The organism is Romboutsia sp. LXY-2, assembly GCF_056171995.1.
In genome coordinates this window covers 1-57,671 of sequence record NZ_JBKFGI010000014.1, presented here as the reverse complement: position 1 = coordinate 57,671, position 57,671 = coordinate 1, and the positions used below count along the sequence as shown (strand labels likewise).

At 29.3% G+C, this 57,671-nt stretch carries 53 protein-coding genes (1 of these 53 running past the window's edge); 40 read left to right on the top strand and 13 right to left on the bottom strand.

Annotated elements, in window-relative coordinates:
• Positions 1-1,078, bottom strand: partial view of an MATE family efflux transporter gene (locus ACI48P_RS18405; RefSeq protein WP_475218444.1) — the 5' portion only. 311 nt of this gene lie to the left of the window's left edge; only the first 1,078 of its 1,389 coding nucleotides appear in the window; its start codon is at positions 1,076-1,078; the stop codon falls past the left edge of the window.
• 372 nt (positions 1,079-1,450) lie between these two features.
• On the opposite strand from ACI48P_RS18405, the gene ACI48P_RS18400 reads away from it, so the two are divergent.
• Complete coding sequence (locus tag ACI48P_RS18400; protein ID WP_475218442.1) at positions 1,451-3,946, top strand: heavy metal translocating P-type ATPase; 2,496 nt, start codon at positions 1,451-1,453, stop codon at positions 3,944-3,946.
• Between the two features lie 179 nt (positions 3,947-4,125).
• Here ACI48P_RS18400 and ACI48P_RS18395 read toward each other — a convergent pair whose 3' ends face one another.
• Positions 4,126-4,812, bottom strand: coding sequence for an MBL fold metallo-hydrolase (locus tag ACI48P_RS18395; RefSeq protein ID WP_475218440.1), 687 nt, complete (start codon positions 4,810-4,812; stop codon positions 4,126-4,128).
• A 119-nt stretch (positions 4,813-4,931) separates the two neighbouring features.
• Positions 4,932-5,279, bottom strand: coding sequence for a winged helix-turn-helix transcriptional regulator (locus ACI48P_RS18390; protein ID WP_475218438.1), 348 nt, complete (start codon positions 5,277-5,279; stop codon positions 4,932-4,934).
• Between the two features lie 157 nt (positions 5,280-5,436).
• Between ACI48P_RS18390 and ACI48P_RS18385 the strand changes: the two genes are divergently transcribed.
• From ACI48P_RS18385 to ACI48P_RS18375, 3 genes are all read left to right on the top strand, one after another.
• On the top strand, positions 5,437-6,156 hold the full coding sequence (locus ACI48P_RS18385; protein WP_475218436.1) for an SDR family oxidoreductase: 720 nt from the start codon (positions 5,437-5,439) through the stop codon (positions 6,154-6,156).
• A gap of 24 nt (positions 6,157-6,180) precedes the next feature.
• Positions 6,181-7,893: an ABC transporter ATP-binding protein gene (locus ACI48P_RS18380; protein ID WP_475218434.1), complete on the top strand. Its 1,713-nt coding sequence runs from the start codon at positions 6,181-6,183 to the stop codon at positions 7,891-7,893.
• 108 nt (positions 7,894-8,001) lie between these two features.
• Positions 8,002-9,129 (top strand): ROK family transcriptional regulator, encoded by a 1,128-nt coding sequence (locus ACI48P_RS18375; protein WP_475218432.1) that lies wholly within the window; start codon positions 8,002-8,004, stop codon positions 9,127-9,129.
• A 69-nt stretch (positions 9,130-9,198) separates the two neighbouring features.
• On the opposite strand, the gene ACI48P_RS18370 is transcribed toward ACI48P_RS18375, so the two are convergent.
• From ACI48P_RS18370 to ACI48P_RS18350, 5 genes are all read right to left on the bottom strand, one after another.
• Positions 9,199-9,801, bottom strand: coding sequence for a hypothetical protein (locus tag ACI48P_RS18370; RefSeq protein ID WP_475218430.1), 603 nt, complete (start codon positions 9,799-9,801; stop codon positions 9,199-9,201).
• A gap of 19 nt (positions 9,802-9,820) precedes the next feature.
• Positions 9,821-10,489, bottom strand: a complete 669-nt coding sequence (locus ACI48P_RS18365) for a hypothetical protein (RefSeq protein WP_475218428.1) — start codon at positions 10,487-10,489, stop codon at positions 9,821-9,823.
• Positions 10,490-10,504: 15 nt separating this feature from the next.
• Positions 10,505-11,311, bottom strand: a complete 807-nt coding sequence (locus ACI48P_RS18360; protein ID WP_475218426.1) for a hypothetical protein — start codon at positions 11,309-11,311, stop codon at positions 10,505-10,507.
• A gap of 12 nt (positions 11,312-11,323) precedes the next feature.
• Positions 11,324-12,031 (bottom strand): hypothetical protein, encoded by a 708-nt coding sequence (locus ACI48P_RS18355; protein ID WP_475218425.1) that lies wholly within the window; start codon positions 12,029-12,031, stop codon positions 11,324-11,326.
• A gap of 75 nt (positions 12,032-12,106) precedes the next feature.
• Positions 12,107-12,889: a hypothetical protein gene (locus ACI48P_RS18350; protein ID WP_475218424.1), complete on the bottom strand. Its 783-nt coding sequence runs from the start codon at positions 12,887-12,889 to the stop codon at positions 12,107-12,109.
• A gap of 162 nt (positions 12,890-13,051) precedes the next feature.
• Here ACI48P_RS18350 and ACI48P_RS18345 point away from each other — a divergent pair, with 162 nt between their 5' ends.
• The 11 genes from ACI48P_RS18345 (at position 13,052) to ACI48P_RS18295 (ending at position 25,799) form a co-directional block, all read left to right on the top strand.
• Positions 13,052-13,735, top strand: a complete 684-nt coding sequence (locus ACI48P_RS18345) for a hypothetical protein (RefSeq protein ID WP_475218423.1) — start codon at positions 13,052-13,054, stop codon at positions 13,733-13,735.
• A 264-nt stretch (positions 13,736-13,999) separates the two neighbouring features.
• Positions 14,000-14,821, top strand: coding sequence for an SDR family oxidoreductase (locus ACI48P_RS18340; RefSeq protein ID WP_475218421.1), 822 nt, complete (start codon positions 14,000-14,002; stop codon positions 14,819-14,821).
• Positions 14,822-14,851: 30 nt separating this feature from the next.
• On the top strand, positions 14,852-16,780 hold the full coding sequence (locus ACI48P_RS18335) for a BglG family transcription antiterminator (protein WP_475218419.1): 1,929 nt from the start codon (positions 14,852-14,854) through the stop codon (positions 16,778-16,780).
• A gap of 14 nt (positions 16,781-16,794) precedes the next feature.
• The gene (locus tag ACI48P_RS18330; protein WP_475218417.1) at positions 16,795-17,241 is read left to right on the top strand and encodes a transcriptional regulator GutM; all 447 of its coding nucleotides are present in this window, start codon (positions 16,795-16,797) and stop codon (positions 17,239-17,241) included.
• 24 nt (positions 17,242-17,265) lie between these two features.
• Positions 17,266-17,814, top strand: a complete 549-nt coding sequence (gene srlA / locus ACI48P_RS18325) for a PTS glucitol/sorbitol transporter subunit IIC (RefSeq protein WP_475218415.1) — start codon at positions 17,266-17,268, stop codon at positions 17,812-17,814.
• Positions 17,815-17,830: 16 nt separating this feature from the next.
• The gene (srlE, locus tag ACI48P_RS18320; RefSeq protein ID WP_475218413.1) at positions 17,831-18,868 is read left to right on the top strand and encodes a PTS glucitol/sorbitol transporter subunit IIB; all 1,038 of its coding nucleotides are present in this window, start codon (positions 17,831-17,833) and stop codon (positions 18,866-18,868) included.
• A 47-nt stretch (positions 18,869-18,915) separates the two neighbouring features.
• On the top strand, positions 18,916-19,278 hold the full coding sequence (locus ACI48P_RS18315) for a PTS glucitol/sorbitol transporter subunit IIA (RefSeq protein ID WP_475218411.1): 363 nt from the start codon (positions 18,916-18,918) through the stop codon (positions 19,276-19,278).
• A gap of 154 nt (positions 19,279-19,432) precedes the next feature.
• On the top strand, positions 19,433-20,596 hold the full coding sequence (locus ACI48P_RS18310) for a class I SAM-dependent methyltransferase (protein ID WP_475218409.1): 1,164 nt from the start codon (positions 19,433-19,435) through the stop codon (positions 20,594-20,596).
• A gap of 22 nt (positions 20,597-20,618) precedes the next feature.
• The gene (locus ACI48P_RS18305; RefSeq protein WP_475218407.1) at positions 20,619-21,287 is read left to right on the top strand and encodes a metal-dependent hydrolase; all 669 of its coding nucleotides are present in this window, start codon (positions 20,619-20,621) and stop codon (positions 21,285-21,287) included.
• A 248-nt stretch (positions 21,288-21,535) separates the two neighbouring features.
• Complete coding sequence (locus ACI48P_RS18300; RefSeq protein WP_475218405.1) at positions 21,536-25,183, top strand: efflux RND transporter permease subunit; 3,648 nt, start codon at positions 21,536-21,538, stop codon at positions 25,181-25,183.
• Between the two features lie 4 nt (positions 25,184-25,187).
• Entirely contained in the window at positions 25,188-25,799 is a 612-nt protein-coding gene (locus ACI48P_RS18295) for a TetR/AcrR family transcriptional regulator (protein ID WP_475218403.1), read from the top strand.
• 87 nt (positions 25,800-25,886) lie between these two features.
• Here the strand turns inward: ACI48P_RS18295 and ACI48P_RS18290 are convergent, their stop codons facing one another.
• Together ACI48P_RS18290 and ACI48P_RS18285 are read right to left on the bottom strand one after the other, a co-directional pair.
• Positions 25,887-26,594: a TVP38/TMEM64 family protein gene (locus tag ACI48P_RS18290; protein ID WP_475218401.1), complete on the bottom strand. Its 708-nt coding sequence runs from the start codon at positions 26,592-26,594 to the stop codon at positions 25,887-25,889.
• Positions 26,581-27,549 carry a sulfurtransferase gene (locus ACI48P_RS18285; protein WP_475218399.1) on the bottom strand — a complete coding sequence of 323 codons (969 nt, stop codon included), beginning with the start codon at positions 27,547-27,549 and terminating at the stop codon, positions 26,581-26,583. The genes ACI48P_RS18290 and ACI48P_RS18285 overlap by 14 nt, the downstream gene beginning before the upstream one ends.
• A 525-nt stretch (positions 27,550-28,074) precedes the next feature.
• On the opposite strand from ACI48P_RS18285, the gene ACI48P_RS18280 reads away from it, so the two are divergent.
• Positions 28,075-30,000 (top strand): peptidase U32 family protein, encoded by a 1,926-nt coding sequence (locus ACI48P_RS18280; RefSeq protein WP_475218397.1) that lies wholly within the window; start codon positions 28,075-28,077, stop codon positions 29,998-30,000.
• Between the two features lie 13 nt (positions 30,001-30,013).
• The gene (locus tag ACI48P_RS18275; protein WP_475218395.1) at positions 30,014-31,288 is read left to right on the top strand and encodes an aspartate aminotransferase family protein; all 1,275 of its coding nucleotides are present in this window, start codon (positions 30,014-30,016) and stop codon (positions 31,286-31,288) included.
• A gap of 47 nt (positions 31,289-31,335) precedes the next feature.
• Here ACI48P_RS18275 and ACI48P_RS18270 read toward each other — a convergent pair whose 3' ends face one another.
• A complete protein-coding gene (locus ACI48P_RS18270; RefSeq protein WP_475218394.1) occupies positions 31,336-31,713 on the bottom strand; it encodes a proteasome assembly chaperone 4 family protein in 378 nt (125 codons plus the stop codon).
• A gap of 189 nt (positions 31,714-31,902) precedes the next feature.
• Here ACI48P_RS18270 and ACI48P_RS18265 point away from each other — a divergent pair, with 189 nt between their 5' ends.
• From ACI48P_RS18265 to ACI48P_RS18235, 7 genes are all read left to right on the top strand, one after another.
• Complete coding sequence (locus tag ACI48P_RS18265; RefSeq protein ID WP_475218393.1) at positions 31,903-33,351, top strand: menaquinone biosynthesis decarboxylase; 1,449 nt, start codon at positions 31,903-31,905, stop codon at positions 33,349-33,351.
• Positions 33,338-34,207, top strand: coding sequence for a UbiA-like polyprenyltransferase (locus ACI48P_RS18260; RefSeq protein ID WP_475218391.1), 870 nt, complete (start codon positions 33,338-33,340; stop codon positions 34,205-34,207). Before ACI48P_RS18265 ends, ACI48P_RS18260 begins: the two co-directional genes overlap by 14 nt.
• A 13-nt stretch (positions 34,208-34,220) precedes the next feature.
• Positions 34,221-34,811, top strand: a complete 591-nt coding sequence (locus ACI48P_RS18255) for a UbiX family flavin prenyltransferase (protein ID WP_475218389.1) — start codon at positions 34,221-34,223, stop codon at positions 34,809-34,811.
• Positions 34,801-35,757, top strand: a complete 957-nt coding sequence (locus tag ACI48P_RS18250; protein ID WP_475218387.1) for an ABC transporter substrate-binding protein — start codon at positions 34,801-34,803, stop codon at positions 35,755-35,757. Before ACI48P_RS18255 ends, ACI48P_RS18250 begins: the two co-directional genes overlap by 11 nt.
• 17 nt (positions 35,758-35,774) lie before the next feature.
• On the top strand, positions 35,775-36,530 hold the full coding sequence (locus tag ACI48P_RS18245; RefSeq protein WP_475218385.1) for an ATP-binding cassette domain-containing protein: 756 nt from the start codon (positions 35,775-35,777) through the stop codon (positions 36,528-36,530).
• Positions 36,527-37,276, top strand: coding sequence for an ABC transporter permease (locus ACI48P_RS18240; RefSeq protein ID WP_475218383.1), 750 nt, complete (start codon positions 36,527-36,529; stop codon positions 37,274-37,276). The genes ACI48P_RS18245 and ACI48P_RS18240 overlap by 4 nt, the downstream gene beginning before the upstream one ends.
• Positions 37,277-37,345: 69 nt before the next feature.
• Positions 37,346-39,289, top strand: a complete 1,944-nt coding sequence (locus ACI48P_RS18235) for a peptidase U32 family protein (protein ID WP_475218382.1) — start codon at positions 37,346-37,348, stop codon at positions 39,287-39,289.
• 48 nt (positions 39,290-39,337) lie between these two features.
• Here the strand turns inward: ACI48P_RS18235 and ACI48P_RS18230 are convergent, their stop codons facing one another.
• Both ACI48P_RS18230 and ACI48P_RS18225 read right to left on the bottom strand, forming a co-directional pair.
• Entirely contained in the window at positions 39,338-39,850 is a 513-nt protein-coding gene (locus ACI48P_RS18230) for a Gx transporter family protein (RefSeq protein ID WP_475218381.1), read from the bottom strand.
• Between the two features lie 38 nt (positions 39,851-39,888).
• Complete coding sequence (locus tag ACI48P_RS18225; RefSeq protein WP_475218379.1) at positions 39,889-40,281, bottom strand: NusG domain II-containing protein; 393 nt, start codon at positions 40,279-40,281, stop codon at positions 39,889-39,891.
• 219 nt (positions 40,282-40,500) lie between these two features.
• On the opposite strand from ACI48P_RS18225, the gene ACI48P_RS18220 reads away from it, so the two are divergent.
• The 16 genes from ACI48P_RS18220 to ACI48P_RS18145 all read left to right on the top strand — a co-directional run bounded on the left by ACI48P_RS18220 (position 40,501) and on the right by ACI48P_RS18145 (position 57,244).
• Entirely contained in the window at positions 40,501-40,989 is a 489-nt protein-coding gene (locus tag ACI48P_RS18220) for a hypothetical protein (protein ID WP_475218377.1), read from the top strand.
• A gap of 265 nt (positions 40,990-41,254) precedes the next feature.
• Positions 41,255-41,800 (top strand): hypothetical protein, encoded by a 546-nt coding sequence (locus tag ACI48P_RS18215; RefSeq protein WP_475218375.1) that lies wholly within the window; start codon positions 41,255-41,257, stop codon positions 41,798-41,800.
• 106 nt (positions 41,801-41,906) lie between these two features.
• Positions 41,907-42,560 carry an RNA polymerase subunit sigma gene (locus tag ACI48P_RS18210; protein ID WP_475218373.1) on the top strand — a complete coding sequence of 218 codons (654 nt, stop codon included), beginning with the start codon at positions 41,907-41,909 and terminating at the stop codon, positions 42,558-42,560.
• Positions 42,561-42,564: 4 nt separating this feature from the next.
• Positions 42,565-43,542, top strand: coding sequence for an anti-sigma factor domain-containing protein (locus tag ACI48P_RS18205; RefSeq protein WP_475218371.1), 978 nt, complete (start codon positions 42,565-42,567; stop codon positions 43,540-43,542).
• A gap of 225 nt (positions 43,543-43,767) precedes the next feature.
• Positions 43,768-43,950 carry a hypothetical protein gene (locus ACI48P_RS18200; protein WP_475218370.1) on the top strand — a complete coding sequence of 61 codons (183 nt, stop codon included), beginning with the start codon at positions 43,768-43,770 and terminating at the stop codon, positions 43,948-43,950.
• A gap of 168 nt (positions 43,951-44,118) precedes the next feature.
• Positions 44,119-45,048, top strand: a complete 930-nt coding sequence (locus tag ACI48P_RS18195) for a hypothetical protein (protein WP_475218369.1) — start codon at positions 44,119-44,121, stop codon at positions 45,046-45,048.
• Positions 45,049-45,433: 385 nt separating this feature from the next.
• Positions 45,434-46,483: an FAD:protein FMN transferase gene (locus ACI48P_RS18190; protein WP_475218368.1), complete on the top strand. Its 1,050-nt coding sequence runs from the start codon at positions 45,434-45,436 to the stop codon at positions 46,481-46,483.
• A 31-nt stretch (positions 46,484-46,514) separates the two neighbouring features.
• Positions 46,515-47,390: a LysR family transcriptional regulator gene (locus ACI48P_RS18185; RefSeq protein ID WP_475218366.1), complete on the top strand. Its 876-nt coding sequence runs from the start codon at positions 46,515-46,517 to the stop codon at positions 47,388-47,390.
• A gap of 23 nt (positions 47,391-47,413) precedes the next feature.
• Positions 47,414-48,355, top strand: a complete 942-nt coding sequence (locus ACI48P_RS18180; RefSeq protein ID WP_475218364.1) for a 1,4-dihydroxy-2-naphthoate polyprenyltransferase — start codon at positions 47,414-47,416, stop codon at positions 48,353-48,355.
• A gap of 264 nt (positions 48,356-48,619) precedes the next feature.
• Positions 48,620-50,548 carry an FAD-dependent oxidoreductase gene (locus tag ACI48P_RS18175; RefSeq protein WP_475218362.1) on the top strand — a complete coding sequence of 643 codons (1,929 nt, stop codon included), beginning with the start codon at positions 48,620-48,622 and terminating at the stop codon, positions 50,546-50,548.
• Between the two features lie 115 nt (positions 50,549-50,663).
• Positions 50,664-51,632, top strand: coding sequence for a polyprenyl synthetase family protein (locus ACI48P_RS18170; protein WP_475218360.1), 969 nt, complete (start codon positions 50,664-50,666; stop codon positions 51,630-51,632).
• A gap of 78 nt (positions 51,633-51,710) precedes the next feature.
• Positions 51,711-52,394, top strand: coding sequence for an HAD family hydrolase (locus tag ACI48P_RS18165; protein WP_475218358.1), 684 nt, complete (start codon positions 51,711-51,713; stop codon positions 52,392-52,394).
• Positions 52,395-52,618: 224 nt separating this feature from the next.
• The gene (gene hcp / locus ACI48P_RS18160; RefSeq protein WP_475218356.1) at positions 52,619-54,256 is read left to right on the top strand and encodes a hydroxylamine reductase; all 1,638 of its coding nucleotides are present in this window, start codon (positions 52,619-52,621) and stop codon (positions 54,254-54,256) included.
• A gap of 82 nt (positions 54,257-54,338) precedes the next feature.
• A complete protein-coding gene (locus tag ACI48P_RS18155) occupies positions 54,339-54,983 on the top strand; it encodes a hypothetical protein (protein WP_475218355.1) in 645 nt (214 codons plus the stop codon).
• 56 nt (positions 54,984-55,039) lie between these two features.
• On the top strand, positions 55,040-55,222 hold the full coding sequence (locus tag ACI48P_RS18150; RefSeq protein ID WP_475218354.1) for a DUF1858 domain-containing protein: 183 nt from the start codon (positions 55,040-55,042) through the stop codon (positions 55,220-55,222).
• A gap of 162 nt (positions 55,223-55,384) precedes the next feature.
• Positions 55,385-57,244 carry a sigma 54-interacting transcriptional regulator gene (locus tag ACI48P_RS18145; RefSeq protein ID WP_475218352.1) on the top strand — a complete coding sequence of 620 codons (1,860 nt, stop codon included), beginning with the start codon at positions 55,385-55,387 and terminating at the stop codon, positions 57,242-57,244.
• The last annotated feature ends 427 nt before the right edge of the window (positions 57,245-57,671 follow it).

Here is a 57,671-nt window from a genome sequence, read left to right as displayed (position 1 = left end):
GTCCAGTAATCATTAAATAAGATGATCCAATCTCAATAACATCAGGATCAGAATTAAACAAAGATATTAAATTACCTCTAAATAATATAAATAAACCACATACAAATATGGAGATGGCTAAAGCCATTTTTAAAGAAGCTTTAACTCCTCTATTAACCCTATCAACTTTACCAGCACCCATATTTTGCGCAACAAATGTAGATGTTGCTGCACCTAAATTCATAATAGGTAATGATATAAAGGTTTCAATTTTAGAACTAGCTCCAAAAGCAGCCATTACTGATGTACCATATCCATTTACAAGAGACTGAAGTGTAATACTTCCAACAGAGAATAGCATTTGCTGTATTCCAGTAGGTATACCTAATTTTAAGCCGACCTTAAATATATTATGATCATAGCAAATACCTTTAAATTTGATTTTAAATACATCGTGTTTTTTATTTAGATAGATAATACTAGTAATAAATGAAACACCTTGAGCTATAACAGTTGCTAATGCTGCACCCTCAACGCCCATTTTAAATATAATTATAAATAGTGCATCTAAAATGATGTTTAGTATTGTAGCGATTATAAGAAAGTATAGTGATGTTTTAGAATCGCCAAGACCTCTAAGAATAGCACTTACAGAGTTATACCCTGAAGAAAAGAATGTACCAGAGAAAATAACAACTAAATATAACTTGGATTGTTCTAAAATTGATTCAGGTGTATTTATTAATCTTAATATAGTTTCGCTAAAAATTATACCAATTATAGTTATTACAGCTGAAGATATAAACACAAATATATAAGTGGTATCTATAGAAGCCTTTACTTTTTTCATATCCTTTGAACCATAGTATTGAGATACTAATATAGAAAAACCAAGTGTAATTCCCATAAGTAGAGAAGTAAGTAAAAACATTATTGGATTAGCTCCAGATACAGCTGCCATTGCATCTTTTCCTATAAATTGGCCAACAATAATACTGTCAGCTGTATTGTAAAGTTGTTGAAATAGACTTCCTATTAGCATAGGCAAAGAAAATAAAAAAATGGACTTTGCCTCATTTCCTACAGTTAAATCATTCATATAAAAATCCCCCGTCAATAACAGATTAAGTAAAAATCCCCCTATATAAAAGTATAATTCAATTTACTGAAAATTAACACAATACTTATAAGTTTATTTGCTAATAAATAAGTAATAAAATAATAAACTACTAAAATTTATTTTAAATACAATAAAATAATCTATTTAGGAATAATAATAATGGGAATAAATTAAAAATAGCCATATTTTAGGATTATGGGAAAATTTTATTGACAAAAATAATCTGTGAGATATAATTTAAGTATAGATACTACCCCTGGGGGGTATGCATAACGAAAGATTAAAAGCATTATAATGAGAACTTATAATATACGAATTAATCATATACAAAAAGAAAGGAGAAATAATATAATGGCAGAAAATATAGTAAAGAAGAGCTATAAAGTCACAGGCATGACTTGTGCAGCCTGTGGTAAAGCAGCAGAAAGAGCTGTAAGAAAAATTGACGGAGTAGCTAGTCAAAGTGTAAATATGGCTACAGAAAAAATAGAAATAGAGTACGACTTAGAAAAAGTAAAATTTGAAGATTTGAAATCAGCAATAGATAAAGCTGGGTACAATCTTTTAGAAGATACAAGTTATAAAAATATTGATTTGAAAATAGGAGGTATGACTTGTGCAGCTTGTGCTAAAGCAGTAGAAAGAGTGGTTAAAAAATTAGACGGTGTAGAGAATATAAGCGTAAATATGGCTACAGAAAAAGCTACAATTAACTATGACTCATCTAAATTAAGATTATCTCAAATAAAATCATCAATCGAGAAAGCTGGATATAAAGTATTAGAAAAGAAAAGCAATCAAGAAGATAGCGTAGATGAAGATAAACTAAGAAAAGAAAAAGAAATGAAAACTTTATTTACAAAATTTATAGTGGCGATAAGTTTTTCAATACCATTATTTTATATAGCTATGGGACCTATGATATCAAAGCCTTTTGGACCTTGGCCAGTGCCAATGATAATAGACCCTATGCATAATCCATTAAATTATGCATTAATACAATTAGCATTAGTAATACCAGTAATGCTAGCAGGATATAAATTCTATACAAATGGGTTTAAATCATTATTTGCTAAAAGCCCTAATATGGATTCATTAGTAGCAATAGGTACATTAGCAGCATTTTTATATAGTGTATATACAACATATAAGCTAGCTAATGCTGAGACTATAATAGGTCATGGCCATCATCAGTTATATTATGAAAGTGCAGGAATAATAATAGCCTTAATATTACTTGGGAAGTATTTAGAATCAAGATCTAAGGGAAAAACTAGTGAAGCTATAAAAAAACTTATGGGACTTCAGCCTAAGACTGCAATAATAGTTAGAGGAAATGAAGAAATAGAAATACCAATAGAAGACGTTGAAGTTGGTGATGTAATAATAGTTAAGCCCGGAAGTAAGATACCAGTAGATGGTATAGTAATAGAAGGTCATACTTCTGTAGACGAATCAATGCTTACAGGAGAAAGTATGCCAGTTGAAAAAAATATTGGAGATAAAATAACTGGAGCAAGTATAAATAAAAATGGAAGTATTAAGTTTAAGGCAGAGAAGGTTGGTAGCGATACAGCTTTAGCTCAAATAATCAAGCTTGTAGAAGATGCTCAAGGTAAAAAAGCACCAATAGCTAAACTTGCAGATACAGTATCTGGATACTTTGTACCGGTAGTAATATCAATAGCAATAGTTTCAGCTTTATTATGGTACTTTGTAGGTAATAAAGATTTAGAGTTTGTATTAACAATATTTATATCAGTTTTAGTTATTGCCTGTCCTTGTGCACTAGGTCTTGCAACTCCAACAGCAATAATGGTTGGAACTGGAAAAGGTGCAGAAAATGGGATATTAATAAAAGGTGGAGAAGCACTAGAACTAGCACATAAAGTAGATACAATAATCTTTGATAAAACAGGTACAATAACAGAAGGAAAACCTACTGTAACAGATATAATAACTAATGGAGTATCAAAAGATTATTTACTTCAATTAGCATCAAGTGCAGAAAAAGGTTCTGAGCACCCATTAGGTGAAGCAATAGTAAAATACGCACAAGACAAAAATATAGAGTTTAGGAAAGTAGACGCTTTTAAAGCTATACCAGGTCATGGTATAGAAGTTAATATAGATAATAAAAACATATTACTAGGTAACAAGAAGCTTATGAATGATAGAAATATAAGTTTAGAAAACTTCCAAAATAAAAGTGATGAACTTGCAACTCAAGGTAAAACACCAATGTATATAAGTATAGACAATAAACTAGGTGGAATAATAGCAGTTGCTGACGTAGTAAAAGAAAGTAGTAAAGCAGCAATAGAAAAACTTCATAGCATGGGAATAAAAGTTGCTATGGTTACAGGTGATAATAAAAAGACTGCAGAAGCTATAGCTAAGGAAGTAGGAATAGATATAGTTTTAGCAGAAGTTTTACCACAAGATAAGTCAAATGAAGTTAAAAAGCTTCAAGAACAAGGTAGCTTTGTTGCTATGGTAGGAGATGGAATAAATGATGCACCAGCATTAGCACAAGCTAATATAGGTATAGCAATAGGAAGTGGAACAGATGTAGCTATGGAATCAGCTGACATCGTGTTAATGAAGAGTGATTTAATGGATGTTCCAACAGCTATAAAATTGAGTAAAGAAACTATTAAAAATATAAAACAAAACTTATTCTGGGCATTTGGTTATAATACTATAGGTATTCCAATAGCTGCGGGACTTCTATATATGTTTGGAGGACCACTATTAAATCCAATGTTTGCAGCAGCAGCTATGAGTTTAAGTTCAGTATCAGTAGTAACTAATGCTTTAAGATTAAAAAAATTTAAAGGATATTAAGAATACGCCGCTTCGGGGGATATAATAGTTTGCTTACATGCAGGCCAAAAGCGGGCCTGCAAATGTAATGTGAACTGTTATATCCCTCTTTGCGGGTGTATCACATGAATATGGTGGTGTGGTAGCAAGAAAAATATATATTATTAAAAATAACAAATTATTTAAGTCGTAAATACAATCTATTCAATTATGAACTCTTCATTTTCATTAGAGATTTTTATTACTCTATCTCTATATTCAACTGCATATTCAGAGTTTTTTAACATGTCTATTACTCTGTATGTTTTCCAAAAATGCATTGGAAAAGCAGCTTTGGTATTGGTGTTTTTCATGAATGTATCAAATCCAAGATAATATTGTAACCCTTGTCTTGAATCAAGTGGTATAAATGCTAAATCAAAAGTCATTCCTTTTATTTTATTAATTTCATTTTTATATTTAATAGCCATGACTTCATTTTCTTCATCGCTTAACTCGCCTTCCCAGTGCCACCAGTTTAGATCTCCGGCGTGGTATATTCTTTTACCTTCAACGGTCACAATAAATGCAACTCCTAAGTCAGTAGATTCTAAAGTTTGTATATCTAAATCATCTACTTTTACTCTAGTATTTGGTTTTACAAATACTGTATTATTAGATTCATTTTTAGTTATATCATCAGATAATATATAAGTAATATTTTTAGAGTCTTTTTCTAAGCTAAATATAATAGGGTCAAAATGATCATAATGTTGATGACTTGAAAATATATATAGTTTTTTATTTTTATCAAGGCTAGGTAAATCACCTTTAAAATAGTCAAATAAAATGATGCAGTTATCTAATTCAACTGAGAAACTGCTATGATGTATGTATGTTATTTTCAAATTAAATCCTCCTTAGTACTTATTGTATATAAATATAATATCACAGTAAAAATTTTATAATGTAGTTAATAATATATTTTTAGATAAAAAAGCCACCATTATTCTTAATTAATGGTGGTTTAATCACATTGAGGATTTATAAGCTCATATTTATCGTCCATATTATTAGCACCCCAATCGCACATTGCCGATAGTATAGGGTATAAACTCATACCTTTTTCAGTAATTGTATACTCTGTTTTAGGTGGAACGGTAGGATATACAACTCTAGATATTAGTTTATCTTCTTCTAATTCTCTTAGTTGGTTAGTAAGAGTTTTATGTGATGTGTGGTTAATAAAAGTTTTTATTTCTCCGAATCTTTTAGTTCCTTCTTCTATTAAGAAATAAACTATCAATGGTTTCCATTTTCCACCAATAACATTTAAAGTAATTTCCATTTCGCAAGTTAAACGGACTTTATTCATAAATTCCCTCCGTAAATTTAAGTTACAATCTGTTGAAATAACACAAAGGTTACCTTAGTTTCCCTATGTAACTATTATGTGCGTACTTAAATCAAATAATTAATTTATATATAATTATAATATAAAAAATATATAATGTATACAAACGGAGGTACACATGAAAAAATTAGTAGTTGTAACAGGCGCAAGTTCAGGAATAGGAAAAGAAATAGCAAAGAAGATGTCAAACAATGGTCATCCTGTACTATTATTATCAAGAAGGCTAGATAAAATGGAAGAGTTAGAGCTACCAAATGCATTATGTAAGTCAGTAGACGTTACAGATATAGAAGCTATGGAAGTTGCAATAAAAGAAGCTGAAGGCAAATTTGGTAAAGTTGATTGTTTAGTAAATTGTGCTGGTATAATGTTGTTAGGCCATCCGGAAACTCAAGACTTTAAAGAGTGGAACGATATGATAGATGTTAACATAAAAGGAATATTAACAGGAACTAATATAGTATTAAAAGACATGGTAGAAAGAAATGAAGGAACAATAATAAATATAAGTTCTATAGCAGGTAGAAAGACCTTTGGAAACCACTCAGTATACTGTGGGACAAAGTTTGCAGTTCATGCTATAACAGAAAATATGAGAGAAGAGGTTGCATCAAGCAACGTAAGAGTAATAACAATAGCACCAGGAGTTGTAGAAACACCTTTATTATCACATACAAGTGATGAAGAAATAAAAGACAACTATAATGAATGGAAAAAGACTATAGAAGCTGGGCTAGAACCAGAAAAGATAGCAAGTTGTGTTGAATTTGTATATAATCAACCACAAGATGTATGTATAAGAGAAATAGTAATAGCTAAAACAAAGCAAGTAGACTAAGTAGATATAATGGAGGAACAAATAATGAAAATGTTGTGGAGGTATGCATTAAAATATAAGCTTCAATTTATTGGAAGGGTAATAACAATTTCGCTAGTAGCACTAGCAAGTATAGCTTTTGACTTTATGATGGGGTTTATAGTTGATATATTTGCAGGAGGGCAAGTTGAAAAATTTATTCCAATTACAATAATAAGTATATCTTTAATAGCAATTATGTTCCTTACAGAATATATTGATGGTCTAGTTATGTCATCATACATTAAAAATACAATAAACTATTTAAGGACTGATATTTTTTCAAAGATAATAGATAAAGATATTAAAGATTTTTCATTAGATAATAGTGGTAAGTATATTTCTATATTATATAATGATATAAAATTAATAGAAGATAGCTTCTTAAATAATATTTTCCAAGTTATAGCATCATTATTATCTTTTGTTATATCCTTAGTAGTATTATTTTCTATTAGTCCTATTATAGTAATTTTTATATGTATATTTGGAGTATTAGGTTTTGTAGTTCCTAATGCTCTTTCTAAAAAGTTAGTTGTAGAAAAAAATAATTACTCTGAAAATCTTGAAGAAATAACTTCAGTTACTAAGGATTTATTTACAGGTTTTGAGGTAATAAAAGGATTTAATATTAGTAATAAAATAAATAAGGTATTTAAAAATGCATCAAACAATGTGGAAACTTCTAAAAGAAAATGTTCTATACTTGAGTCTATAGTTAAAGGATTTTCCTTATCTTTTAGTGTAACTATTTACCTAGGGGTACTACTTGTAGGTGGATATCTAATGTATAAAGAAAATATATCTGTAGGTACAGCTATAATAATAATTCAGTTAAGTACACATATAGTTGGTCCAGTAAAGACAAGTATATCTTTATTTAACCAAATAAAGTCAGTATCTTTAATAGCAAATAAAATAGAAAATATATTAGAAACTTCAGTTAATGATGTGGAAGAAGTAAACCTTAACAATTTTACAAAAGCTATAGAAGTAAAAGATTTAAGTTTTTCATATAATGAAGAGCGTAAAGCCTTAGACAATATTAATCTTACTTTTGATAAAAATAAAAAGTATGCTATCGTTGGAGAAAGTGGTTGTGGTAAAAGTACATTAATAAAATTATTGATGAGATACTATAATGACTATGAAGGTGATATTAATATTGATAGTAAAGATATAAAATCTATTTATAGTTCAGATTTATATAAAAATATATCTATGATACAACAAAATGTATTTATGTTTGATGATTCTATAAAAGAAAATATTAAACTGTTCTCAAATTATAGTGATGAAAAAGTTTTAAGAACTTGCGAAAGAGCAGGTATAATAAATCTTATTAATAGATTACCAGAAGGTATAAATTCATTAGTAGGTGAGAATGGAAATAAGCTATCTGGTGGAGAAAAGCAAAGAATAGCAATAGCAAGAGCTTTAATAAATGATACTCAAATATTAATACTAGATGAGTCAACTTCGGCATTAGATAATGAAACCGCATATAATCTTGAAAGTTCTTTGCTTAGCTTAGAAGATCTAACATTAATAGTAGTTACTCATAAGCTTATCAAAAATATATTAATTAATTATGATGAAATAATAGTCATGAAGGATGGAAAAGTTATAGAAAAAGGAACTTTTGATTATTTAATAAGTCAAAAAGGATACTTCTATAGTTTATATTATATCCAAAGTGATGATACTAACATTATATAAATATAAAACTAACCACTAGTTAAATATACTAGTGGTTTTATTATATAATAACAAACAATATGTTATAATATGGGTATTAATACAAAGACAAAATAGAGGAATAAATAAATGAACTTGAAAAGTAAAAATACTATGGAAATTAAAAAAATAAATAGAAATATAATATATAAATTAATATATAAGAGTGATGGTCTTTCTAAGCAGGATATTGTAAACAAATTAGGATTAAGCTTACCTACAGTTACTCAAAATCTAAAATACCTTAAGGAACAAAATCTAATAACAGAAAATGGTGAATTTGAGTCAAGTGGAGGAAGAAAAGCTAAAATAATTACTTGTGTAAAAGATTCGAAGCTTTCTTTAGGTATAGATATTACAAAAAATCATATTAGTATGGTAGTACTTGATTTAATGGGAAGTATAATAAATAGTATTAGAATTAGTAAAAAATTTGTAAATAAAGAAGAGTATTTTATAGAATTAAATTCAATATTAGAAAATTTTATAGAAGAAAGTAATGTAGATAGAGAAAAAATACTTGGAGTAGGAATATCTGTGCCAGGTATATTATCGGATAATAAAAAAAGTATTGTATATTCCCATGCACTAGAGTTAAGAAATTTAAATTGTGCAAATTTTTATAATAATATACACTATCCATGTGTTATGAGTAATGATGCTAGTGCAGCAGGTATTGCAGAGATTTGGCATTGCGACAGTACTGAAAATGTATTATATTTGTCTCTTAGTAATACTGTAGGAGGTGCTATAATACTTAACAACAAATTATATGAAGGTGAAAATCAAAAAAGTGGAGAAATTGGTCATATGACTCTTATGCCAGATGGCAAGGAGTGTTATTGTGGTAAAAAGGGATGCGTGGATCCATATATTTCTGCACTTAGATTATCAGAGAAATGTAGTGGGAATTTAGGCGAATTTTTTGATTTAGTTAATCAAGGTGATGAGAAATTAGCTAAAAATTTGGATAGTTATTTAAAATATTTATCCATGACAGTAAATAATCTTAGAATGATATTTGATTGTAATGTTATCTTAGGAGGATATGTAGGGGCACATATGGAAAACTATGTGCAAGATTTAGAAAGTAAAGTCAAAGAACGTAATACTTTTGAGAAGGATACTGACTTTATTAAAGTATGCAAATATAAAAGAGAAGCCAGTGCTGTTGGAGCCGCTTTAATTTACTTAGATGGTTTTATAAATAGTATATAAATATAGTGGTACAATAATTTTAAACAATAAAAAATGACTAAGAGGATTTTCCCTTAGTCATTTTATTTTTTAGCTAATAATAGCATATATCTTACATAAAGGAACTAGATATATTTTTGAATCTCCTGGTGTCGGGTCAAGTAACCAAACAACATCATAATCACAATGAATAACATTTAGTTTATTTATAGATAAAGAATCAGTTGGTGATACTCCGGAAATACCTAACTTAAAAGATCGATTTGCTGGATCTATTTGAGTATAAGTATCTTTGAAGTAACTTATAAAACTATATTTACAACAACAGTTTTCATTACATGGTACATTTAATGTCATTATAGAACAATAATCTTTATTAAGCTCATTTATTACTAACTGATAATTATTAGATGCTGGTTTTATACAAATAGCATTTAGATATTCTAAACATAAGTCTAATGTAATATCAGTAGCTTGATTATTTATATTAGTTTTACCTATTACCTTAATAAGATTAGGATATTTACTATCTTGTAATGTTGCTTTAGTTACAGTTAGGTTTGAATCATAATACACTGTAAGTTTATCAGTAGGATCTATTAAGTCACAAAGTCTTGCTATTATACATATAGCTTTTTTAAGACCACAAGTACAACAACAGTTATTATTTATATTATCATTATTCTTATACAAAGATATCTACCCCCTAAGGTTATGAAGTTATTAATGGAGATTTGTCAAAGGTGATACCTATTAGCTCACATAATGATATTACGTAATAGGTTGTAGTAGGAGTGGCATCTGGTACTACATTTTTACCCCATACAGTATCTTTATTAATAGCTAATATTTGTGTAAACGTAAATGTATTATTAGGTGTTGAAATATATACAGCATTACCATTAGCAGGAGGAAGTAAAAAATCTTTTGCTTTTAGTAAATATTCAATCAATCCATTTTTACAACAACATGACTTAGGAGAAGTATATCTTATTTTTGAGAAAGTATAAGTTATTTTATTATCCATATCTGTGCAAGGACTCGTACTAGTATCAACTTGAAACTCAAAAGCATTAATCTTACAGGTATTTAAATAGCTTATATCATCCTGATTTGATGGATAAGGAAAAACAGGTACAATATCTGGTGCAATATAAGGAATTCCGTATATAGTATTTGGTATTATTATTTGTGGAATATCTACTTTTACTGGTGGTAGTTGCTGATAATACTTTAGACTTCCACTTGTTATGCAATTGCTACCAGCTGAAGCTACTAAAAAATCTTGATAGAAAAAATCAAGAGCACATAATATACCGTCTTTACAGCAACAGTCATCTCTCTTTGGAGGAGGTGTACAACAACCATTATTTTCAAACATGCTATCACTCCTTCCTTAACTAGCCGTAAACTTGGCTATTTTACAAGTTGGTATTCCGAAATATATATTTCGTGGTGCAGAGAATATTGCAATATCGCTATCTACTGCTACTAAAGTAAGTCCTGATATTGTTCCAGTATCTCCTGTTAATCCATTAGAATCCTTGGCTAAAGTATTTTCTAAAGTTATTTCATAAGTTATTCCAAGACCATTTAGATATAAAGCTTGAGCCATTCCATCACCACAGTCACAGCAACATTTGCACTTTGGAGTATAGAAGAAATTTTTTCTGAGATCTAATGTGTTACTAGTTGGACTTGTTCCAAAAGTAAATTTTAGTGCAGATATAGAGCATATAGAAACTCTATTATCATCGTATTTTATTAAATCATCAGTTATTGAAGTTGATTGTATTGCGGTACTAGGATTTAATCCTAACAATGCATCTGTACAAGTTAGAGTGCTTGATATATCTGTTGGAATTATATTACCATATATACAAAGCGTATTTGTTGGTGCAGTAGTATCAAGAGACTTTAAATATAAGTACTCTAATAATTTTCTTATTCCTTTTTTACAACAACAGTCACCTTCTTCAGATTTTCCAGTGCCACAAACACTTACATGGACACTACTATTATTACCAGAAGCATTTCCACCTGTACCTTGACTACCTTCTATTGTAGGGCAAACTGAACTGTTTGCAGTTATAGGATTATAATCTGGTGAACAAGTTGAATAATCACATCCTCCTGAACAGCTATTACAAGAGCATCCTCCATAGCTACCACAGCTAGGACAACAGCTTGAATCATAACTCATATTAACATCTCCTTACTTATGATATTTTATTGATTTTAGATTATAACAATCACAATTTGAATAGTGAGTTTCACAATACTCACTTAAATAGTCTCTACTTTTATAAGTACTATATCTTGCAGTTGTGCAAGTAGTACAATTAATAATATTTCGTGATGCAATCTCAAGCACTAAGTGTGCCAAATCGGATATTGTATCTTCAAGGCAAGTAACATCTTCTAGTAGCATACATATTAGACATTCTAGAATATCACTTTTACAACATAATTTGGAATCACATAAACATTCAATATTATTAATTTTTGATATTATATTTGCAATAAGTTCAAATATCTTAACAAATAAACATAAAGTCTCACTAATTAGATTGCAGTCTTTTGTACATTGGCATTTTAGTTGACATAGTAACTTCTTCAGATTTTCTAATAAACACATAAATCGATCCAATTGTTGTAAATATCCATAATTTTTATGACATTCTGTTTTGCATTCAATATGACAGATTATATCTATTAATTTATCTACTAAGCTTTTACAGTTATGACAATTACATTTACTATCACAAGGGTTATCGCAATAGGAGTTTTCATCAGTAAGCGAAAATATTAAATCTTCAAGAATGTCACATTCTTTTTTATGACATTCATTTTTACAAAATAATTTATATTTTATAATTGATAGCTCTTTATATATACATTCAAGCTGATAAGCGTAAGTCACAGTTTTACCCCCTTTTTATATATTTAGAACAAGTCCATATATGATCTGGACTTGTTCATTAAAACAGTCTATAACTTATTTACAAGTTTTACAGCCACAGCCACCGTGATGAGTTCCCATTTGTCCATAAGGTGGTTTAGGACCTCCATGAACTAAATTAGGTGGGCATACAGGTCTAACTTTTCTAGGAGAACAAGTTGCTGTATAGCAAGGTGTACAAATTGGAGAATCACAAACTGAGAAAGCTATTACTATAGAATTTAACTCATTTACTAATCTATCTAATTCACATAAATCATTTACGAACTCACATACTATACAGTTGAAGAAAGATTCAGCAACAACTTTACATTCTGTCTTAGCGCACTCGCAATATAATACTATAGAAGCTGCTTTAGATATAGCAGAAATTAGTTCTGTAAATATTTGAAGCAATAAGCAAAGAAAATCTCCTAGTATATCTTTACAGCTATCATGACAGCAAATGCAAAGTAATTTAGCTTTTAAAGAATTACATAAGCATTTAAATCTTTCAAATTGGGATTTTAGACCATAATCTAGACATCCAACTCTAGTAAGAATACAATCTAAAGTTTCACAAAGCATTGTAAGATATCCAGGTGCGCCTCCTCCAGAGTCAGTTAATAATAAAGTTTTTATCGTATCCCAATCAGAGCAACTGAAAGGATTAAATGTTTCAGGTGGCTGGATAAGGGCTAAACAAACACCGTTTTCATCTTTAACAGGATAAAAACCAGAAGAACTTTGTACTAAAATTTTTTCATTAATAATATCTAATAATTCTGATGAAACGTATGTTAAATTATTTACATATAGTTTTGCGTAATTACAACTCAATATAAACACTCCTTAATTAATTTTTTAATAAGATAATCTTAATATCTTGATAACAATATATGTAAATTAACAAAAAATGACACAAAAATATAAAAAAATAACATTAACTTTTTTATAACAAATATCATATTATTAAGTATATATTTAATGGGAGTGAGGTAGATGGACAATTTATGTAAGGGGAATATTGTTATATACCCTGTGACAGCAAATAAAATATATGATTATAGTAGAGCAACTAATAAAGTTAGTTCAAACATTTCTATAAAGTTTGATATTTTAAGTGATGTATCATTGCCACGAAACACTAAAGTCGAAATTATTGAGACTGAATTTGAATATTCATTTAATAACATAGAGAAAAAAATTCATATAAATGGTCATAAAATCAAGAAATCATCAAATTGTTTAGAGGAGATAATTTGCATCAGTGATAAATACATTAATTCAGTAGATAAGTCATGTAAGTGTTTAGTCTTAAATATTACGGAAAGTTTAAATCTTGAAATTGGTGTCATAGTTAGGATTAAAGGTATAGCACATATTAATAGTTGTGATAAAGTTTGTTTTGAGGCCATAGGAAAAGGCAAGGATAAGGTAAGTAGTATTATTGTAAGTAATATTTATATACCAAATAGACCTAAATGTTTTAAAGATAATTATTTAAAAGTAAAAAATGACATTGTAGGTTTAGCTAATCCAGAGTATATATTTCTATCACCATTATTTGATTGTTGTGGTTGTGTAGAATTTTTAATGGGTAATGTTTTTATAAATTATTGTATTAATCTCGATATGTTATCAATAGTACCATCAGATATAAACTTAATATCATATAAGTATTAAAGCTCTAAAAGATAGTATGAATTTATTTACTATCTTTTTTATATGCCTAGATATATAAATTGATATAAATTTGTCTAATGTTGACAATTAAATATAAAAAAAATAATATAAGTATAAAGACTTATGGAAAGGTGTTTTGTAAAAGTGTTTAATATATAATACATGTTATTTCCAAAAAAAAGAAAAAAGACGCATTAATTCGAAAACATACCTTTGATAATATAAAGATAAGAAAAAGAAAAGACACATATAGGGGTGATATTAATGCAAAATACATGGCTAAATTTAGAAGGTAAAACTGTAATAGTTACAGGTGGAGCTTCAGGAATTGGTAAAGCAGTTGCACAAGAATTTTTAAATATTGGATCAAACGTTGTAGTTTGTGACTTAAATAATGAAGAACCAAAATTTGATATAAATGAAAAGTCTGGGAAAATGTTATACATAAAGACAGATGTAACAAACATAGAAAATGTAAATGATACTGTACAAAAAGCTAAAGAAAGATTTGGAAGTGTAGATGTATTAGTTAATAACGCAGGAATAAACATACCTTGCTTATTAATAGATGATAAAGAAGAAAAAAGTAAATATGAGTTAAATGAGAACATATATAGCAAAGTTATGGATGTAAATGTAAAAGGCGTATACTTATGTGCTCAAATAGCAGGAAGAGAAATGGTTAAACAAGGATCAGGAGTAATAATAAATATGTCTTCTGAAAGTGGATTAGAAGGTTCAGAAGGACAAAGTGTATATGCAGCAACAAAAAATGCAGTAAACTCATTTACTAGATCTTGGTCAAAAGAATTAGGTAAAAAAGGAGTTAGAGTAGTTGGAGTAGCTCCGGGAATACTTGAAGCAACAGGTCTTAGAACTTTAGCATATGAGGATGCTTTATCATACACTAGGGGAATTACAATAGATGAACTTAGAGCTGGATATAGTAAAACATCAACAACTCCGCTTGGAAGATCAGGAAAATTAGAGGAAGTTGCCAACTTAGTTTGTTTCTTAGCTTCTGAAAAAGCAGGATACGTTCATGGTGTAACAGTAAACGTAGCTGGAGGAAAGACGAGAGGTTAATTTACAGGTAGGTGGCAGAAGGGGGAGAGTATGAGTTATATAAATGACGACAATAGGTTAGCTAAAATTTTGAGAATTATAGAGGACAGTCATTCTGCCACAACCACTTCGATTTCAACTAAATTAGGAGTGAGTCCAAAAACTGTAAGAAATGATATTAAAGAAATAAATGATTTATTAAAGGGATATGGCTTAATTGAAAGTAAAAATGGAAACTATGTGCTATACGTAATAGATCCTATAAAATTTGATAAGGCATACTCAGATATATGTAATTTAGACTATATTTTTAACTCACCTCAAAAGAGAATGGCTTATATTTTAAACAAATTGATGGAAAGTAATGAACCTTATTTAACTGATGACTTAGCAGATGAAATGAATATAGGAAGGACCACTTTAATAGGAGATCTGAAAAAATTAAGAAAAGAACTAGAGCATTATGATTTAGCAATAGTAGGAAAAACCAATAACGGGCTTATATTACAAGGTGACGAAATTGATTTAAGACTGTTTGTTTTAGAAAATATGTATGAGTATATTTATGGTGAGTTTGCTTTGGATGAAGATATAAGCTATTTAATAAGAAATATATCTGGGAAAAATTATTTAGCTACTAATACCATAGAATATTTCATAAAAGCTTTTACTGTAATGTTAGGTAGATTATTAAACGGATATACAATTACAAACTTAAGTAAAAAACATGAAGAACTATATAATACATCAGCATTTTTATTTGTAGATAAAGTAGCAGATGAGGTAGAGAAAAAGATTCATACTAAAATACCTAAGAATGAACGCTTATTTATGACATTACCGATAGTAGGGATGAGAACACCTATGAATGTAAATGGAGTAAAAGATATTCAAGTTTCAGAAGAAGCGATTGATTTAGTAAATGACATTGTATGTTTAATAAAAAAAGAAATGAATATAACAATTACTGCAGGTGATTTATTCGAAGAGTTTGTATACCATGTTTCATTTATGCTAAATAGGCTTAAGTATGGAATTAAGTTAAAAAATCCTGTTATAGATGACATAAAAGAAAAATATTCAGTTGCATATAAGATGGCTGAAATGGTTAAAGAGCTAGTGAAAAATAAATTTGATGAAGAGTTATCTAAAGATGAAGTAGGATTTCTTGCAGTTTACTTTGGAGTTTTTATAACTGAAAATAGCTTAGTAGAAAGTAAGCAAAAAAGCATAGCTATAGTATGTGGAACAGGTAGAGTTACAGCTAGATTAGTTAAAAATCAGCTAAAAAAGATAGTTGAATCTGAAACTATAATAGAGTTATACTCTGGAAGCGAAATAAATAGTGAACTGTTAAATAAGTATGACTTAGTTTGTGCAACTGTTAAGATTGAGCATAAGACTACAGCACCAGTTATTTACTTAAGAGAAATCTTTGATGAGGAAGAGTTAAGGAAGAAAATAAAGAGAGTAACTTACACAGAAAAATTAGAGATACCTTTATTAAAAGGTATGGATTCTATAGTACTTAGTATATTAGACGAAGACAAATTCTTTATATTAGATGAGGATAAAAGCTATATAGAGAATATGAACATGATGATTGATAATCTTTATTATGAAGGTTACGTAGATCAAGATTTCAAAGAAAGAATGAGAATTAGAGAAGAAAATTCAACAATGGTTTTTGACAAACATATTGCTTTTCCTCACGTTGTTAATCACAAAAGTGACAAAGTAGTGCTAGCTTTAGGTGTATCAGAAAATGGTATATCAGCTAGTAATGATAGAATGGTTAAGCTAATGTTTTTATTAGGTATACCTGAGGAAATTGGTCTTGATGAAGCTATATTAATAAAGATATATAATGAAATAATTTCTATTGCAAGAGATATAAATACCGTAAATGGTATATCTAAGGTAAAGAGTTATAAGGATTTGTTACTTTATATCATTAAGGAAAGCGATATTTTAAAATAGAAGAGGTGAAATATATGAATTTTTGGCTTATTATTATTTGTTTTGGAGCAGCATTTATTCTCCAGTATGCTTTTGCGATACTTCAGATGAAAAGTTTTACTAGACACTATGGAAAATTAAGAAGGATAGGTAAAGTGGCTATAGGCAAAAGAAAAGGTGGCTTTATGGCAGGCGCAATAGCAATGCTAGCTGTTGATGATGAGGGAACGATTATTAAAGGTTCATATTTATCAGGTGTTACAGTAATGGCAAGATTTAAAGAACTTGGTGGATTTGAAGGTAAGAACATCGTCAAATTAGTAGAGGAGGATACGTTAAAATATCCTAAACAAGTTAGAAAAGCAATACTAGAAGCCTCTTCAAACTACATCACTATTGTGAATGGTGGTGAAATAAAACAACCAGAAAGCCCATTAAATAAAATGGCTGGTTCAGTAAAAAAATTAGCTACTCAAAAATAGTAAATATGGAGGGAGTAATAAGTTATGGATTTTATCGTTAGTTTTGCAGAAGGATTTATGGGGTTATTTGAATTAGGAGCTCAAACATTTTCAGGATGGGTAACAGGAATAGTCCCAAAGGTATTATTATTATTAATAGCAATGAACACATTAACAATGTTAATAGGTCCAGAGAAAATAAATAAGTTTGCAGCAAAATCATCTAAAAACCCTATAATGCGTTACATGGTAGTACCATTTATAGGAGCGTTTATGTTAGGGAACCCAATGGCTCTATCTTTAGGTAGATACATGCCAGAAAGAATCAAGCCAAGTTTTTACGCATCAGCATCTTATTTCTGTCATACAAGTAGTGGAGTTTTCCCACACATCAATCCAGGTGAAGTATTTATATTCTTAGGTATAGCATCAGGAATAGAAACTTTAGGATTAAGTATAATGCCTCTAGCTGTTCGTTATATGTTAGTTGGTTTAGTTTGTAACTGTATGAGTGGTTGGGTAACAGATTTTACAACTAAAATGGTAATGAAGCAACAAGGAATTGAGTTAAGCAACGAATTAAAAACTGTTTAATAGGGGGAATTTGAAAATGTCAAACTACAATGCAATTAAAATACAAAAAGGTTCAGGCGGATTTGGTGGACCTCTTACAGTAAGACCAACAGAAGAAAAAAATGTACTTTTATATATAACAGGTGGAGGAGCAAAGCCTGATATAGTTGATAAAATAGTAGAATTAACAGGATGTGAAGCTGTCAACGGATTTAAAACTTCAGTGCCAGAAGAAAGAATATTCTTAGTAATAGTTGACTGTGGAGGAACTCTTCGTTGTGGAATATACCCACAAAAAAGAATACCTACAATAAACGTAATGCCTGTAGGAAAAAGTGGACCATTAGCTAAGTTTATAACTGAAGACATATATGTATCAGATGTAGGTGTAGATCAAATATCTCCTGCAGATGGAAGTAGTATAGTAGAAAATGGATCAGCTACACAAGCTGTTGCTAGTGAAAAAGTAGAAGAAAAAGATAAAGATAGACAATTTAAATATAGTACAGACAAGAAAATAACTCAAACTACAAATAAAGATGGTAGTGCAAGCTTTATAACAAAGATAGGTATGGGAGCTGGTAAAGTAGTAAACACATTCTACCAAGCATCTCGTGATGCAGTACAAACAGTAATAAATACAATATTACCATTCATGGGATTCGTTGCATTATTAATAGGTATAATACAAGGATCTGGAATAGGTGATTTCTTCGCTAAATTAATGGTGCCACTAGCTGGTAACGGAATAGGCCTTGTAATACTTGGGTTTATATGTTCACTACCATTCTTATCTCCATTATTAGGACCAGGTGCAGTTATAGCACAAGTTATAGGTACATTAATAGGGGTAGAAATAGGTCTTGGAAACATAGCACCGAGCTTAGCACTACCAGCATTATTTGCAATAAACACTCAATGTGCAGCTGACTTTATACCAGTTGGATTAGGACTTGCAGATGCTGAACCAGAAACAGTTGAAGTTGGGGTTCCATCAGTACTGTACTCACGTTTCTTAACAGGGGTACCTCGTGTTCTTATAGCATGGGCAGCTAGTGTAGGATTATATCAATAAAATAATTAAAAAAGAAGAAATAAGAAATAAGAAAGTAGGGAAATATTATGACATTAGTATATAAAAACATGATAAAAAGTATAGGATCAGCAGTAGAATCAATAGAAGGGGAAGAAATGTTTATATTATTTGGAGATAATGCTCCAGATATGCTAAAAGATTTCTGTTACTGTGTAGATATAGAGCCAGTAAGTAAAACCATAGAAGCAGGGCAAATACTTACAATAGATAATCAAGAATTTAAGATAACTGCAGTAGGTAATATTGCAGAAAAGAACCTTGCAAGCTTAGGACATGTAACTGTAGTATTTGATGGTTCATCAGAAGCTAGCTTACCAGGAAGTATATATGTAGAAAAAAAATCAGTTCCAACATTAAAAGTAGGTACTGAAATATCAATATTAGCCTAATATCTAAATTAACATAGGAGTTGCTTATAAAGATTTATCTTTTATAAGCAACTCATTTTTACGTTTGTAATAAACTTGGTGGGTTGAAATAATCCAGTATGTATAATAATATTGTTATAGCGAAAATAAAATTTATGATAAGGTGTGTCTAACTATGGAAGATTTAATAAAAGCAATCGATGAAATAACTAGCCAAGAAATTATTAAGGTAGTTATAAGCAATAAAAGTAATAAAGAACTTGAGTATAATAAGGTAGTATTTGCTCTTAAGGAAAAGAACAAGAAGCAATATTATCAAATAGAAAAATATACAGATAAGCAAGTATTCCATGAAAATATTGAACTAGATAATCTAAAAGAAAAGATGGTAGAGCTTATTCCAGGAAATTACAAACAAATAGCAGCTTGGTCTGATAGTACTACATTTGATTTGAAAATTTCAAAAAAAGGAAAAATATTCTTAGGCAAGAAGAAAAGTAATAATGAAGGCCTTGTAAATAAGAGTCATAATAAAGAAAAAAATTACATATTAAAAGAAGGTATGATAATACAGCCTTTAATAGATTTGGGTGTATTTACAAAAGAGGGTAAGGTAGTAAACTCAAAATATGATAAGTATAAGCAAATTAATAGATTTGTGGAAATTATTGACGATGAAATAAAAAAGAATAACTACGAAGAGCTTACAATTCTTGATTTTGGATGTGGAAAATCATATTTAACATTTGTACTTTATTATTACTTTGTAGAAATAAAAAAGATAAATGTTAAAATGATAGGCCTAGACCTTAAAGTAGATGTAATAAAGAAATGTAATGATATAGCTAAGAGATATAACTATGAAAATTTAAGCTTTGAGCTTGGAGATATTAATGGATTTAAGTATAACAATAAAGTAGATATGGTAATAACATTACATGCATGTGATACTGCAACTGATTATGCTTTATACAATGCTATAAAGTGGAATAGTAAAATGATATTCTCAGTTCCATGTTGTCAACATGAATTTAATAGTCAAATGAAACCAGAATCTTTATCAATACTTAATAGATATGGTATAGTTCAAGAAAGAGTAGCAGCTCTTATGACAGATGCAGTTAGAGGTAATTTATTAGAAGCAGTAGGCTATAAAACTCAGTTATTAGAATTTATAGATATTGCTCATTCTCCTAAGAATATATTAATAAGAGCTTCAAAATCAAATATATCTGATGCTAAAAAAGAAAAATCATTAAAAGAAGTAAATGATTTAATAAAGGAATTTAATTTTAGTCCTACGTTATATAAATTATTAAAAGAAGATAACTTAATATAGTACAAAATATTGGGAGGTAGCTATGATTAATTTAAAATATTATGGACATGCAAATTTTCAATTAGATAATGGAGAAATAAGTATATTAATAGATCCGTTTTTCACTGATAATCCTGTTAATACTACTAACGTTGAGGATGTAAACTGTAACTATATAATAGTTTCTCATGCTCACTTTGACCATTTAGGAGATGCAATAGAAATATCGAAGCGTACAGGAGCTACAATAATATCAACTGCTGAAATAGCAAATATGGTTGCAGAACAAGGATGTAACTCGCATGGAATGCATATAGGTGGAAAATATAACTTTGAGTTTGGGTTTGTTAAAGCTACTATGGCACTACATGGTTCTGGTATAGCAGGCGGTCATGCAGCAGGATTTATAATCAACTTCTTTGGAAAAACAATATACTTTGCAGGAGATACAGCTTTATTTGGTGATATGGAACTTATAGGTAGACTTAATAAAATAGATTATGCATTATTACCAATAGGAGATAACTTTACAATGGGACCAGAAGATGCACTTGAAGCAGTAGGATTTTTAAAACCAGATACTGTAATACCAATGCATTATGATACATGGCCATTGATTGCACAATCGCCAATTGATTTTAAAAATGAAGTAGAAAATAGATTTGGATCTAAGGTAACAATAGTTAACTTTGGTGAAAGTATAGAATTATAATAAAAAATAGATTGTTAAAAATAAAAGGCATTGTCTTGTTCCTAGGATAATGCCTTTTATTATTCTCTATATTAAATAGAAAATATAATTTTTTATATATAATTGCATATTGACAGATTTTATAGGATAAGCTTTGTGAAATTTACAGAAAATAAATACTAATAACTTGTAATTTGCATAATTTAATACTAATATTATTATATGTGGCTGACCAGTCAGTTCTGAGAAAAAAGAGAGGGGAAAATAGTTTGATTCCAAAGTTTAGTGTTAAAAAACCATACACTGTAGCAGTGGCTGTAATCATGGTATTTATATTAGGTTTTGTTTCATTTATGAACATGACAACAGACTTATTACCAAGTATAGATTTACCATATGTTATGGTGAATACAGTATATCCAGGAGCTAGTCCTGAAAAGGTAGAAGCTTATGTAACTAAACCATTAGAACAAGCATTAGCAACTACTAGTGGCGTTGAAAATATAAGTTCTGTATCAAGTGAAAACTCAAGTTTAGTAATGTTAGAGTTTAACCAAAGTGTTAACATGGATTCTGCAATGATAGATATGAGTGGTAAAATTGATATGGTTAAAGGTCAATTTGAAGATGGTGTAGGTACACCGATGCTTATGAAAATGAATCCAGATATGATGCCAATAATGATGTTAAGTATAGATATCGAAGGCATGGATATAAAAGATGTAACAAAGTATGTAAATGAAAAAGTTATGCCTGAATTTGAACGTATAGATGGTGTAGCAGTAGTGGAAGCTATAGGATTAGTTGAAGAACAACTAAAAGTGAAGTTAGATGAAGAAAAAATAAATGCATTAAACAATAAAATTTTAGCAAGCATAGATTCAGAGTTAGCAACACAGCAAAAAGAGTTAGATAAAGCAAAATTAGAAATTAATAAATCAAAAACAGCACTTGAAAATCAAAGTAAGACTCAGAAAGATAATTTAGCTAATGCAACTTCAGAGTTAAAGAATGCAAAAAAACAACTACAAGATGCTGTAAATGCAATTGGAATTCCCAGAGATGAATTAGTAACAAATATAGATAATGGAAATTCAATCATTGAAAAAAATAAATCTCAAGTAGCTATATTAAAGGCTATGTTAGATAAACTTCCATCAAGCGCTACTTCAGAAAGAGAAAAAATTGAAGAACAAATAAAAACATTAGAAGATGCAACAGCTAAAATATCTCAGGGTATTGAAGGTGCTAAAAAAGGTGTTGAAGCTTATGATGCATTAGCCGATTTAGAAAAAAAAGAAAAAGAATTAGAAGGTGGTAAAAATACTTTAGAGCAAGAATTGTCAAAGGCATCAAGTCAATTATCAGAAGGTGAAGCACAGTTAAATACTGCTCAAACTCAACTAGATGATGCTAAAGACAAAGCTTATAAAGCTGCAAATATTAAAGATAAAATAACTACTGAAATGATAGGTAAAATTCTTATGGCAGAAAACTTTTCTATGCCAGCTGGATACGTTACAGAAAATGAAACACAGTATTCAATTAAAGTAGGAGATAAGTTTAAAAGTATAGAAGAACTTAAAAACTTATTACTATTTTCTGTAGATGTTGAAGGAGTAGGAGAAATAAAAATAGGTGATGTCGCAAGTGTACAGTTAACTGATAACTCTTCTGATACTTATGCAAATATAAATGGAAATGAAGGTGTAATGCTATCATTCCAAAAATCTAGTACTTATTCAACTTCAAATGTTACTAAAGCAATAAATAAGACTATTGAAAAGTTAGCATCAGAAAATAAAGATATGCATATAACTACACTTATGGATCAAGGTGTATATATTGATATGATTGTAGATAGTGTATTAAGTAACTTAATATACGGGGGTCTTTTAGCAATAATTGTACTTTTAGTATTCTTAAGAAGTTTTAAAACTACAGTGGTTATAGCATTTAGTATACCAATAAGTGTATTATTCTCTTTAGTACTTATGTACTTTAGTGGAATAACATTAAATATAATATCACTATCAGGATTAGCTCTTGGAGTAGGTATGTTAGTTGATAATAGTATAGTAGTTATTGAAAATATTTATAGACTACGTAACCAAGGAATGAGTATGGCAAAAGCAGCAGTTTACGGAGCTAAACAAGTATCAGCTGCCATCTTTGCATCTACATTAACAACAATATGTGTGTTCTTACCAATAGTATTTACACAAGGAATTACAAGACAACTATTTACAGATATGGGACTTACAATAGCATACTCATTAATAGCAAGTTTAATAGTTGCATTAACGGTTGTTCCTGCAATGTCGTCAAACTTACTTACAAAAACTGATGAAAAAGAGCACAGATTTTTTAATAAGTTTGTAGATTTATATGAAGTAGTTTTACGTAAAAGTTTAAAGCATAGATGGGTAGTATTATTATTTGTAGTATTCTTATTAATCTTTAGTGGTTATAAAGCGGTAAATATGGGAACTACATTTATGCCAAGTATGGACTCAACTCAAATGTCAGCTAGTATGACTATGCCAGAAGGTACAAAAAAATCAGATACTTTAGCTATGAGTGATGAGTTTGTTGATAGAGTATTATCAATTGAAGATGTAGAGACTGTAGGAGCCATGGAAGCTGGTGGACCATCAATGTTTGGTGGAAGTGGCGATGGAATGTCTTTCTATATAATATTAAAAGAAGATAAGAAACTGACAAATTTAGAAGTAGAAGAATTAATTTATGAAAAAACAAAGGATATGAAGGCTGAAATAAGCATAATATCTTCTAATATGGATATGAGTGCATTAGGTGGTTCTGGTATTCAAATTATCGTAAAAGGAAATGATTTAGATAAATTACATGAAATTTCCCAGGAAATAGCGAAAATACTTGAAGAAACAGAAGGAACAGTGGATGTATCTGATGGATTTGAAGATGTATCAAGTGAAACTCGTGTTGTAGTTGATAAAAATAAAGCTATGGAGTATGGATTAACAGTAGCTCAAGTTTATCAAATAGTATCTGGAGCATTAGAAACAGAGAAGTCATCGACTAATGTAACTATAGAGAATAACGACTATCCAGTTGTAGTAGGAAAAGATACAGAAATAACACGTGAAAATCTAAAAGATTATATTCTAAAAGGAAACAAAGATGGGGAAGAAGTAGAAATAAAACTTGGCGATATTGCAAGCATAGAAAAATCAGAAGGATTAAACTCTATAAGTCGTGATAATCAATCTAGATATGTTACTGTTAGTGCAGGAATAGATTCTAAACACAATATAGGTTTAGTAAGTAGAGATTTAGAGTCAAAATTAAAAGATTATAAATCACCAGATGGCTATACTATAAAAATGGCTGGTGAAAATGAGACAATAAACAAATCTTTAAGAGATATGGTATTAATGGGAGTAATGGCAATAGTGTTTATTTATTTAATAATGGTTGCTCAATTCCAATCATTATTATCTCCGTTTATAGTAATGTTTACGATTCCATTAGCATTTACAGGAGGATTACTTGCATTATTAATTACAGGTAATGAGATAAGTGTAATATCAATGCTAGGCTTTTTAGTACTATCTGGGGTTGTCGTAAACAATGGTATAGTATTTGTTGATTATATTAATCAACTTAGAATAGAAGGATTAAGCAAAACGGATGCAATAATAGAAACAGGAAGAGCACGTATAAGACCAATACTTATGACAGCATTAACAACAATACTGGCAATGTCTACAATGGCAGTTGGAGTAGGGATGGGTGCAGAGATGACTCAAGGGTTAGCTATTGTAACTATTGGTGGATTAACTTATGCTACAGTTCTTACTCTAGTAGTAGTGCCTATTTTATATGATTTATTCCATCGAAAAGAAATGAAGTATACAAGAATAGAGGAGGATTAAAGATATGAATGAAACATCATATTCTCCAAAGGAAATATTAGTATTCAAAGGTTTTAATAAACTTATTGAAGAAGGCACCAGTATAAACAATATTAGAGTATCTGACATAGCAAAAGCAGCAGGGATAGGCAAAGGCACAGTGTACGAATATTTCAAAAGCAAAGAAGAAGTAATAGCCAAATCAATTTTTTACGAAATGCAAATGGAATTTATGAGTATTTTAGAGAAAAGCGATAAAGCTGATGGTTTTAAGGAAAAGTGCTATGTAGGTTTTCAGGAAATAATGGAACTAATGACCAAGAAAATGGCATATTTTCAATTGTTATTAACAAGTAAAGAAATACATGAAGTATTTAATTGTTTAAATGATGGTAAGGATCAAATAATTGAATTTAGAGATTTTATATTGAAAATTCTAGAGCCAACAATAAACATTGGAATAGAAGAAAATATTATTAATCCTAATTTAGATAAAAAATATATTCAAAGTGTATTTATAAGTGTTTGTAGTGGATTATCTACAATGGTACATTTTCAACTTGGAGAGTTAAAGAAAGAAGACATAGAATGTAATAAAGAAATGGCATATACAATGCTTATTAAGTCAATTAGTTAGATAATATGTTATAAACTAATATAAATAAAAATCAACTAATTTAAAAAGAGGTTATCTCAAATTGTATTTGGGATAACCTCTTTAATATTACTTATTTATGGTATTAGTTATATTGTTATGATTCTTGTCTTTGTGCATTTTACTTAGCATAAGTATAAATATTGTTATTGAGGAGAGTATTAATAAACTCATCATTATATCTTGTGAAGCTCCTGAGAGCATATTTCCTACATATGAATATACAATGGTAGCTGGTAGAATACCTATGCCTGTAGCTATAAAAAATTGACTAAACTCCATAGATGTAAGACCTGATATATAACTTATAATATCAAAAGGCACAAATGGCAAAAGTCTTGCTATTAATATTGTATATTTTCCATATCTATCAAAAAAAGTATCTATACTATTTAAGGATAGCTTACTAGTAAGGCTATAAATAATTTCTCTAACTAAAAACTTTGATAAATAGAAACAAAGCATAGCTCCAATTAGGATACTAGTCCAGGATAATATAGCACCGTAAAACCACCCAAATAATGAAGCATTAGCAATAATAATTATAAGAGCTGATAGAGGCGCAATCACTGATTGTAAAACCATTAAAGAGAATGATACAATTGGTGCAAATACACCGAAAGAAAGTATATATCCCTTCATTGCATCTATATTTTCCATGCTTATATAAAATACCATTTGGTTTATGCTTCTATTAATATATGGTATATATAGGTATGTAGCAACTAAACTTATAACTAATCCTATTTTTAATAAGAAATTTTTATTCGACTTCAAGAGAAGAGTCTCCAGCCCATTCATGATATGAAGCATCATAGTTTTTAACATTTTCATATCCAGCATTTTTTAGAACTAAAGCCATATGAGCAGATCTTATTCCAGCAGTACAATACGTAACTATGGCATCATCTTTAGATATATTAGCATCGCTCATTATTTTATCTATTTCTTCATTTGTTTTTATGCTTCCATCTTTAGCATAAAAATCATTAAAAGAAATATTTATTGCACCTGGTAAATGACCTCCTCTAACTTCACCATATTTTGTTGCACCTTTGTATTCGTCAGCTTCTCTTGTATCTATAATTTTAAGATTTTCTATATTAGATTTTATTTCATCAGTAGTTATATTAGCTGCAGCACTTATTTCTTCAACTTTAAAATCAGAAGGCGTTATAGTCACAGCATCTTTATTAGTTTCTAATCCTTCTGCAGTCCAAATATCAAATCCACCATTTAATATTCTAGCATCTACACCAGCAGCTTGTAAGCACCAAACTATTCTTCCGTCATCTCCCCATCCACCTTTGCTAGCATAAACAACTACTTTGCTATCTTTAGTTATACCTAAACTACTTAAGCTAGTAGATAAAGCTTCTTTGTCTTGTAAAGTTCCCCATCCTGGATCTCCACCTTTGCCATCCATTTTAGCTAAACTTTGCCATGCTACATTTATTGCGCCAGGTATATGACCTTTATTATATGAGTCAGCATCTCTAGCATCTATTATTATAATATTTTCATTGCTCATATTTTTTTCTAACCATGATATACTTGTAAAATAATCATTATTTTCATAAGTATAATCATCTTTTGTAGTTACTGTAGTAGTTTCTTCAACTGGAGCTTGATTAGAGTCATCTTTACTTTCAGTTTTGTTTGAACAACCTATTACAACACTTCCCATTAAAAATACTGATAATAAAATTGCTATTTTCTTATTTACTTTCATTTATAAAATCTCCTCTATAATAAAATTGTTTATAGTAACGCATTAATTATATCAAATAATAGTAATATTATTATGGATATGTCGAATTATAGAAAAAAACAATAATATATGTAATAAGTATAGATAATATATATACATATATCATTTTATTGAATAAATTTTAACAAAATAATATTCTGAGAAAGCGTTAGATATAAAAGCATAGTGATTGAAAGTAAAAATAACTAATTGTTAGTATAGTCATTGTAAAAGCCTGGAGTAGAAAAAATATAAACTACAGTAATATAATTTATAGTTATAAAAATAGTGAATAGTTCATCTAAAAGTCAGATAGTAAAAAAAATAACTAATTGTGATATAATTAACTACGAAACAATGAGTAAAATTTAGTAGATATAAAAAATATTTAATATAGGAAATAAAAAAATGCCTATTCTAGATTTCATCAATACCAGTTACATATCTGGAATAAAGATGATTTTAGAGTAGGCTATTATTTAAATATGGTAAAAAGGGAGCAATATAATGAGTAGGTATTTTAATAATCAAGAAGTAGAGTTACTAGCACCTGCTGGCAACTTTGAGATATTTAAAGAAGTGATAAAAAGTGGTGCAGATGCAGTTTATATGGGTGGGAAAATATTCAACATGCGTATGCACAGAAAAGATTTTAACTTTAATAATGAGGAGTTAGAAGAAGCAATAAGAATGGCTCACTCTTTAGGAAAAAAGGTATATATTACAGTTAACAACTTATTAAGTGTTCAAGACTTAGAACAAGCAGAAGAATATCTTAGATATTTAGATAAAATTAAACCGGATGCTCTTATAGTACAGGATATGAGTATAGTTAAAATGATCAAAGATTTAGGACTAAACCTAAACTTACATTCTTCTGTTATGATGAATGTGCATAACTTTGAGACTATAGAAAAGTTAATGGAACTTGGAATAACAAGAGTTGTTACATCAAGGGATATTGATTTAAATACTATAAAGCAATTTTCAGTAAGAACAAATATGGAATTTGAATATTTTGTACATGGTGATATGTGTGTAGCACATGGAGCACAGTGTATATATAGTGGAATGTTATTTGGAAAAAGTAGTAATAGAGGTTTATGTATGAAACCTTGTCGTTGGTCTTATAAAATTAATAAGGATGATAAACAATACAATACGACTTTCCCTATGGCGGTAAAAGACATGTACATGTATGAAAATATACCAGAATTAATAGAAGCAGGTGTAGTTTCATTTAAGATAGAAGGAAGAATGAGAGATGCGAAATATCTTGTAGATTTAATAAATTATTACAGTGATGCTATAGATAGATATATTGAAGATCCTATATCTTATAATAGAAAGAAAGATGCATTAGCATTATATAATTCAAGAAAAAGAGATTTTTCAACAGGTTATGCTTTTGGAAATCCGGGTCTTTCATATATAAATGAACGATATGAAGGTACAGGTAAATTTTACAGTACAGGTAAGGTATTTAGTAATCCAGTAAATGAGTTTGATATTACAGAGGACAGAATAAAAGAGATAAATGAAATGCTAGAAAATGAAAATAACAATAATAAGAAAGTAGAATTAAGTGTAAAAGTAAATTCTTATGAAGCTGCTATGCTTGCAATAGAAGAAGGTGTAGATAAAGTTTATTTATCAGGAGATGTTTTCGAGCCAAAGAAACCATTTACTAAAACAGAGATTTTAGAAATTACTAAAAATAAGAAAAACTCTAAAATATATTTATGTCTTCCTAAGATGATGTTTGAAAGTGATTTTTCAAAATATAATCATTTATTAAGAAATAGTGATTTAGGTATAGATGGAATAGTAGTTACAAATTTAGGAGCAATAAATAAATTTAAAGACTTAAACTTAGAACTTATTGGAGACAGCTCATTAAATATTTACAATAAAATCTCATCAGAGTTTTATAGAGAAGAAGGTTTAAGTACTGGTACACTTTCATGTGAATCGCCAGTAAGCAACACAAAGGATATATTATTGAACTCAAAATTACCAATAGAAATTATAGCTCAAGGATCACCAACAGTAATGTATATGAGTTTAGATATATATGAAAACACAAATGTATTAGAAGCAGAAGATAATATAAATAGAAGATATAATGCCGAAGGTGTGTTACTATTAGTAGACGATAAAGGTAATGAACACCCAGTTTATAGGGACAATTCTGGTAATAACCATATGTTACTTACGAAAGAGCTATGTTATTTACCAATTCTAAAAAGTTTAAGTGATTTAGGAGCTAAATGCTTTAGAATAGAAGGTTGTCATTATAATAATGAAACATTAAGAACTGTTATAAAAGCTTATAAAAAAGCTATAGATAATTTAGATGATTGCCAAAATATATTTAATGAACTTAAATATGATTGCTTAGGTTATACATTAGGAGCAATGCAATTTAATTAAGGAGATGATGATTTTGATCGGTGCACAAAAGATAATTGAAAAGAAAAAAGAATATTTATATCCATCATCACATGGAAATCATTTTTATAAAAATCCACCTCAAATAGTAAAAGGGGATATGCAATACTTGTATGATTCTGAGGGCAAAGAATATATAGATTTCTTTGCAGGAGTATCAGTAATGAACTGTGGTCATTGTAATAAAGAAATTTTAGAAGCAACTATAAACCAAATGCAAACACTTCAACATACTACAATAATTTACTTAACAGAGGGTATGGTAAACTTAGCAGAAAAATTAGAAAAAGTGCTTCCTGGAAATTTAAGACGTTCATTTTTCTGTTGTACTGGATCTGAAGCAAATGAAGGTGCTATGTTACTTGCTAGACTATACACGGGCAAAAATGAGTTTATAGCTTTAGAAAATGGGCTTCACGGTAGAACTTATTTAACAATGAGTGCAACATCAATACCTATGTGGAGGGCAGACCCAGATTTATCTCCTAAAGTTCATTTTGCAAAAAATGTATATAGTGAAACTAAGAATTTAGAAGAGGCAGCTAGAGACTCTTTAAAAAGTGTAGAAGAAATAATAAAAGCTAGAGGTGCTGAGAATATAGCAGCATTAATAGCTGAGCCAATACAAGGTAATGGAGGTATAATAACTCCACCGTATTGGTATTTTAAAGAAATGAAGTCTATATTAGAAAAAAATAATATTTTACTTATAATAGATGAAGTTCAAACTGGATTCGCAAGAACGGGTAAGATGTTTGCTATAGAAAATTATAATGTAGTACCAGATATAATGACTGTTGCAAAGGCTTTAGGTAATGGAATGCCAATATCAGCATTTTGTACAAATGATGATATAGCTAAAGCATTTACTAAACCATCAGCATCAACACTAGGTGGAAACCCTGTTTCATCTTCTACTGCTATGGCAGTACTTGATTTTATAGAACATAATGATTTATGTAAAAAGGCTGAAGAATTAGGAAATCTATTAAAAGAAAAGTTAGAAGCGTTAAAATCAAAACATAATATAATAAAAGAAGTTAGAGGAATAGGCTTAATGCTTGGTGCTGAAATGGTTAAACATAATGGTGAAGCTGCAAGTGAAGAAGTTGATATTATACTGGAAAAGCTAAAGGACAGGGGATTAATAGTGGGTAAAAATGGTGTGAACAGAAATGTACTTGCTTTCCAACCACCGTTAGTGATATCAGAAGAAAATATTGAAACATTAATAAGCAATTTAGATGAAGTATTATATGAAGTTGAATAGATAGAAAGTGCTTCCTTGATATAGGGAAGCACTTTTTAAGGGTAAAGTTATTTTAAATTTTTCAGGTTCATTATTAAGTCATTAATCAATTCATTAATAGTAGAATTCAAACCTTGAATATCTTCAAAAGTTATATTTTTTATGTGTATTCCACAAGAAACTACTATTGTACTGTTTAATTTACTAGATAGTTTTTTAGCGCAATTTTGTGCTATAATATCTTCTTTATGACCAGTAATTGTCAACAATGAAACAGAAGAACTTATTTTATTAATATCTTGTAAGCTAGGTCTAGGAATACCTAAGGCAACAGCGCCTATATGGGGGATATCTCCACCATAGATACTAATATTAAAGTCATTACCCATTTTCACGGCAGAACAATTTATATTGTGATTTTTAAATTTTTTACTTAGTTGTAACATTTTAAGTCTCCTTTTTAAGGTCAATTATATATTTAAAATAGTTAAGTCTTAATTATATAAATAATTATAGTATTTACTATGAAAAAAATATATATTTAATCCAACTAATTGTAAAAATAAGCTATATATAACTTTAATTAAAAATATTGAAAATAAAATCTTAATAAGATAAATACTAGGAGGGCATATATGTCTTTTAAGGACTTACAGACATTTATAAATGAATTAGAAAAAAAGGGTGAACTAAAAAGAATAAGTACAGAAGTTGACCCAGAATTAGAAATAACAGAGATAACAGATAGAGTATCAAAAAACTATGGACCAGCCTTATTGTTTGAAAACGTTAAAGGCTCTAAATATCCTGTATTAATAAATGCAATGGGAACATATGAAAGAATGGCTATGGCACTAGGTGTTGACCATATAAATGATATTGGAAATGATATTGAAGAATTTATAGATATGAGTAATTATATGGGACTAATGAATAAAATTAAATCGCTCCCAAGATTAAGTAGGATGGCTACAGTTTTCCCAATAAAATTGCCAAAAAAGGGAGCTTGTCAAGAAGTTATAAATCATGAACCAGACTTAACAGAATTACCTGTACTTAAGTGTTGGCCAGAAGATGGAGGTAAATTTATTACATTACCTTTAGTTATAACAAAAGATCCTGAAACAGGAATACAAAATATGGGGATGTATAGAATGCAAGTATACGATAAAAATACTACAGGCATGCACTGGCACTGGCATAAAGATGGAAGAGAAATATATGAACAATACAGAAAAATAGGTGGAAAAATGCCTATATCAGTAGTATTAGGATGTGATCCAGCTATAACTTATGCAGCAACAGCTCCATTACCTAAGATGGTTGATGAATTAATGCTTGCAGGATTTTTAAGGAAAATGCCTATAAATACAGTAAAATCTATAACTAATGACATATATGTACCAGCAGATGCAGAGTTTGTTATAGAAGGGTATGTAGATGTTAATGAAGAGTTAAGAAGAGAAGGACCATTTGGTGACCATACAGGATATTATTCTTTAGCCGATGATTATCCAGTATTCCATGTAACTTGTATAACTCATAAGAAAAATCCAGTTTATCCAACAACAATAGTAGGAAAACCACCTATGGAAGATTGTTATATGGGTAAAGCAACAGAGAGAATTTTCTTACCGCTGCTTAAGATGATGAATCCAGAAATAATAGATATAAACTTCCCTCTAGAAGGTGTATTCCATAGTTGTGTAATAGTATCTATAGATAAAAAATTCCCTGGACATGCTAGAAAAATAATGAACTCTATATGGGGAATGGGTCAAATGATGTACACTAAAATGATAATAGTAGTAGATAAAGATGTTGATCCTCAAGATGTTTCAGCGGTAGCATGGAAAGCTTTCAACAACATAGATGCAAAGAGAGATTTAGTAATTTCTGAAGGACCATTAGATGCACTAGATCATGCAGCTCAAATACCATTCATGGGAAGTAGAGTAGGTATAGATGCTACCAAAAAGTGGCCAAGTGAAGGGCATACTAGAGAATGGCCAAATGATATAGAGATGAGCGACGAAATGAAGGAAAGAGTAGATAAAAGGTGGTCAGAGTATGGACTTGAGTAAAATAAAAAATAAAGTAACTGATTATGGAACTTTAGTTATGTTTTCTCATACTATTTTTTCATTATCATTTGCTTTAATTTCAATGTTATTAGCAGGAAATAATAAGTTGAATTTTAATACAATATTTTGGATATTAGTAGCCTTTTTAGCTGCTAGAACAGGTGCAAATGCACTTAACAGAGTTATAGACGCTAAAATAGATGCAAAAAACCCGAGAACAGCAACAAGACAGTTGCCTCAAGGATTGATGAATAAAAATGAGATATTAGTTTTTGTAGTTATATGCTTTGCCATAATGGTATTTGCAGCATATAAGCTAAACACTATATGTTTATTATTATCTCCAATAGCATTATTCTTAATGACTATTTATTCATATACAAAAAGATTTACCTGGGCTTGTCATATAGTATTAGGAATAACATCAGCAGCAGCGCCAGTTGGTGCGTGGCTTGCAGTTACAGGAAAATTATCATTAATACCATTAGCAATGGGAGCGGCTAATACTGTTTGGGTAGCTGGTTTTGATATTATATATGGAGCTCAAGATTATGATTTTGATACTAAAAATGGGATACACTCTATACCTGCTAAATTTGGAGTGAAGAATGCACTTTTAATATCAAGGCTATTCCATGTTATTGCACTATCTTGTTTGTTTGTAGTAGGAATGTTAACTCCTCAACTAGGTGTTATCTACTACATAGGATTAACAATAATTGCTATACTATTTGTTGTACAACATAGGATGGTAAGTCCAGATAACTTAAAAAATGTAAAAGTAGCATCTTATAATGTTAATCAGGTTATAAGTATTGTATTTTTAATTTTTGGACTTGTTGATTGTCTAATCTAGGAGGAGTGATCACATGAAGAAAATAGTAGTAGGAATAACAGGGGCTAGTGGTAGCATATATGCAAAAAGATTAATAGAATTACTTATAGAAGAAGGAATTCAAGTTCATGTAATAGCTACAGAAAAAGGTAAGCAAGTTTTTAGCTATGAGCTTTCATTAAATCTTGAGAATTGGATTAAAGAATTAAGTATAGATTATCCGAATGTTAAGTTAGAGGATAATAATAACTTATTCTCAGGGGTTGCAAGTGGATCAAATAAATATGACGCGGTCATAATATTACCTTGTTCAATGGGAACTTTGGCAGAAATAAGTCATGGTTTATCTAAAAACTTATTATGTAGAGCAGCAGATGTTGCATTAAAAGAAAATAGAAAATTAATAATAGTTCCAAGGGAAACTCCACTAAATACAATACACTTAGAAAATATGTGTAGATTATCAAAAATGGGAGTAGGAATTATTCCTGCAATGCCAGGTTTTTATCATCATCCGAACAGTATAGATGATATAGTTAATTTCTTAATAGGTAAAATATTAGACTATTTAAATATAGATAATAAATTATTCAAAAAATGGGAGGACACAAAACATGAAATTTAAAAAATTAATGACTGCATTTATGGCAGTAGCTGTAATGACTACGATGGTAGCATGTGGAAAGGCTGATGAAGCCCCACAAGGAGAAAAACAAGAAACTAGTAAATTAACTTTAGGGGTAATGGGTTCTATAGACTCTATACCTATGGTTATAGCTCAGGAAAAAGGATATTTCGAAGAATTAGGTTTAGATGTAGATTTACAAATTTTTAAGGCGGCAAAAGATAGAGATGCAGCATTACAGGCAGGGGAATTAGATGGTGTATTAGCAGATGAAGTAGCTATATCTATATACCAAAACTCAGGAATAGATATGAAAATTACAGGAACTACTAGTGGGTACTTTACGTTAGTAGCAGGAAAAGATTCAGGTATAGAATCAACTAAGGATTTAGTAGGAAAAAAAGTTGGTATGTCAGAACGTACGATGATGGATTACTTAGTTGATTACATAGAAGCAGAAAATGGGTTAGATGATAGTGCTATGGAAAAAGTAGCTATACCAGTTATGCCAGCGAGACTTGAAGCATTAAACAACAATCAAATAGATGCAGCTATATTACCAGCACCATTTAGTGATAGTGCAATAGCTAACGGTGGAAAAGAATTAGTAAAGATAGAAAATAAAGATATAATGTTATCTACAACAGCATTTTCTCAAAAAACATTAGATGAAAATAAAGATGCTGTACAAAAATTCTATGATGCACTAGATAAAGCGATAGAGTATATGAACAAAACTGATATATCAGAATATGAAGATACAGTAATATCTACAGTTGGGTATCCAGAAGACATGAGAGGAAAAATATCTTTACCAGAATTCCAAACTCATTACTTACCAAGTGAAGAAAGAGTACAAGCAGTATTTGATTGGTCTTTTGAACAAGGGATAATAGAAAAAGAATTAAAAGCTAGCGATATAATAAGTGAAGCAGGAATAAATTAATTCGGGGAGAGTAGAAAATGATACAGATAAAAAACTTATCTGTTTTCTATGAAAGTAAAAAAGAAAAAGTAAAGGCTCTAGGACCTATAAGCATAGATATAGATGATGAGGATATATGTGCAATAATAGGTCCTTCGGGTTGTGGGAAAACCACTTTATTAAATACATTAGCAGGAATAATAAAAAACTATGAGGGTGAGGTTCTTTTAGATAACAAAGAGCTTAACCCTCATAGTCATAATATAGGGGTTATTCCACAAAACTTTGGACTATTACCATGGAAAACAGTAGAAGAAAATTGTTTATTGCCATTTAAAATAAAGAAAACTAAAGTAGAAAAAGAAATTTTAGACAAAATGGACTCTATTTTAAAAAGGTTAAACATAGAGCATTTAAAAAAAAGATATCCAGGAGAATTAAGTGGGGGGCAAAAACAAAGAGTGTCCATAGTTAGAAGTTTTTTAATAAATCCAGATTTATTATTAATGGATGAGGCATTTTCAGCACTTGATGCAATAATTAGGGAAGAGGCACAAGCACTATTTTTAGAAATATGGAATGAAAACAAGAGAAATACTTTCTTTGTAACACATAGTATAGACGAAGCAATATACATGGGGAAAAAAATAATAATAATGTCTAACACACCAGGCGAGATAGTAAAGGTTATAGACAATAGATTATTTAATGATAAAGAATATAAAAATCATGAAGACTACTCAAAAACATTTACTCAAATAAAGAATTTAATAAAAAGTGGGTGGGATAAGTGAGAGAATTAAAGAATATATGGACTTTTATTAAAGGGTTTCTATTATTAAACATAGCATGGTATGTATTAGCAATATTATTAAATTCAAAAATAGTACCAATGCCTCATGAAGTATATATTGAATTGCCAACTATTATGAAGGATGGATTTTATAGTCATATAAGTGCTAGTTTATACAGAGTAAGTATTGGACTTATTATATCTTTTGTAATAGGTATATCGATAGGGCTATTACTAGGATATTCAAAAAAGGCAAATCAACTTTTAAATCCACTATTATATTTTACATATCCAGCGCCTAAAATGGCACTATTGCCAGTGGCTATGACTATATTTGGCCTTGGTGATGGTTCAAAAATAATGATGATAGTACTAATTACCGTATTTACAGTTATAGTGTGTGTAAGAGATGCAGTAGCTAACGTTCTTAAGGAAAGCTACAATCCTCTAATAAGCTTAGGTGCAAGTAAAATACAGTTGTTTTATCATGTAACATTACCTGCTATATTACCTGAGATACTTACGAATATTAGGTTATGTCTAGGAACAGCCCTTTCAATACTATTCTTCTCAGAAGCCTATGGAACAAATCTAGGAGTAGGATATTTTATCCAAGATGCTTGGACTAGAATTGACTATATAGATATGTATGCAGGAATAGTAGTTCTTAGTGTGATAGGTATGGCATTATTTATATTATTAGATTTTATTGAAAGTATAGCATGTAGATGGAGAAAATATAGCTAACAAATAGTTAATATATACTAGTTTCTAAAGATAAATATTAAAAAAGAGGTTTTTAAAAGGGGAAGTAAAATGAGATATTTTAAAAATAAAGAAGTAGAGTTATTAGCGCCAGTGGGGACTTTTGAAGGATTTAAACAAATTGTTAACTCTAAATGTGATGCATTATATTTAGGTGGACAAGATTTAAACATGAGAATGTTAAGGCAAGGCTATAACTTTACTAATGTAGAAATAGAAGAAGCAGTAAAAATAGCACATAATCTAGACAAAAAAGTATTTGTAACAGTAAACAATTTAATATCACAAGAAGAATTAAGTAAAGCACATGAGTTTCTAGGGTTTTTAGACAAAGCGAATGTAGATGCTGTTATAGTACAAGATATGGCATTGCTTAAATATATAAATGAAAACAAGCTAAACTATGATATACATGCATCAGTTACATTAAATACTCACAACATAGAAACTACTAAAGCATTAAAAGAAAATAGAGTATGTAGAATAGTACCATCTACAACAATAGACCTTAAAACTATGAAATACATACAAGAAGTAACAGGAATAGAAGTAGAAGCCTTTATACATGGGCATTTATGTCATGCACAAGGGCCATCTTGTTATTATAGTTCTATGTTGTTTGGAATGAGTAGACTAAGAGGGCGTTGTTTAAAGCCATGTATGTGGGACTATAACATAAAGAAAGATGGAAACATATATCCTACTACGTATCCCTTAGTTACAAAAGATGTTTCATTATATGAGTATATACCAGAGCTTATTGAAAATAATGTGATGTCATTTAAGGTAGAAGGACGTATGAAGGACCCTAATCATATAACAGAGATAGTAAATTTATATGGTGATGCTATAGATAGATATTTAGAAGACCCGTTAAAGTATGATAGAAAAAAAGACTACGATAAATTAACACAATTTGGAACTAAAATATATTCAGCCGGATTTGCATTTGAAAACCCAGGGAATGATTATTTTACAAATAAAAAAGATGAAAAGATATTTAGTAATTCTACACAAATGCACGGGTTAAAAGAACATAGAGTAGAAAAAGTAAATGAAAGATTAAGAGAAATAAAAAAAGTAAATAATAGAGAAGCTAAGTTAGCTGTAAAAGTATCTACAGCTAAGCAGGCAAAAGTAGCTATAGAAAATAATGTAGATAGATTATATATATCATTAGAACATTTTAATAATGATTCAGGAGTAGGAGTAAAAGATATAATAGATCTATGTAAAAATAAAAAATCTACAAAAATATATTTAGCTATGCCTAGAATGATGGATGAACTAGACTTTGACAATACAGAACATGCACTTAAATCTTTAGAAGAATATGTCGATGGTATAGTAGCTACTAACATAGGTGCTATAAATAAGTTTAAAGAGCATGAAGTTGTTTGTGATTTTCCGATGAATGCATTGAACTCAGAATCATACGAATTTTTTAAGCAACAGGGTAGTGATATAATTACACTTCCAATAGATACTAATTTAGATGATTTATGTGATTTATTATCTAATATAGATGGAAATACAGAAATGGTAGTTCATGGATTAGTAAGTATAATATATTCTGATATAAATCTATATGAAATAATAAATAACATAGAACCAAGTGGTAAAGAAGATAATAAATATTTACCAAATGATATACTAACATTCAAATCAGAAAAAGAAGAATGTGGGGCATATTTAGACCAAAAGAATAAGACTCATTTAGTAAATAGCAAAGAAATTTGTTTATATTATATATTAGAATCTCTATATAACAATGGAGTGAATGGCTTTAGAATAGAAGGTATGTTTTATGATGAAGAACATTTAGACAAAGTTATTGATAAATACAAAATAGCTATGAACTGTTTAAATGAAAGAACTAAATTAGAGGAATTTGATATAAAGCCATTACATGGAGAATATACAATGAGCTCTTTAAATTTCAACAAGCCAAATAAATATTTTATGAATGTAAAAAAACTACAAGAAAATTTATAATAAAAAATCCCCAATCGTTATATAGTACTATTGGGGATTTTATTATATTTAATTATTGGCACTAGAAGTAATATTATTTCTGAAATAAGGTAACTTAGTTAAATGAGATATAATATAGTTTGCTGATAAACCAACAAATATTCCAGTAACTATACCTGCTAATGATAATAGCGGTAAATATAAGAATACATTAAAGTTATTAAGTATTAAAGAAGCAACAAATAATTGTCCTACATTATGAAATACTGCACCAGCAGCACTTACACCGATTATTGAAACATTTTTACCTCCAAGTTCTTTAACAAGAACTATAACTATAAAACTTAAAAGACCTCCAGCAGCACTGTATAATAACATTGATACACTGCTTCCAAGAAGTGTTGAAAGAACAATCCTAAGAATTAATATAGTAAATGAATCTTTATAGTTATCTAATGTGTATACTGATATCATAATTACCAAGTTTGCAAGACCTAATTTTGCACCAGGAGTTACAAAAGGAACCGGAATCATTCTTTCTATTATAGATAATATTAGTGCAAGAGACACTAATAACGCCATATATACCATTTTAGATGTCTTATTTAATCTCATATTTATTAGTATGAAAGTATCATATCTGAATCGTTACTTTCTTCTCCTTTTATTTCTATTATTAATTCATGAGGAAGGCAGATAATACTTTGTCCAACCTTAGATATAACACCTTGTTTTACACAAAGATCATCATGACAATCAGCTTCTGTTATCTGTATAGTGTTTCCTTTAATAACAATAGTATTGTTACCATGATCAGTTTCTACAACGAGTGTTTGCTCACCATTTTTTTCTGATAAAGGTATATCTTTATAAACTTTTCCTGAAATTTTGATGTTAGCATAGGTTGAAGAATAATCTTTAGACCATGTTTTTGCAAAAATAAGGTGTGGTGTAAAGGATAAACCAATTAGTAACACTATAATAACAACGTCTAGTTTTTTCAAAGTCTTCATCAAAATTTTCTCCTTACAAATATATATTAATTAACTGTAAATCTAATTATACTACTAATTGCATTTTAAGGCATAATAATATGTAATGGCAATACAATAAATTTATGCAATATAAAAAAAAACTATTGGCGATATTGTTAAAAACTAAATACAATTAACTTGTAAAGTAAATATTTAACAAAAATAATATTTTATGGGGAGAAAATAGGGGGAATTGTAATGAAAAGAAAATTATTAGCTGGATTATGTGTGGGGATGTTAACTTTATCACTAGTTGGGTGTTCATCTAGCGATGATAAGAAAGAAGAGACAGGAAGTGAAAAACCACCAGTAGAAGAAAGTAAAGGATTCACAGGGGAAAAAACAGTTGAAACTAAGTATGATGCTGAAAAACCAGATATGGTTGTAACTACTGTAGAATTTAAGGATGGAGAACCAGTAGGTGTAAATATAGATATAAAGCAAGAAGATGGAAGTATGAAGTCGGAATTATCTGAAAAAGGTGAATATGTAATGAAAGAAGGGGAAGAACATGCTTGGCATGAGCAAATAGACCTTCTTGAACAATATATTATTGATAATAAATTTGACTTAGACAAAGTAACTTTGAGTGATGATGAAGGTCATACAGATGCAGTATCTGGAGTTACTATAAAAGTACCTGCATATGTTGACGGTGTAAAAGAAGCTTTAGAACAAGTTAAATAATATAGATTATAAGGACTATAGATTTTTATCTATAGTCTTTTTTGATTACAATGGAATTAGGATACTTTAAAATCTAGTTTCTTTTTTTTATAAGCTCATCTGATGTTTGATAGTCTAGAGATTTTTAAGGTATATAATTTAGTGTAAAAAAATTATGAAAAAAAATTAAAAAAGGACCTAAAAATAAAATTCTTGTTGTATATATTAGTGCAAAATGAAAAATAAAAGAAAATTAAAAAGGTATATATAATAGGAGGATTAAAAAATGAAAAGATTAATAGTAGTATTAGCAGTAGCTACAGCAGTGGGAGGTACTATATTAGGAGGTGTGGCTGTAACTCAAGCAAGTGCAGCCGAAAAAGAAGTAGTTGGAAAGATAGAGAAAGAATTAGATAATATGTTAAGCGGAAATAAAGAAGTAAGCTTAAACTGGGAAGATGAATTAGATGAAAAATATGGAGATGACTGGGAAGATAGGTTAGGGAAAAAATATGGAAACAACTGGGGAGATAAATTCAAAACAGAGCTAGCTAAAATAAATCCACAGCTATTAGATGATAAAGATGATGAGTATGATGATAAAGATGACCATGATGAGAAGAATGATGATAAAGATGATAAGCGTGATGATAAAGACGACCATAATGACAAGTATGACGATAAAGATGATAAGTATGATGATAAAGACGACAAAGATGATAAGTATGACGATAAAGATGATAAAGATGACTATGATGACGTAGATGACGACAATGATCAAGATGATGATGATGACGATAATGATCAAGATGATGATAACGACAATGACTAATATTAAATTTAAGTTAAATTCATAAAAACTCCTAAATTAGGAGTTTTTATATATTATAATAGTTAGGCATCATAGTATTTTATAAAAAAAGGAAGGAAATTAAACATTGAATGAGAATACCCTTAAAGAAACAGATATAAATATTTTGATTGAGTCTCATATGCCTTTTATAATTAAAACTATATCGAAAATTACAAAGAGGTATGTATCTATAGAAAATGACGAGGAGCTGAGCATAGCGCTATTAGCTTTTGATGAAGCTGTTAAAAAGTATAGTGATGATAGAGGTCCTTTTTTACCTTTTGCTCAATTAGTTATAAGTAGTAGATTAAAGAATCATTTTAAAAAAGAGAGAAGCAAATATCTTAAAGTATCCCTAGATAATTTAGAAGAAGAGGGCATACAGTTAAGTGATGAATTGAAAAATCCTGTAGATGATAAGAGGCTTTTAATTGAAGAGATAGAGTCATTAAAGCAGGAAATCAATTCATTTGGATTTACATTGGATGATTTGGCTGAGGAGGCACCAAAACACTCAGACACTAGAAAAAATGCTATAAGTATATCTAAGAAAGTTAGTAAAGATGAGCCACTTACAGATTTTATGTTTGAGAAGAAAAGATTGCCTATCAGGCAAATTTCATTAAAATATACAGTAACTGAAAAAATTATTAAAGGAAGCAAAAAATTTATCATAACAGGAATCATAATTTTTTATAAAAATTTCAGGAACTTAACATTATGGGTAAAAGGTAGGTAGAGTTATGTGGTTTAAAGGAATAATAATGGAACTTAAAGATAACTATGCCATAGTAATGAAATCAGATTCTAGTATGGTAAAAGTTAAGCTTAAAGGTAATATGAGTGTTGGAGATGTACTTGTTTTCTTAGAAGATGATATATATGTAAGTCGTGAAAATAAGAGTATTAAGAATAAAATGTTTGTAACAATACTGTCAATAGCAGCAGCCTTAGCGTTGGTTATATTACCAGTTATTAATACTATAAATAGTAGAGATTACGCATTGGTTTCTTTAGATATTAATCCAAGTATTCAATTTAAATTAGACAAAAATCAAAAAATCGTAAGCGCTAGAGCGTTTAACCAAGATGGCATAGAGCTTGATTTACAAGGATTAAAAGGATTAAATTTAGAAGATGGATTAACAATATTAAATGAAAAGTTACAAGCTAATGGATATACTATTAAGGATGATAAAATTATAGTAGGATTTGCATTCTTAAGCAAAAAAGAAGATATGGCTTATGAAAAAGATGTTAAAAATAAAGTATATAAATCATTTAAGAATTCGAAGATTATATACTTAAAAGGAAATAAAAAAGATAGTAAAGCTGCAGAGGAAAAAGGCATAAGTCTAGGTAGATATGAAGCTATTTTAAAGATAGATGATGATGATTTAGAAAAGAAAATAGAGAATATGTCTGTGGAAGAGATACTGGGATTACTAAATAATAAGAGTATTAAACTAGATAAAGATTTAAGAGAAGAGCTAGAAGATGCATTGGATGATAAAACAGATAATGAATTATATGAGGATGATTTAGATAATAATATAGAAGATACTGATGATAATGATGAAGTAGAAACAATCTCAAATCCAAAAAATGAATACAATAGTAGTAATGAGTATAATAATAGTCAAAATTATAATGATAATAGTGATGATGATGATGACAATGACCGTGATGATGATAACGATGATGACGATGATGATGATTAATAATTAAAGTTATCACGGTAGAATATATGACAATAAGAAAAAGAGCGCTAAAAAGGCAATGTCATTTAGTTAAGAAAATAATATTTATAGTTCTTTGAAGAGAAAGGTATAAAAATGTACCTTTCTTTTTGTGCGTTAAGCATTTTTACGGATCCGATAGGTTGAAAGAAATCATATCGCCAAACCAACAGGAAGAGAATCCCGTAAGTAAGGGGGTCGATGGTAATGGTAAGTCTAAAGGAAGCAGAAGTGGGAATATGGAACAGAATGAAAGTGAACCAGTGGTTGGTTATTAGAGTGGGCAACCTTACAAAAATGAAGAGTACATTTCTTTATTTTAGCAATGAATTATGTTGTGTTATATTTTATAGAAGTATTAAGCAAATAGGGTGTCTATACGTTATATGATAATTAACAAACAAAATATGCTGTAGAAATTAAAACTATTCTGTCACTAATAGCAATATAATAAATTTATACTATATAAATTTTTTCTATTATGCTAAATTGGAAAAACGTTATATAATGAGTTTATAAATAAATATTTAACAAAATTATTTTGGAGGGAATATTATCATGAAAAGAAAATTATTAGCAGGATTATGTGTAAGTATGTTAACTTTATCACTAGTTGGTTGTTCATCAAGTGATGACAAGAAAGAGGATGCAGGAAGTGAAAAGCCACCAGTAGAAGAAAGTAAAGGATTTACTGGAGAAAAAACAGTAGAAACTAAATATGAAGAAGGTAAGGCTGATATGGTCGTTACTACTATAAAGTTTGAAAACGGAGCACCAGTTGATGTTAAAATAGACGTTAAAACAGAAGATGGAAAAATGAAGAAAGAACTTTCTGAAGCAGGAGATTATGTAATGGCAAACGAAACAGCTCCATGGCATGAACAAATGGCAGCTTTAGAAAAGTTTATAATAGAAAATGATTTCGATTTAGATAAAATAACTTTAAGTGATGCTGATGGTCACACAGATGCAGTATCTGGTGTAACTATAAAAGTACCGGGTTACTTAGAAGGGGTTAAAGCTTGCTTAGCTGCTGCTAAAGAAGGAGATGAAGTAGATGCTGTAGGTACAGCTTCTTTACCAGCAAACTTAGTTGAATTTGAAAAAGGTATAGCTGCAGATGGAAGATGGATAGTTACTCCAGTTGCTGATATTACTTCTGACAAAGAGTTAGTAATAGATGGTGAATTCTACAAGAAAGATGACAAAGCTAATGGAGTTTACAGAAAAATAGGATTATATGCACAAGATGCTGATAAGAATATAACAGCTGAATACACAGTAACAGCTCCAAAGATAGTTGTTAAGAGTGAAAATACTAACTTTGTAAATGGAACTATAAAAGGTGACTTATATGTAGAAGCTAAAGGTGTTCTATTAAAGAACACTAAAGTAGAAGGTAATGTATACTTCGCTAACGAAGATGCTAAAGCTTCATTCGTAATGGAAGAAGAAGCTTCAGTTTCAGGAGTTCAAGAAGTTAAGTAATAAATATTAACCCATATTGTTTTTAGAAAGACTACGGATATATCTGTAGTCTTTTTATTTTATCAATATATAAATTAATAAATAAAAAATATATATAAAATACATAATTTCTACACATTTATAAGATAGAATTAATTTAAAAGAAGAAAAACTATTGCTGACATTGTTCGATAAAAAACTAACATACAATTTATTTTATATCTAACGTACGGTTAGGTATAAGACATAAGTTTTAAAAATACTTTATCTATAATGAACTCTATAATTGGCTGGTAAACGATACCATGAAAATTAAGTAAAAGGTATTATAATTTATTTGTAAAAAGTATGACTTTATACATTTTAGTGGTTAGGTTGATAAAAACTTAATAAGAAGGAGGCAGTTATGAAAAAGAAATTATTTAGTATTATAATGACAATGATTTTAGTTTTTAGCTTAGTTGGATGTTCTAATGATAAGAAAGAAGTAGAAGAAACACCAGCTGAACCTATGTCTAGAACAGAAATATTTATGGGGACTGTAGTAAAGGTTACTTTATATGATGGTCAAAGTGAAGAAACCATAGACAAAGTATTTGATAGAGTTGTAGAAATAGAGGATCTAGTTAGTATAAATAAGGAAGGTACAGAACTAGATGAACTGAACAATAATGCAGGAAAGAGTAGCGTTAAGTTAAGTGATACAAGTTATGAAATAATTGAAAAAGGAGTAGAATATTCTAAGTTAGCAGAAGGTGGATATGATTTAACGATAGGACCTTTAGTTAAATTGTGGAGTATTGGATTACCTGAAGCAAAAGTTCCAACAGAAAAAGAAATACAAGAAACAACAAAACTTATTGATTATTCAAAAGTCCAGCTAAATCCTGAGACTAAGGAAGCATACTTAAGTGAAGAAGGTATGCTAATAGACCTTGGCAGTATAGCCAAAGGGTATGCAGCAGATGAGATTGTTAAAATCTTAAAAGAAGAAGGTGTAACTCAAGCTATAGTTGATTTAGGTGGAAATATATTTGCGATGGGATTAAAAGAAGGTAATAAAAACTGGAAAATAGGAATTCAAAATCCATTTGATAATAGAGGAAGTGTAGTTGGAAGTGTTCAAGTTACAGATAAGTCTGTAGTTACAAGTGGTATTTATGAAAGGTTTTTAGAAAAGGATGGAGTTAAATATCATCATATATTAAATCCAAGAACAGGATATCCATATGAAACAGATATAGTAGGTGTTTCTATTATAGCAGATAAATCTATAGATGCAGACGCTTTATCAACGTTAGTGTTTACAAAAGGTATAGAAGAAGGTATTAAATTTGTTGAAAAATTAGATGGAGTAGACGCTATATTTATAAATAAAGATAATGAAGTTTATATAACAGATGGTTTAAAGGATAATTTTAAGATGATAAACGAAAGCTTTAAATTAATGAATTAATAAAAATACTAATTAGAGGGGGCGAGATGCAATGAGAATTAGTAGTCTGAAATATTTTTACGAAGTAGCAGAGTTAAAAAGTATATCTAAAGTATCAAATAATCTACACATATCTCAGCCAGCATTAAGTCATCAGTTGTCGAAAATCGAAAAAGAGCTTGGCGTAAAGCTTTTTGAAAGAAGTAATAGAGGTGTTGAGTTAACTGACAAAGGTCAAGTTTTATATAACTATGCAAAGCAGATATTATTCTTACATAATAATTTAATAGAAGAATTAGAGGAAGAAAGCTTTGTAAAACAAGAAATAAAAATTAATATTTCTAGCACATGTGCAAACTTTGCTATGGAAGCAATAGCTAAAGATATAGGACGAATCTTTAAAAATATCAATGTAAATATTAATAATAATAGAGAGAGTAATGATAAAGCGCTATTGTTACATGGTAGATCTGATGTGGTATTAGGGTGCAATGAAATAGATGATCCAGATTTAATATGCAGTAGAGTAGGTAGTGATAGGTTAATATTAGTTTGTAATGAATATGTTGAATGTCATGAAAGAAAGAATTTATCAATAGCAATACTTGATGATAGCTTTAATATGGCATTAGAGCATATAGAAAAACTTAATCCAGCCAACATATGCTTAAGAACTGATTCATTAGATGTAATAAAATCTTACTTGAAAAACGATGGTGTTGGTGCAATAGTGCCAAGAATAGCTGTTGAAAAAGAGTTAAAAGACGGTAAATTAGTAGAGTTATGTGCAGTTGCATATTCTATGGAATATGATTTATTTATGACATATAGAAAAGATATAGATGCTAGTTTAAAGAAGAAAATAAAAGCATTTAAAAGTGAAATAGAAAAAGTTTTGAAAACTGATGCAGTTGAAGTAGAAAATTAGTTTGGTGATAAAAGGAGGTATGTATGGGCTTAAAGGCATACTTAGCTTTTGTGGAATTGCCGACTAAAATAGCTAGTGTAATTCCTTTTTTTATGGGTGTTGTATATAGCATTTATAGGTATGGAAAGATAGATTTAATGAATTTATTTATAATGTTCATATCCATGATAAGTTTTGATATGGCTACTACTGCTATAAATAACTATTGCGACTATAAAAATGAGATAAAGCATCTAAAAGGTGATTATAAAGGAAGAAATGCTATGTTTGTCTATAATATTTCTTCTAAAGTAGGACTATTTACTATAGCTATTTTATTAGTAATAGCAACGATTTTAGGAATTATACTTACATTTAGAACTAATTTATTGGTGTTAGTATTAGGTATGATATGTTTCTTTATAGGTATTTTTTACACATTTGGACCAATACCAATATCACGAATGCCTCTTGGTGAGGTTTTTTCAGGAATATTTATGGGTTTATTTATCCCGTTTTTAACTATATATGTTAGTAATTATACTAATGGTGACTTTGGTATATTTATTGATGGTTATATACTTTCAGCTAGATTTAATATACTTGAGGCTATGGCAATAGGTATGATAACTATCCCTCTAATTGGAGGAATTGCAAATATAATGCTTGCAAATAATATTTGCGACTTAGAGGAGGATATTAAAGTTGGAAGATATACATTACCATATTACATAGGTAAAGAAAGGGCAATAAAACTATATAAATATATTTATTATCTGGGATATGTTATTACATTAATAGCTGTTTTTATTAAAATGCTACCTATGTCTTCTGTTTTATTCTTACTAAGTTTAATTGTAGTACAGAAAAATATTAAGATATTTGAAGAAAAGCAAATAAAATCAGAGACATTTATTACAGCTGTTAAAAACTTTACTGTGATAGGCATTATTTACATTTTTACTATGGCTATTGGTTTAATATAAGATTAACGATATTAGCTATTTAAAATATTTATATAACATAGAAAATCATCTTAGATAATTGAAAATAATAATGGAATCACTAAAAGTTATTTTGGTTAAAATCTAGTTATTACAAGGCTTACACAGATTGTGTTGGGTTTTGATAAGCAAAAAAAATGGAGTTTTAGCCGAGTAGACGATATTAATTATTAACGTTATAATAATAACGTAACAAGCAATTATAATAATATTTAATCAAATTTAAATAAGAAGTGGGGGAACAGTATGTCAACTAGAATAGTTATTTTAGGTGCTGGATACGCAGGTATACATGCAGCTAAAAAGTTAGCAAAGAAATACAAGAAAAATAATGAAGTAGAAATAACTTTAATAGACAAAAATCCTTATCATACATTAATGACAGAGTTACATGAGGTTGCTGGAGGAAGAGTTCCAGAGGAATCAGTTAAGGTTGAGTTATATAGAATATTTAGTAGAACAAAAGTTAATGTTGTTGTAGACTATATAGAAAACGTTGATTCTGATAAACAAGTTGTAAAAACAACTAATGGAGAATTTAAATACGACTACTTAATGATAGGTATGGGTAGTGAACCAGCATTCTTTGGGGTTCCTGGAGTTAAAGAGCATGGGTTTACGTTATGGTCTTTAGAAGATGCTCTTGAAATAAAAGCTCATATAAAAGATAGAGTAAAAGAAGCATCTTATGAAAGAAATGCTGAGAAGAGAAAGAAAATGCTTACTTTTGTAGTAGCAGGTTCAGGATTCACTGGTATAGAAATGGCTGGAGAATTACTAGAATGGAAAGCTACATTAGCAAGAGAATATAGAGTAGATGAAAGTGAAATAAGATTATTAGTAGTTGAAGCAATGTCAACTATACTAAACATGTTAGATAGAAAACAAGCTGATAAAGCTGAAAAGTACATGATAAAGCATGGAGTAGAGGTACTAAAAGACTCTCCAATAGTTGAAGTAACAGACTCTTCGATAACACTTAAAGATGGAACTGTTATACCAACAGAAACATTAATATGGACTTGCGGTATACAAGCTAATCAAGATTTAAATGAGTTAGAAGTTCAAAAAGCTAGAGCAGGAAGATATGCTACTAACAAATATATGCAAGCTGAAGGTAAAGAAAATATTTATGTAGTAGGAGATCTTGCATATGTAGAAGTAGAAGCAGGTCAAGGAAATCCTCAAATAGTTGAAGCTGCGGAACAAACAGGAGCAACTGCTGCTAAAAATATAATAGCTTCTATGGAAAAGAAAGAAAAAGTAGAATTTAAGCCTAACTATCATGGTTTCATGGTATCTATAGGTGGAAGATACGGTGTTGCAAACTTAATGGGAATTAAGTTATCTGGATTCTTCGCAATGGTTATGAAACACATAATAAACATGTATTACTTATTTGGAATAAACAATGTACATTCAGTTTATAACTACTTACAACATGAATTCTTCGGTATGAAGGAAAGAAGATGTATAATGAGAGGTCACTTATCATCTAAAGGAAATAGATTATGGTTATTACCTTTAAGAGTTTATATAGGATGTTTATGGTTAATAGAAGGTTTAAAGAAACTTGTTGGTGAAGGAACTTGGGATGCAGCATTTGAAGCAGCTAAAGCAGGGTCTGGAATTGGTGAATATTTCTCAAATTTATTTGCTAACCTATCAATAGGTGCAGATAGCTGGGTAAGAATGGGCAACGTAAAAATGCCATTTGAATGGTTACGAGAAACTACTTCAGGAGCTTCTCAAGCAGTTGAAGGAGCGACAGAATGGGCAGATCCAATATTCGCTACTATGCCAAAGTTCTTTGAAAAGATTATGGAAGTATTTATGCCAACTCCTGAAGTTGCTGTTTGGGCTCAAAGAGCAGCAGTATTTACTGAAATAGCAATAGGTTTATGTCTAATAGTTGGATTATTTACTTTCATAGCAGCAGCAGCTTCTTCAGGTATGACTGTAGTGTTTACATTATCAGCAATGGCTGGATGGGAAATTTTATGGTTTACATTTGGTGGAATAGCATTAATGTGTGGTGCTGGTAGAACATTTGGTTTAGATTACTATGTAATGCCTTGGATTAATAATCTGGTAGGCAACTTCTGGATGGGCAAGAGAAGACCAGTATATGATGTTCATGGAAACAATAAACCACTAGCATCAAAAGCAAAATAGTTGTAAAATAGAGTGGGGATATTATAAGTATCCCTGCTTTTTTAAATATAAGGAAATTAAATAATTAATAGCAACATGTGAATTAGCATTCTATAGATGAAGTGAGGGGATTAAAATGAGTAAATTCTGGAGCGAATATCCCGTAATTGATAAAGAAATCGAAGCGGTAAAAGAACTTATAAGTAAAAATGCAAAATGTAAGGACAAGGTAATAGAAAATAGTATAGTAGAGCTATTGAACTCTGGTGGTAAAATGCTAAGACCTGCATTTACAATTTTAGCATCAAAATTTGGTGATTATAATGAAGAAAGAGCTCGTGCATTAGCTTCTGTAATGGAAATGTTCCATATGGCAACCCTTGTACATGATGACATAATAGATGAAGCTAAATACAGAAGGGGCAAAGAAACTATACAATCAAAGTATGGTAAAAATTATGCTGTTTATATAGGAGATTATTTATTCTGTTTATGTTTTAGAATACTAGCTACAACTTCTTCAATAGAAAGAGGTATAGAAGTTGATACTCAAGTTATGTCTAGAATATGTATGGGAGAAATTGAACAGTTAAACTCGAAGTTTAAAAAAGCTGTTTCTGTTAAAAACTACTTAAAGAGAACATCTGGTAAAACTGCGGAATTATTTTCTTTAAGTTTATATATAGGTGCAGCAGAAAGTAATTGCGATAAGAAGACTTGTAGATTATTCTGGAATATTGGTCACAACATAGGTATGGCATTCCAAATAATAGATGATATATTAGACTATGTATCAACTAATGAAGTTTTAGGTAAGCAAGCTGGAAAAGATCTTTTAGAGGGTATATATACATTGCCTTTAATCCTAGCTATGGAAAATAATCCAAAAGCTTTCGATAATGTTTTAAAAGAAGATGGGTATACTGAAGAAGAAGTTAATGAAATAATTAATCTTGTTAAAGAAAATGGTGGTATAGATAAAGCTATGAAAATAGCTCAAAAGTACTCTAAAAAAGCATTTAGAGATATTAATAAACTACCATATAATGAATATAAAGAAGTATTATTAGATGTAGCAACAAAGTTATTAGAAAGAAATTATTAATAAAATTATAAATTAATCGTCCTAATTATTCTTAGGGCGATTTTTTTGATATAATTTAAGTAAAAAAGGAGAAGGTATATGTATAAATGTGTAATATTTGACTTAGATGGAACATTAGTTGATTCAATTAATGCAATTGCTTATACAACAAACTTAACTCTACAAAAATATAATTTAGGACCAATAGATGTAGAAGAATACAAGCATCTTATAGGGGATGGATATAAGTTATTAATAGAGCGTGCTTTAAAAATATGTGGAGACACTGAATTAGAAAACTATGAAGATGCGCTAAATACATATTTAGAATTATTTAAAATTCATTGTATGCATGAAGTTAAGGCATATGAAGGAATATTTGATATGCTTAAATATCTAAAAGAAAATAGTATAAAAATAGCGGTGCTTTCTAATAAGCCGCATGAAAGAACTATAGATAATGTATATGGTATATTTGGAAAAGAATATTTTGATAGGGTTGCAGGAGAAAAAAGTGGAGTAAAAAGAAAGCCTGACAAAGAAGGTGCAATATTAACAGCTAATGATCTGGAAGTAGACCCTAAGGATTGTTTGTATATAGGAGATACAAATACGGATATGAAAACTGGTATTGCGGCAGGTATGGATACTGTTGGAGTAACTTGGGGGTTTAGAGATAGAGAAGAACTTCGATCTTATAACCCGAGATATATTGTAGACCATCCAAAAGATATAGTAGGGATATTTGAAAATAGCAGGATTATAAGCAGTGCAACAAATTAATTTATTAAGCTTAACTCTTATTTATATGAGGTATTAATAATATCAACAAAAATTAATATTATAAACAATAAAGACTACAGTATTATTATGCTGTAGTCTTTTATATTGAAAATAATTATAAAATGATAATTATTTTTATTAAGTGTAACCTATGTTACAGAAAATAGTCCTAAATTGATTTATTATTAGTACATAAGTTAAATAAATACTTGGAGGGAATACAAATGGAAAATAAAATGTTTTGTTATCAATGTCAAGAAACTGCAGGATGCACAGGATGTACAAAGTTTGGTGTATGTGGAAAATCACCAGACTTAGCAAGAATGCAAGACTTATTAATATATGCAACAAAAGGATTAAGTGAGGTTACAACAAGATTAAGAGAAGAAGGTAAAAAAATATCTTCAGAAGTTAACCATTTAATAACAATAAACTTATTTACAACAATAACAAATGCAAACTTTGATGATGTAATATTCTACGAAAGAGTTAAAGAAACATTAAAAGTCAAAGAAGAATTATTAAGCTCTTTAGATAATAAAGAAAGCTTATCACAAGCAGCTTTATGGAATGCAACAAATAACGAAGAAATGGATGAAAAATCATCAAAGGTTGGTGTATTATCTACCGAAAATGAAGATGTTAGAAGTTTAAGAGAACTAATAATATATGGATTAAAAGGAATGTCAGCATACATGAAGCATGCAAATGCATTGGGATATGATGATGATACTGTAAATGCTTTTATGCAAAGTACTTTAGCTAAAACATTAGATAATAACTTATCTATAGATGAACTAATAGCGTTAACTCTAGAGACGGGTAAAGTTGGAGTAGATGGTATGGCACTACTTGACTCTGCTAATACTGGAACTTACGGAAATCCAGAAATAACTAAGGTAAATATAGGTGTTAGAAATAACCCAGGTATATTAGTATCAGGACATGATTTAAAGGATTTAGAACTGTTATTAAAGCAAACAGAAGGAACAGGAGTAGATGTTTATACTCATTCAGAAATGCTACCAGCTCACTACTATCCAGCATTTAAGAAATACTCTCACTTTGCAGGAAACTACGGAAATGCATGGTGGAAACAAAAAGAAGAATTTGAAAGCTTCAATGGACCAATATTAATGACTACAAACTGTATAGTACCACCAAAGGATAGCTACAAGGATAGACTATACACTACTGGAGCAGCAGGATTTGTAGGATGTACTCATATTAAAGGTGAATCAGAAGATAATAAAGATTTCTCTGAAATAATTGAGCATGCTAAAAAGTGTCAATCACCAGTAGAAATAGAAACAGGAGAAATAATCGGTGGATTTGCACATAACCAAGTATTTGCATTAGCAGATCAAGTTGTAGAAGCTGTTAAGAGTGGAGCAATAAAGAAATTCTTCGTAATGGCGGGATGTGATGGTAGATCTAAATCAAGAGACTACTATACTGATTTTGCAAAAGCTCTTCCACAAGATACAGTAATACTTACTGCAGGATGTGCAAAATATAAGTATAATAAATTACCATTAGGAGATATAAATGGAATACCGAGAGTATTAGATGCTGGACAATGTAATGACTCATATTCATTAGCATTAATAGCATTAAAGCTTAAAGAGGTATTTGAATTACAAGATATAAATGAATTACCAATAGCATTTAACATTGCATGGTATGAACAAAAAGCTGTAATAGTATTATTATCATTACTATACTTAGGAGTAAAAAATATACACCTAGGACCTACATTACCAGCTTTCCTATCACCAAATGTTGCGAAGGTATTAGTTGAGAACTTTGGAATAGGTGGAATAACAAACGTTGAAGACGATTTAAAAATGTTCTTAGGATAATAAAAAATAATAAGCAGTAATATTTTATTATTAACTGCTAAGGGCATAATAAACTTATATTAATAAACTAAGGAGAATAAATATGAGCGCATTTTTAGCACCAATACACACATGGTTATTTAATAAAATATTACTTGCACAAGAATTAGAGCAAAATATAGTAAAATTACATTCTAATAAATATGGAAAAGATATATATGATATTCAAGATGAAGCAGTATGTATTTATGGTGATTATTTACAAAATAAACCATTAGAAGATTTAATAAATGTAAATAATATTCATGGATGGCTTCAAGAAAGAATAAAAGAAGTTGAAAGTAGAAGTTCGTATATAATAACTAGATGCTTTGAAAAGTATAATGATGAAAGTAAAAATCTTACAAAAGAAGCTTATGTTTCTCAAGCAAAAGAATGTGCTAAAAGAGATAATAATAAAACTTCTTTACCTGAGGATGTTTATATATCTTTAAATAACTATATATTAGCAGGTATGCCTTGTGATAGAGCAAACTCTATAATAGAAAAAAATGAAGATTTTATTGTATATGAACAAAATAACGCAATATACAAAAACAACTTTGAATCAGGGAAAGCTAATCTAGAATATATGAGTGAACTTCAGGAATTATGGGTAAAGACTTTTGTAGAAAGTGTAGAACCTAAATACTCATATGAAGCATCAAAACATGGAGATGTTTCTAAAAATCAAATAATTAAAGCATAGTATAATAAGCAGAGTTAGGTTAATATAAAAGCTATTCTATAAGGGAGGATAATATAATGATAACTAAGGAATCAATAATTGCAGATATAATAAAAGAAAAACCACAAGCAGTAGAAATATTAATGGCTTTCGGTATGGGATGTGTTGGATGTCCTTCAGCTCAAATGGAAACTTTAGAACAAGCATGTTTTATACATGGATTAAACTTAGATGAAGTTTTAGCTAAAATAAACGGATAATAACAATTAAGACTATAGGTGAGTAATCTCATCTATAGTTTTTTTTGCATATAAGGCATTTTTAGTGTTTTAATTTATGGTGGAGTATTTATTATATTATTGAAATTAATGTATAATAGATTTTATATATTGGGAAAACTTGAAAATAGATAGGAGGTATTTATGGGCAATTCAATTATATTTATATTAAGTGACCATACTATCAGCGAATATGTACGTGTAGTTTTAGCTAATAAAAAAATTAATATAAAAGTATATGAAGCATCAGGCGAAGAGGTACTAAAATTAGCAAGAGAAAAAATAAATAATGGAACAAAGATAATTATTTCTAGGGGCGGAACAGCAGAGATGCTTAGAAATAATCTAGATATACATATAATAGATATGAAGTATACATATTATGATTTTGCAAATCCAGTAGAAAAGGCATTATCATATTCTGATAAGATTGCAGTATTAGGATTTCCATATCTTATTGAGCGATTTAATTCTTATAAAAACAAGACAAATTATAGTATAGAAACAGTAACACTAAACTTTAGCGACCGAGTTCATAGTGATATAGAAATAGAATTAAATAATCTAAGAAATAATGGGGTTGAAGTAGTATTAGGAGGATACCTTGCTGTAGATGCTGCAAAAAGACATGGCTTCAAAGGTATATATCTTGGAGTAGATATTGAATCTATATTAGAATCTGTTAAAGAAGCGGAGTACAATTTAAGAATAGAACAAGAAAGAGAAAAGAGATACAATTCTATAGAATCTATATTAAACTGTGTATCTGAAGGATTAATAGCAACAGACCCAAAAGGCAGAATAACACATATTAATAAGCCTGCAAAAAAAATGTTAGGTATAACTTTTAGTACAAAATGGGTTATGAAATATATAAGTAAGTTTATCAATTTAGATAATATGATGCAAAAACTAGAAGATGATAGAGAAATAGTTAATGAGGTTATACAGATAAATGGAGTGTACTTAGGATTAAATGCAAATGTTATAAATCTAGAAAAAGAAATAATAGGATTTGTAATAACCCTACAAGATATAGATAAGATCCAACGGTTAGAACAAAAAATGAGAAAAGAGATAATTACTAAAGGGCATTATGCAAAAAGAACCTTTGAAAATATTATTGGAAACAGTGACTCAATAATTAATACTATTAATAAAGCAAAAAAATATGCTTCAACTGAAAGTACAATACTAATATTAGGAGAAACTGGTACAGGGAAAGAGTTGTTTGCTCAAAGTATACACAACTTTAGTAATAGATCTGAGAACCCATTTGTTGCTATAAACTGTGCAGCTCTACCTGAAAACATACTAGAAAGTGAATTATTTGGATATGTAAAAGGAGCATTCACAGGAGCTAAATCAGAAGGTAAAGCTGGTATTTTTGAGATTGCTCATAAAGGAACTATATTTTTAGATGAGATAGGTGAAGTTTCTCTTCAAATGCAGTCTAAATTACTAAGGGTATTACAGGAAAAAGAAATTGTACGTATAGGGGATGACAAAGTAATAAATGTAGATATACGTATAATTGCAGCAAGCAATAAGGATTTAGAATTGGAAGTTGAAAAAGGGAACTTTAGAGAGGATTTATATTATAGATTAGGTGTATTAATATTAAATCTACCTCCTTTAAGATATAGAGAAAATGATATTATGCTAATATTAGAAAATATGCTATTAAATAAAAATATAGAAAAAATTACTCCTAAAGCGATAGAAATATTACAAAGTCATCAATGGAAAGGGAATATTAGAGAGTTATATAATGTAGCAGAGAGAATAAATGTATTGTGTGACAATAATATTGTAGATGAAGATCTTGTTATGGAAGCTATAAATATAAAGAAGTACAATCCTAAACATAAAGACAGTACAGTAGCACAAATTGAATTAGATCATATACATAGTGTGCTTAGGCAAGTGAATGGAAATAAAAAAGAAGCAGCTAGATTATTAGGAATAAGTACAAGTACTTTATGGAGAAAACTAAAAGATTAAATTAATGACATTGCATTTCAAAATGATATGCAATGTCATTTTATTTTGAAATTGTGATAAGTTGATATATCTAATAATTAGAAAACTTAAGATATTAATGTGGAAAATTAAATATTTACATAAAATTAATAATGTTAAAATTAGGGGTAAATTAGCATCTTAGGATTGTTATTGAAATGAATTTAAATAAAAAAAGAAAGTTGGCATGGATATTGCTTAATAGAAATATGGATTTATTTTGAACATTATATATGCAAAGTAATGTTATTTTTTAAATATTTAAAATCATGGAAGAGAGGGTCTTAAATGAGTAAGTTAAAAATAACTGAAACTGCCTTAAGAGATGGACATCAATCTCTAATGGCAACAAGGTTAACAACAGAAGAAATGATACCTATCCTTGAAACTATGGATAAGGTTGGATATC

What these genes read in the sequence shown, in the direction of transcription:
- ACI48P_RS18390 (WP_475218438.1), bottom strand. Translation starts at nt 5,279, where the DNA reads ATGAATAAAGTCCGTTTAACTTGCGAAATGGAAATTACTTTAAATGTT.
- ACI48P_RS18280 (WP_475218397.1), top strand. Translation starts at nt 28,075, where the DNA reads ATGAGTAGGTATTTTAATAATCAAGAAGTAGAGTTACTAGCACCTGCT.
- srlE (WP_475218413.1), top strand. Translation starts at nt 17,831, where the DNA reads ATGTCAAACTACAATGCAATTAAAATACAAAAAGGTTCAGGCGGATTT.
- ACI48P_RS18235 (WP_475218382.1), top strand. Translation starts at nt 37,346, where the DNA reads ATGAGATATTTTAAAAATAAAGAAGTAGAGTTATTAGCGCCAGTGGGG.
- ACI48P_RS18375 (WP_475218432.1), top strand. Translation starts at nt 8,002, where the DNA reads ATGAACTTGAAAAGTAAAAATACTATGGAAATTAAAAAAATAAATAGA.
- ACI48P_RS18230 (WP_475218381.1), bottom strand. Translation starts at nt 39,850, where the DNA reads ATGGCGTTATTAGTGTCTCTTGCACTAATATTATCTATAATAGAAAGA.
- ACI48P_RS18220 (WP_475218377.1), top strand. Translation starts at nt 40,501, where the DNA reads ATGAAAAGAAAATTATTAGCTGGATTATGTGTGGGGATGTTAACTTTA.
- ACI48P_RS18400 (WP_475218442.1), top strand. Translation starts at nt 1,451, where the DNA reads ATGGCAGAAAATATAGTAAAGAAGAGCTATAAAGTCACAGGCATGACT.
- ACI48P_RS18345 (WP_475218423.1), top strand. Translation starts at nt 13,052, where the DNA reads ATGGACAATTTATGTAAGGGGAATATTGTTATATACCCTGTGACAGCA.
- ACI48P_RS18215 (WP_475218375.1), top strand. Translation starts at nt 41,255, where the DNA reads ATGAAAAGATTAATAGTAGTATTAGCAGTAGCTACAGCAGTGGGAGGT.
- ACI48P_RS18145 (WP_475218352.1), top strand. Translation starts at nt 55,385, where the DNA reads ATGGGCAATTCAATTATATTTATATTAAGTGACCATACTATCAGCGAA.
- ACI48P_RS18310 (WP_475218409.1), top strand. Translation starts at nt 19,433, where the DNA reads ATGGAAGATTTAATAAAAGCAATCGATGAAATAACTAGCCAAGAAATT.
- ACI48P_RS18200 (WP_475218370.1), top strand. Translation starts at nt 43,768, where the DNA reads ATGGTAAGTCTAAAGGAAGCAGAAGTGGGAATATGGAACAGAATGAAA.
- ACI48P_RS18195 (WP_475218369.1), top strand. Translation starts at nt 44,119, where the DNA reads ATGAAAAGAAAATTATTAGCAGGATTATGTGTAAGTATGTTAACTTTA.
- ACI48P_RS18175 (WP_475218362.1), top strand. Translation starts at nt 48,620, where the DNA reads ATGTCAACTAGAATAGTTATTTTAGGTGCTGGATACGCAGGTATACAT.
- ACI48P_RS18285 (WP_475218399.1), bottom strand. Translation starts at nt 27,549, where the DNA reads ATGAAAGTAAATAAGAAAATAGCAATTTTATTATCAGTATTTTTAATG.
- ACI48P_RS18245 (WP_475218385.1), top strand. Translation starts at nt 35,775, where the DNA reads ATGATACAGATAAAAAACTTATCTGTTTTCTATGAAAGTAAAAAAGAA.
- ACI48P_RS18185 (WP_475218366.1), top strand. Translation starts at nt 46,515, where the DNA reads ATGAGAATTAGTAGTCTGAAATATTTTTACGAAGTAGCAGAGTTAAAA.
- ACI48P_RS18260 (WP_475218391.1), top strand. Translation starts at nt 33,338, where the DNA reads ATGGACTTGAGTAAAATAAAAAATAAAGTAACTGATTATGGAACTTTA.
- ACI48P_RS18315 (WP_475218411.1), top strand. Translation starts at nt 18,916, where the DNA reads ATGACATTAGTATATAAAAACATGATAAAAAGTATAGGATCAGCAGTA.
- srlA (WP_475218415.1), top strand. Translation starts at nt 17,266, where the DNA reads ATGGATTTTATCGTTAGTTTTGCAGAAGGATTTATGGGGTTATTTGAA.
- ACI48P_RS18265 (WP_475218393.1), top strand. Translation starts at nt 31,903, where the DNA reads ATGTCTTTTAAGGACTTACAGACATTTATAAATGAATTAGAAAAAAAG.
- ACI48P_RS18330 (WP_475218417.1), top strand. Translation starts at nt 16,795, where the DNA reads ATGAATTTTTGGCTTATTATTATTTGTTTTGGAGCAGCATTTATTCTC.
- ACI48P_RS18340 (WP_475218421.1), top strand. Translation starts at nt 14,000, where the DNA reads ATGCAAAATACATGGCTAAATTTAGAAGGTAAAACTGTAATAGTTACA.
- ACI48P_RS18225 (WP_475218379.1), bottom strand. Translation starts at nt 40,281, where the DNA reads ATGAAGACTTTGAAAAAACTAGACGTTGTTATTATAGTGTTACTAATT.
- ACI48P_RS18360 (WP_475218426.1), bottom strand. Translation starts at nt 11,311, where the DNA reads ATGAGTTATGATTCAAGCTGTTGTCCTAGCTGTGGTAGCTATGGAGGA.
- ACI48P_RS18150 (WP_475218354.1), top strand. Translation starts at nt 55,040, where the DNA reads ATGATAACTAAGGAATCAATAATTGCAGATATAATAAAAGAAAAACCA.
- ACI48P_RS18335 (WP_475218419.1), top strand. Translation starts at nt 14,852, where the DNA reads ATGAGTTATATAAATGACGACAATAGGTTAGCTAAAATTTTGAGAATT.
- ACI48P_RS18250 (WP_475218387.1), top strand. Translation starts at nt 34,801, where the DNA reads ATGAAATTTAAAAAATTAATGACTGCATTTATGGCAGTAGCTGTAATG.
- ACI48P_RS18205 (WP_475218371.1), top strand. Translation starts at nt 42,565, where the DNA reads ATGTGGTTTAAAGGAATAATAATGGAACTTAAAGATAACTATGCCATA.
- ACI48P_RS18270 (WP_475218394.1), bottom strand. Translation starts at nt 31,713, where the DNA reads ATGTTACAACTAAGTAAAAAATTTAAAAATCACAATATAAATTGTTCT.
- ACI48P_RS18165 (WP_475218358.1), top strand. Translation starts at nt 51,711, where the DNA reads ATGTATAAATGTGTAATATTTGACTTAGATGGAACATTAGTTGATTCA.
- ACI48P_RS18180 (WP_475218364.1), top strand. Translation starts at nt 47,414, where the DNA reads ATGGGCTTAAAGGCATACTTAGCTTTTGTGGAATTGCCGACTAAAATA.
- ACI48P_RS18365 (WP_475218428.1), bottom strand. Translation starts at nt 10,489, where the DNA reads ATGTTTGAAAATAATGGTTGTTGTACACCTCCTCCAAAGAGAGATGAC.
- ACI48P_RS18255 (WP_475218389.1), top strand. Translation starts at nt 34,221, where the DNA reads ATGAAGAAAATAGTAGTAGGAATAACAGGGGCTAGTGGTAGCATATAT.
- hcp (WP_475218356.1), top strand. Translation starts at nt 52,619, where the DNA reads ATGGAAAATAAAATGTTTTGTTATCAATGTCAAGAAACTGCAGGATGC.
- ACI48P_RS18190 (WP_475218368.1), top strand. Translation starts at nt 45,434, where the DNA reads ATGAAAAAGAAATTATTTAGTATTATAATGACAATGATTTTAGTTTTT.
- ACI48P_RS18155 (WP_475218355.1), top strand. Translation starts at nt 54,339, where the DNA reads ATGAGCGCATTTTTAGCACCAATACACACATGGTTATTTAATAAAATA.
- ACI48P_RS18385 (WP_475218436.1), top strand. Translation starts at nt 5,437, where the DNA reads ATGAAAAAATTAGTAGTTGTAACAGGCGCAAGTTCAGGAATAGGAAAA.
- ACI48P_RS18380 (WP_475218434.1), top strand. Translation starts at nt 6,181, where the DNA reads ATGAAAATGTTGTGGAGGTATGCATTAAAATATAAGCTTCAATTTATT.
- ACI48P_RS18295 (WP_475218403.1), top strand. Translation starts at nt 25,188, where the DNA reads ATGAATGAAACATCATATTCTCCAAAGGAAATATTAGTATTCAAAGGT.
- ACI48P_RS18170 (WP_475218360.1), top strand. Translation starts at nt 50,664, where the DNA reads ATGAGTAAATTCTGGAGCGAATATCCCGTAATTGATAAAGAAATCGAA.
- ACI48P_RS18305 (WP_475218407.1), top strand. Translation starts at nt 20,619, where the DNA reads ATGATTAATTTAAAATATTATGGACATGCAAATTTTCAATTAGATAAT.